Origin of the sequence: Brevundimonas sp. ZS04 (assembly GCF_001956865.1) — a bacterium.
In the GTDB taxonomy this organism is placed as follows: domain Bacteria; phylum Pseudomonadota; class Alphaproteobacteria; order Caulobacterales; family Caulobacteraceae; genus Brevundimonas; species Brevundimonas diminuta.
In genome coordinates, this window is sequence record NZ_MTHE01000013.1 from 1 (window position 1) to 56,144 (window position 56,144).

General features: G+C 67.9%; 53 protein-coding genes and 2 tRNA genes (1 of these 55 running past the window's edge). 33 read left to right on the forward strand and 22 right to left on the reverse strand.

Annotated elements, in window-relative coordinates:
* Positions 1-388 precede the first annotated feature (388 nt).
* Genes BJP32_RS13830 through otsB form a run of 3 tightly spaced genes read right to left on the reverse strand, consistent with a single transcriptional unit; the run spans position 389 to position 4,328 of the window.
* Entirely contained in the window at positions 389-1,765 is a 1,377-nt protein-coding gene (locus BJP32_RS13830) for a trehalose-6-phosphate synthase (RefSeq protein WP_076224528.1), read from the reverse strand.
* Positions 1,762-3,546, reverse strand: a complete 1,785-nt coding sequence (locus BJP32_RS13835; protein WP_076224530.1) for a glycoside hydrolase family 15 protein — start codon at positions 3,544-3,546, stop codon at positions 1,762-1,764. Before BJP32_RS13835 ends, BJP32_RS13830 begins: the two co-directional genes overlap by 4 nt.
* Complete coding sequence (otsB, locus tag BJP32_RS13840; RefSeq protein WP_076224532.1) at positions 3,543-4,328, reverse strand: trehalose-phosphatase; 786 nt, start codon at positions 4,326-4,328, stop codon at positions 3,543-3,545. Before otsB ends, BJP32_RS13835 begins: the two co-directional genes overlap by 4 nt.
* Positions 4,329-4,505: 177 nt before the next feature.
* On the opposite strand from otsB, the gene BJP32_RS13845 reads away from it, so the two are divergent.
* From BJP32_RS13845 to BJP32_RS13860, 4 genes are read left to right on the forward strand one after another with little or no spacing between them, the layout of a single operon-like run.
* The gene (locus tag BJP32_RS13845; protein ID WP_076224533.1) at positions 4,506-5,501 is read left to right on the forward strand and encodes an SIS domain-containing protein; all 996 of its coding nucleotides are present in this window, start codon (positions 4,506-4,508) and stop codon (positions 5,499-5,501) included.
* Complete coding sequence (locus tag BJP32_RS13850; RefSeq protein ID WP_076224535.1) at positions 5,501-6,766, forward strand: glycosyltransferase family 1 protein; 1,266 nt, start codon at positions 5,501-5,503, stop codon at positions 6,764-6,766. Before BJP32_RS13845 ends, BJP32_RS13850 begins: the two co-directional genes overlap by 1 nt.
* A gap of 35 nt (positions 6,767-6,801) precedes the next feature.
* A complete protein-coding gene (locus tag BJP32_RS13855; protein ID WP_003163993.1) occupies positions 6,802-7,950 on the forward strand; it encodes a polysaccharide biosynthesis/export family protein in 1,149 nt (382 codons plus the stop codon).
* A gap of 5 nt (positions 7,951-7,955) precedes the next feature.
* Positions 7,956-8,462 (forward strand): hypothetical protein, encoded by a 507-nt coding sequence (locus tag BJP32_RS13860; RefSeq protein ID WP_076224537.1) that lies wholly within the window; start codon positions 7,956-7,958, stop codon positions 8,460-8,462.
* Here BJP32_RS13860 and BJP32_RS13865 read toward each other — a convergent pair.
* The 6 genes from BJP32_RS13865 to rpmH form a co-directional block, all read right to left on the reverse strand.
* Positions 8,459-9,454 carry an LLM class flavin-dependent oxidoreductase gene (locus tag BJP32_RS13865; RefSeq protein ID WP_003163995.1) on the reverse strand — a complete coding sequence of 332 codons (996 nt, stop codon included), beginning with the start codon at positions 9,452-9,454 and terminating at the stop codon, positions 8,459-8,461. The two genes, BJP32_RS13860 and BJP32_RS13865, sit on opposite strands and share 4 nt — an antisense overlap.
* Before the next feature lie 72 nt (positions 9,455-9,526).
* Complete coding sequence (locus tag BJP32_RS13870) at positions 9,527-10,039, reverse strand: DUF3617 family protein (RefSeq protein ID WP_003163996.1); 513 nt, start codon at positions 10,037-10,039, stop codon at positions 9,527-9,529.
* A gap of 74 nt (positions 10,040-10,113) precedes the next feature.
* Positions 10,114-10,782, reverse strand: a complete 669-nt coding sequence (yihA, locus tag BJP32_RS13875; RefSeq protein ID WP_003163997.1) for a ribosome biogenesis GTP-binding protein YihA/YsxC — start codon at positions 10,780-10,782, stop codon at positions 10,114-10,116.
* A gap of 4 nt (positions 10,783-10,786) precedes the next feature.
* Entirely contained in the window at positions 10,787-12,589 is a 1,803-nt protein-coding gene (gene yidC / locus BJP32_RS13880; RefSeq protein ID WP_046654502.1) for a membrane protein insertase YidC, read from the reverse strand.
* Positions 12,590-12,594: 5 nt separating this feature from the next.
* On the reverse strand, positions 12,595-13,023 hold the full coding sequence (gene rnpA / locus BJP32_RS13885; RefSeq protein ID WP_040344591.1) for a ribonuclease P protein component: 429 nt from the start codon (positions 13,021-13,023) through the stop codon (positions 12,595-12,597).
* 33 nt (positions 13,024-13,056) lie between these two features.
* On the reverse strand, positions 13,057-13,191 hold the full coding sequence (gene rpmH, locus BJP32_RS13890) for a 50S ribosomal protein L34 (protein ID WP_003164000.1): 135 nt from the start codon (positions 13,189-13,191) through the stop codon (positions 13,057-13,059).
* A 179-nt stretch (positions 13,192-13,370) separates the two neighbouring features.
* Here rpmH and BJP32_RS13895 point away from each other — a divergent pair, with 179 nt between their 5' ends.
* The 3 genes from BJP32_RS13895 (at position 13,371) to BJP32_RS13905 (ending at position 16,222) form a co-directional block, all read left to right on the forward strand.
* Entirely contained in the window at positions 13,371-14,099 is a 729-nt protein-coding gene (locus BJP32_RS13895) for a TVP38/TMEM64 family protein (protein ID WP_003164001.1), read from the forward strand.
* The gene (locus tag BJP32_RS13900) at positions 14,096-15,601 is read left to right on the forward strand and encodes a sensor histidine kinase (protein WP_083674006.1); all 1,506 of its coding nucleotides are present in this window, start codon (positions 14,096-14,098) and stop codon (positions 15,599-15,601) included. Before BJP32_RS13895 ends, BJP32_RS13900 begins: the two co-directional genes overlap by 4 nt.
* A gap of 102 nt (positions 15,602-15,703) precedes the next feature.
* Entirely contained in the window at positions 15,704-16,222 is a 519-nt protein-coding gene (locus tag BJP32_RS13905) for a cell wall hydrolase (RefSeq protein ID WP_233126848.1), read from the forward strand.
* 72 nt (positions 16,223-16,294) lie between these two features.
* Here the strand turns inward: BJP32_RS13905 and BJP32_RS13910 are convergent, their stop codons facing one another.
* Positions 16,295-17,341 carry a ribonucleotide-diphosphate reductase subunit beta gene (locus BJP32_RS13910; protein ID WP_003164004.1) on the reverse strand — a complete coding sequence of 349 codons (1,047 nt, stop codon included), beginning with the start codon at positions 17,339-17,341 and terminating at the stop codon, positions 16,295-16,297.
* 149 nt (positions 17,342-17,490) lie between these two features.
* Between BJP32_RS13910 and BJP32_RS13915 the strand changes: the two genes are divergently transcribed.
* A complete protein-coding gene (locus BJP32_RS13915; RefSeq protein ID WP_076224539.1) occupies positions 17,491-18,147 on the forward strand; it encodes a glutathione S-transferase family protein in 657 nt (218 codons plus the stop codon).
* A gap of 3 nt (positions 18,148-18,150) precedes the next feature.
* Here BJP32_RS13915 and BJP32_RS13920 read toward each other — a convergent pair whose 3' ends face one another.
* Positions 18,151-19,470 (reverse strand): acetyl-CoA hydrolase/transferase family protein, encoded by a 1,320-nt coding sequence (locus BJP32_RS13920; RefSeq protein WP_076224541.1) that lies wholly within the window; start codon positions 19,468-19,470, stop codon positions 18,151-18,153.
* A gap of 124 nt (positions 19,471-19,594) precedes the next feature.
* On the reverse strand, positions 19,595-20,332 hold the full coding sequence (locus BJP32_RS13925) for a phosphatase PAP2 family protein (RefSeq protein ID WP_046654494.1): 738 nt from the start codon (positions 20,330-20,332) through the stop codon (positions 19,595-19,597).
* A gap of 277 nt (positions 20,333-20,609) precedes the next feature.
* Here BJP32_RS13925 and BJP32_RS13930 point away from each other — a divergent pair, with 277 nt between their 5' ends.
* Positions 20,610-22,493, forward strand: coding sequence for a ribonucleoside-diphosphate reductase subunit alpha (locus BJP32_RS13930; protein ID WP_040344597.1), 1,884 nt, complete (start codon positions 20,610-20,612; stop codon positions 22,491-22,493).
* A gap of 159 nt (positions 22,494-22,652) precedes the next feature.
* The gene (locus BJP32_RS13935; RefSeq protein WP_233126849.1) at positions 22,653-23,510 is read left to right on the forward strand and encodes a lipid A-modifier LpxR family protein; all 858 of its coding nucleotides are present in this window, start codon (positions 22,653-22,655) and stop codon (positions 23,508-23,510) included.
* A gap of 15 nt (positions 23,511-23,525) precedes the next feature.
* Here BJP32_RS13935 and BJP32_RS13940 read toward each other — a convergent pair whose 3' ends face one another.
* Positions 23,526-25,304, reverse strand: coding sequence for a gamma-glutamyltransferase family protein (locus BJP32_RS13940; protein ID WP_083674007.1), 1,779 nt, complete (start codon positions 25,302-25,304; stop codon positions 23,526-23,528).
* Between the two features lie 152 nt (positions 25,305-25,456).
* On the opposite strand from BJP32_RS13940, the gene BJP32_RS13945 reads away from it, so the two are divergent.
* The 3 genes from BJP32_RS13945 (at position 25,457) to BJP32_RS13955 (ending at position 27,924) form a co-directional block, all read left to right on the forward strand.
* Positions 25,457-25,533, forward strand: a tRNA-Arg gene (locus tag BJP32_RS13945).
* 194 nt (positions 25,534-25,727) lie between these two features.
* Positions 25,728-26,543 carry a Crp/Fnr family transcriptional regulator gene (locus BJP32_RS13950; protein WP_143255479.1) on the forward strand — a complete coding sequence of 272 codons (816 nt, stop codon included), beginning with the start codon at positions 25,728-25,730 and terminating at the stop codon, positions 26,541-26,543.
* Between the two features lie 115 nt (positions 26,544-26,658).
* Positions 26,659-27,924: a transporter gene (locus tag BJP32_RS13955; RefSeq protein WP_052748109.1), complete on the forward strand. Its 1,266-nt coding sequence runs from the start codon at positions 26,659-26,661 to the stop codon at positions 27,922-27,924.
* Between the two features lie 53 nt (positions 27,925-27,977).
* Here the strand turns inward: BJP32_RS13955 and BJP32_RS13960 are convergent, their stop codons facing one another.
* Genes BJP32_RS13960 through BJP32_RS13975 form a run of 4 tightly spaced genes read right to left on the reverse strand, consistent with a single transcriptional unit; the run spans position 27,978 to position 30,590 of the window.
* Positions 27,978-28,670 (reverse strand): hypothetical protein, encoded by a 693-nt coding sequence (locus tag BJP32_RS13960; protein ID WP_143255480.1) that lies wholly within the window; start codon positions 28,668-28,670, stop codon positions 27,978-27,980.
* Positions 28,671-28,675: 5 nt separating this feature from the next.
* Entirely contained in the window at positions 28,676-29,407 is a 732-nt protein-coding gene (locus BJP32_RS13965) for a C39 family peptidase (RefSeq protein WP_003164015.1), read from the reverse strand.
* A complete protein-coding gene (locus tag BJP32_RS13970) occupies positions 29,404-29,805 on the reverse strand; it encodes a hypothetical protein (RefSeq protein ID WP_003164016.1) in 402 nt (133 codons plus the stop codon). Before BJP32_RS13970 ends, BJP32_RS13965 begins: the two co-directional genes overlap by 4 nt.
* Positions 29,806-29,864: 59 nt before the next feature.
* A complete protein-coding gene (locus tag BJP32_RS13975) occupies positions 29,865-30,590 on the reverse strand; it encodes a hypothetical protein (RefSeq protein ID WP_143255481.1) in 726 nt (241 codons plus the stop codon).
* Positions 30,591-30,921: 331 nt separating this feature from the next.
* Between BJP32_RS13975 and lepA the strand changes: the two genes are divergently transcribed.
* Positions 30,922-32,730 (forward strand): translation elongation factor 4, encoded by a 1,809-nt coding sequence (gene lepA / locus BJP32_RS13980; protein WP_046654485.1) that lies wholly within the window; start codon positions 30,922-30,924, stop codon positions 32,728-32,730.
* Positions 32,731-32,799: 69 nt separating this feature from the next.
* Here the strand turns inward: lepA and BJP32_RS13985 are convergent, their stop codons facing one another.
* Positions 32,800-33,741, reverse strand: coding sequence for a DUF3883 domain-containing protein (locus tag BJP32_RS13985; protein ID WP_076224543.1), 942 nt, complete (start codon positions 33,739-33,741; stop codon positions 32,800-32,802).
* A 161-nt stretch (positions 33,742-33,902) separates the two neighbouring features.
* Here BJP32_RS13985 and BJP32_RS13990 point away from each other — a divergent pair, with 161 nt between their 5' ends.
* The 7 genes from BJP32_RS13990 to BJP32_RS14020 all read left to right on the forward strand — a co-directional run bounded on the left by BJP32_RS13990 (position 33,903) and on the right by BJP32_RS14020 (position 42,144).
* Complete coding sequence (locus BJP32_RS13990; RefSeq protein WP_143255482.1) at positions 33,903-34,691, forward strand: hypothetical protein; 789 nt, start codon at positions 33,903-33,905, stop codon at positions 34,689-34,691.
* Between the two features lie 111 nt (positions 34,692-34,802).
* Entirely contained in the window at positions 34,803-37,655 is a 2,853-nt protein-coding gene (locus BJP32_RS13995) for a pitrilysin family protein (RefSeq protein WP_076224547.1), read from the forward strand.
* A gap of 126 nt (positions 37,656-37,781) precedes the next feature.
* On the forward strand, positions 37,782-38,522 hold the full coding sequence (locus BJP32_RS14000; RefSeq protein ID WP_046654480.1) for an NYN domain-containing protein: 741 nt from the start codon (positions 37,782-37,784) through the stop codon (positions 38,520-38,522).
* 90 nt (positions 38,523-38,612) lie between these two features.
* A complete protein-coding gene (locus tag BJP32_RS14005; RefSeq protein WP_076224549.1) occupies positions 38,613-38,948 on the forward strand; it encodes a hypothetical protein in 336 nt (111 codons plus the stop codon).
* 30 nt (positions 38,949-38,978) lie between these two features.
* Entirely contained in the window at positions 38,979-39,218 is a 240-nt protein-coding gene (locus tag BJP32_RS14010) for a hypothetical protein (protein WP_076224551.1), read from the forward strand.
* 77 nt (positions 39,219-39,295) lie between these two features.
* Positions 39,296-41,179: a cobaltochelatase subunit CobT gene (cobT, locus tag BJP32_RS14015; protein ID WP_076224582.1), complete on the forward strand. Its 1,884-nt coding sequence runs from the start codon at positions 39,296-39,298 to the stop codon at positions 41,177-41,179.
* On the forward strand, positions 41,176-42,144 hold the full coding sequence (locus BJP32_RS14020) for an esterase-like activity of phytase family protein (RefSeq protein ID WP_076224553.1): 969 nt from the start codon (positions 41,176-41,178) through the stop codon (positions 42,142-42,144). Before cobT ends, BJP32_RS14020 begins: the two co-directional genes overlap by 4 nt.
* Before the next feature lie 27 nt (positions 42,145-42,171).
* Here BJP32_RS14020 and BJP32_RS14025 read toward each other — a convergent pair whose 3' ends face one another.
* The 3 genes from BJP32_RS14025 to BJP32_RS14035 are packed head-to-tail and all read right to left on the reverse strand — an operon-like array spanning position 42,172 to position 43,951.
* Positions 42,172-42,762 (reverse strand): demethoxyubiquinone hydroxylase family protein, encoded by a 591-nt coding sequence (locus BJP32_RS14025; RefSeq protein ID WP_003164026.1) that lies wholly within the window; start codon positions 42,760-42,762, stop codon positions 42,172-42,174.
* Between the two features lie 12 nt (positions 42,763-42,774).
* Positions 42,775-43,314 (reverse strand): disulfide bond formation protein B, encoded by a 540-nt coding sequence (locus BJP32_RS14030; RefSeq protein ID WP_046654477.1) that lies wholly within the window; start codon positions 43,312-43,314, stop codon positions 42,775-42,777.
* Between the two features lie 55 nt (positions 43,315-43,369).
* Positions 43,370-43,951 carry a YqaA family protein gene (locus tag BJP32_RS14035; RefSeq protein WP_046654475.1) on the reverse strand — a complete coding sequence of 194 codons (582 nt, stop codon included), beginning with the start codon at positions 43,949-43,951 and terminating at the stop codon, positions 43,370-43,372.
* Between the two features lie 224 nt (positions 43,952-44,175).
* Here BJP32_RS14035 and hppD point away from each other — a divergent pair, with 224 nt between their 5' ends.
* The 12 genes from hppD to BJP32_RS14095 all read left to right on the forward strand — a co-directional run bounded on the left by hppD (position 44,176) and on the right by BJP32_RS14095 (position 55,825).
* A complete protein-coding gene (gene hppD / locus BJP32_RS14040; RefSeq protein WP_076224555.1) occupies positions 44,176-45,261 on the forward strand; it encodes a 4-hydroxyphenylpyruvate dioxygenase in 1,086 nt (361 codons plus the stop codon).
* On the forward strand, positions 45,262-45,447 hold the full coding sequence (locus BJP32_RS14045) for a hypothetical protein (protein ID WP_003164030.1): 186 nt from the start codon (positions 45,262-45,264) through the stop codon (positions 45,445-45,447). It abuts the gene before it with no gap.
* 110 nt (positions 45,448-45,557) lie between these two features.
* Positions 45,558-46,643, forward strand: coding sequence for an isoaspartyl peptidase/L-asparaginase family protein (locus BJP32_RS14050; RefSeq protein WP_076224557.1), 1,086 nt, complete (start codon positions 45,558-45,560; stop codon positions 46,641-46,643).
* Complete coding sequence (locus tag BJP32_RS14055; protein ID WP_052748107.1) at positions 46,640-47,113, forward strand: isoprenylcysteine carboxylmethyltransferase family protein; 474 nt, start codon at positions 46,640-46,642, stop codon at positions 47,111-47,113. The genes BJP32_RS14050 and BJP32_RS14055 overlap by 4 nt, the downstream gene beginning before the upstream one ends.
* Positions 47,104-47,403, forward strand: coding sequence for a hypothetical protein (locus BJP32_RS14060; protein ID WP_083674009.1), 300 nt, complete (start codon positions 47,104-47,106; stop codon positions 47,401-47,403). The genes BJP32_RS14055 and BJP32_RS14060 overlap by 10 nt, the downstream gene beginning before the upstream one ends.
* 71 nt (positions 47,404-47,474) lie before the next feature.
* Positions 47,475-48,482 (forward strand): fumarylacetoacetate hydrolase family protein, encoded by a 1,008-nt coding sequence (locus tag BJP32_RS14065; protein ID WP_003164036.1) that lies wholly within the window; start codon positions 47,475-47,477, stop codon positions 48,480-48,482.
* Between the two features lie 91 nt (positions 48,483-48,573).
* Positions 48,574-48,658, forward strand: a tRNA-Leu gene (locus BJP32_RS14070).
* Positions 48,659-49,055: 397 nt separating this feature from the next.
* Positions 49,056-49,610 (forward strand): TetR/AcrR family transcriptional regulator, encoded by a 555-nt coding sequence (locus BJP32_RS14075; protein WP_233126850.1) that lies wholly within the window; start codon positions 49,056-49,058, stop codon positions 49,608-49,610.
* Complete coding sequence (locus tag BJP32_RS14080; RefSeq protein WP_076224561.1) at positions 49,607-51,298, forward strand: MFS transporter; 1,692 nt, start codon at positions 49,607-49,609, stop codon at positions 51,296-51,298. Before BJP32_RS14075 ends, BJP32_RS14080 begins: the two co-directional genes overlap by 4 nt.
* Positions 51,299-51,311: 13 nt before the next feature.
* Complete coding sequence (locus BJP32_RS14085; protein WP_076224563.1) at positions 51,312-52,421, forward strand: HlyD family secretion protein; 1,110 nt, start codon at positions 51,312-51,314, stop codon at positions 52,419-52,421.
* A 103-nt stretch (positions 52,422-52,524) separates the two neighbouring features.
* A complete protein-coding gene (locus tag BJP32_RS14090; protein ID WP_003164039.1) occupies positions 52,525-53,802 on the forward strand; it encodes a multidrug effflux MFS transporter in 1,278 nt (425 codons plus the stop codon).
* A gap of 52 nt (positions 53,803-53,854) precedes the next feature.
* Positions 53,855-55,825, forward strand: coding sequence for a M1 family metallopeptidase (locus tag BJP32_RS14095; protein ID WP_003164040.1), 1,971 nt, complete (start codon positions 53,855-53,857; stop codon positions 55,823-55,825).
* Positions 55,826-55,831: 6 nt separating this feature from the next.
* On the opposite strand, the gene BJP32_RS14100 is transcribed toward BJP32_RS14095, so the two are convergent.
* A protein-coding gene (locus BJP32_RS14100; protein ID WP_003164041.1) for a DUF488 family protein crosses the window boundary here: on the reverse strand, positions 55,832-56,144 show its 3' portion. It continues 119 nt past the right edge of the window; the window shows 313 of its 432 coding nt (coding positions 120-432); the start codon falls outside the window, past its right edge; its stop codon occupies positions 55,832-55,834.

Sequence of the window (56,144 nt, forward strand, 5' to 3'; positions counted from 1 at the left end):
CGTCGTTGACTTCCCAGTTCCAGCTGTGGCCGGTCGCCGACGCTTCCGTGTTGATGTCGTCGATGATGTGGTAGCCGGCGTCGATCGCGCCGTACCAGCCATCGGGCTCAGCCGATGCAGCGCCGGCTGCGAACAGCCCCGCAGCAGCGACACTGGCCAGAAGTTTCAGCTTCATGGTGTCCTCACACTCTCTAGTTGATCCGAAAGCCCATGCGATACCGCGAAGGCGCTCGAAAGCCGAACGATATTGCAGTGCAGCGGTTCCACATTTGAGCGTTGAATGTGTCCACTGTGGCGCCATTTCAACATAAATCGGGTTACCGCCGCCCATTGGGGCAATACAGCTTCACTGTGCGGATCAGGATGAATGGTTGATGAACCGGGCGCCCTACGACGCCGCCATCAGCGCCTGAACATAGTCGTCGCGCCAGCGGGCGACGTCAGTGTCGCGCACGACCTTCATCAGGGCCTTCCATTTCCGTATCCGTTCCTCCCGCGGCATGGTCAGGGCCTTCTGGATCGCCTCGGACAGCTCCTCGCGACTGAAAGGATTGACCAGAAGCGCCTCCCCCATCTGCTCGGCCGCGCCTGCGAAGCGCGACAGAATGAGGACGCCGGGGTCTTCAGGATCCTGCGCCGCCACATACTCCTTGGCCACCAGATTCATGCCGTCGCGCAGGGGCGTCACCAGCCCCGCCTTGGCCGCGCGATAGATCCCCGCCAGCTGATCGCGGCGGAAGGTGCGGTTCAGATAGCGGATCGGCTGCCAGTCCATGTCCGCGTAGGCGCCGTTGACCCGCCCAGCCAAGGCTTCCAGACGCACGCGCATATCCTGATACGTATCCACCTCGTCCCGCGAAATCGGCGTGACCTGCAGTAGGAAGACCTCGCCGCGCAGTTCGGGATTGTCCTCCAGAAACTGTTCATAGCCGAGCAGGCGCTGCTCCAGCCCCTTGGAATAATCCAGCCGGTCTACGCCGACGATCATGGAACGGAAGGCCGCTGAAGCCGACATCCGATCATAGGTCCGTCGCCCCAGCGGCGAGTCGCGCGCCGCCAGGAAGCCGTCCACATCGATGCCGATGGGGAAAGCCCCCGTCTGAACACTGCGGCCGAAGGCCTCGACCCGGCCGTCGGCCCTCACCTTGCCTCCCGCCTCGACCTCGACATAACGCTGGAACAGGCCCAGCCACTCGCGCGTCTGGAAGCCGAGCAGGTCGAAGTCGAACATGGATTCCACCAGCCGCCGGTGATGCGGCAGCGTCACCAGCAGCTGACGCGCCGGCCAAGGCGTGTGCAGGAAGAAGCCGATGCGGTTCTTCACGCCCAGACGGCGCAGATCCCGCGCCATCGGGATCATGTGATAGTCGTGGATCCAGATGACGTCGTCGGGCCGCAACAGAGGCTGAAGCACCTCGGCGAAGCGACGGTTGGTGCGTTCATAGCCTTCACCGTAGGACCGCTCATAGGCCGTCAGGTCGATGCGGTGGTGGAACAGCGGCCACAGCGTCTTGTTGGCGTAGCCGTTGTAGTATTCGTCGACGTCCTGCGGCTCCAGATCGACGGTGGCGACGGCGACGCCCGCGCGGTCCTCGATATTCAACTCGCCGGTGAAATGCTCGACCGTCTCGCCGGACCAGCCGAACCATAGGCCCTCATATTTGCGCAGCGCCGCCGACAGAGCCATGGCCAGACCGCCGGCCGAGCCCGCCGCCGGATCCTTGGGCGCTGAAACGCGGTTGGAGACGACAATCAGGCGGCTCATCGCGCATCCGTCCACGAACGACTGAGCAGAACCGCGCAGTTGATGATGCCGACCAGGGAATAGGTCTGAGGGTAGTTGCCCCACAGTTCGCCGTCCTGGATCGAGATGTCCTCGCTGAGCAGGCCCGCATGGGTGCGACGGCTGAGCATCTCCTCGAAGATGACGCGCGCCTCTTCGACCCGACCGTTCAGGGCCAGCGCCTCAATGTACCAGAAGGTGCAGAAGTTGAAGGCGGTCTCCGGCTCGCCGAAGTCGTCGGGGTGGATGTAGCGGAACAGATAGGGGCCGCGCTTCAGATCGCGCTCGACCGCCTCAAAGGTCTTCACCTGACGCGGGTCATGGGCGTCGAGAAAGCCCAGGTCCGTCATCTGCAGCAGGGAGGCGTCCAGCTCCGTCCCGCCGAAGCTGGCGGCGAAGCGGCCCTCGTCCGGCAGATAGGCCTCGGCCTCGATGCGCTCGCGGATGATGCGCGCACGCTCGCACCACAGCTCGCAGCGATCGTCCAGACCCAGATGATGCGCCGCCTTGGCCAGGCGATCGCAGGCCGCCCAGCACATGACCGAGGAATAGGTGTGCACCCGCGCGATAGTGCGGAATTCCCACAGACCTGCGTCGACCTGGTCGTGCATGGCGAAGGCGCGATCGCCGACCTTCTCCAACGCGCGAAAATCCTCAATCGTACCGGGACGCAACAGCCGGTGATCGAAGAAGGCCTGCACCAGCGGCAGGACGATCTGGCCATAGACGTCATGCTGAAGGTGCTCGTGCGCCTGATTGCCGACACGCACCGGCTTCATGCCGCGATAGCCTTCGACGCTGTCGACGATGTGCTCGACGATGGCGGGCTCCAGACCCACGCCATAGACCGGCTGAACATGACCGCCCGCCGAGGCGTCGACCAGGTTGCGCAGATAGCCGAGATAGCTCTCGAGGATGTCCACCGCGCCCAGACGGTTCAGCGCCCGCACCGTATAGTAGGCGTCGCGGATCCAGCAGTAGCGATAGTCCCAGTTGCGTCCGCTCTCCGGAAACTCCGGCACGGAGGTCGTCATGGCGGCGACGATGGCGCCAGTCTCTTCATAGACGCAAAGCTTCAGCGTGATGGCGGCGCGGATCACCGCCTCCTGCCAGTCCAGCGGCAGATAGAGGGTGCGGGTCCAGTGCTTCCAGTGAGCGATGGTCAGGTCCAGGGCGGCGGTGACGCCCGCCAGCACCGACTGATCATAGCCCTCGTCCGGGCCGAGGAAGAAGGCCATCTCCTCCTCCAGGCGGAAGGCGCGTTCGTTCAACACGTGGCTGACCGGGCAGTTGGTGGTCAGGCGTAAAGTCACATCCCTGCACAGATAGCGGATGTGGTTGGAGCCCGAGGTGCGCTCAGCCGCCCGCGCGCCCCAGTCGGTCGACGGGCGCAGACGCATGGTGACGCGCGGCGCGCCCGACAGAGGCCGCATCACGCGCGCAAAGGCGATCGGCCGATAGATGCGCGAGTGCTTCAGATGCCGCGGACAGAAATCCAGTATCTCGACCGCCCCGCCGTCCGCCGCCGTCAGCACGGTGCGCAGGACCGCGGTATTGCGGACATAGGCCTGTTCGACCGCGACCTGCCCCTCCAGCTCCACAGCCCAGAAGCCGTGCTCGGGCGAGGCACCGTCCATCAGGGCGGAAAAGACGGGATCGCCGTCGATGCGCGGCGCGCAGGCCCAGACGAACCGCCCCTGCCGATCGACCAGGGCGCTGACCGAACAATTGCCGATGGGGGCCAGATCCAGGTTGGGGGTCATGCGCGCACCTCCTTCTCCTCTACGGCGGCCGAGGCCAGAGCGCCGAGCCAGTCGAGCACCGCCTCCACGTTTTCGAGCCGATAGCGGGCCGCCGTCGGTCGATCCGGCCCGACCAGAACGCCGAAACCGCCCAGAGCTTCCGCCACCCGGAAGCCCGCCTCGTCGGTCAGGTCGTCGCCGACCATGACAGGCGTAGCGCCCACGAAAGGCGCCTCGGCCATGAAGGCCGCGACGGCCGTGCCCTTGTCCGCGCCAGGCGTCTTGAGCTCCAGCACCATCGATCCCGGCTGAAGCGCCAGACCGGTTTCGCCCGCCAGGGCGGTCGCCAAGGCCAGGGCCGCATCGGCCTGACTGGGCGCTTGGCGAAAATGCAGCCCGGCAGACAGACCCTTGTCCTCGACCAGGACGCCGGGACGAGCCTCGGCGAAGTCGTGAAAGGCGGCCAGCGCCGTCTTTACCGAGGGCGCGGGGTCGCGTGCGCTCAGCACGCCGTCTGCCCGGCGACGTTCCAGCCCGTGCACGCCCGAGGCCGCGCGCGCCGCCCCGTCGACGATGCGGTCGATCTCGGCCAGGGTGCGGCCGCTGACCACCGCGACCCGGCCGCCCAGAGCGTGGGTCAATTGTTCGACCGTCCGGGTGCGGCGCGGTTCCGGTCCCACGGCGTCCGGCGTCGGCGCCAGCGGGGCCAGAACCCCGTCCAGATCAAGGAAGAGCGCCGCTCCGCTCAGACGTTCCGGCGGCGCAGGCAGTGGGGGGCGCGCAAACCCCTGTGCAGAAGACATGCGTTTCAGAGTGCTTTCTATGCGTGGACCCTACGGCAACGCATGACGCCTGGAATGGTTGTCGCTATTCATCGTTCGTTCACCCGCGACGGCGCCATTGTGCCGAACTCTCGAATGAGGCATTTGCCACTGCGCTACGATAGAGCCGCAGAAGCGGCCCCGGCGCCTGGAGCCGTCATGACTGCTTTCTCCGTTCCTTCCTCTCCTGAACAACTCGCCGCCATGTCCGACCGGGCGCGCGAAGTCGTGCGCTTGAACATAGAAGCGCTGGAGGCGCTGGAACGTTCGCTGGATTCCTCGATCGCGCGCGCGGCCGACATCATCCTGTCGCGCCCCGGCTATGTCGTGGTGACCGGCATGGGCAAGTCGGGCCACATCGGCGGCAAGATCGCCGCCACCCTGGCCTCGACGGGCACCAACTCCTTCTTCGTCCACCCGGCCGAGATGAGCCATGGCGACCTGGGCATGCTGCGCCCCGACACAACCCTGTTGGCGCTGTCCAACTCGGGCGAGAGCCGCGAACTGCGCGATCCGCTGATCTTCTGCGCGCGCAACGACATTCCGGTGATCGGCGTCACCCAGCGGCCCCAGAGCTTCCTGGGCCGTCATTCCGCCGTCTGCCTGACCATGCCCAAGGTGGCCGAGGCCTGCCCCAACGGCCTGGCGCCGACGACCTCGACGCTGATGTCCCTGGCCATGGGGGACGCCCTGGCCATGGTGCTGATGGACCGACGCGGCTTCACGCGGGAAGATTTCGGCCTGCACCATCCCGGCGGCGCCCTGGGCATGAGCCTGCAGACCGTACGCGAGTGGATGGGCGACAACGCCGCCGCTCCGGCCAGCGTGCCCCTGGACGCCGACTTCGGCGCCGTCGTCTCGGCGATCACCGAAGGGCGCAAGGGGGCGGTCGCCGTCCTGGCCGCCGACGGGGCCCTGGCCGGCATGATCACCGACGGCGACCTGCGCCGCGCCCTCACCCGCGACGTCAGCGCCGTCCGGGCGGAAGACATCATGAGCCGCAGCCCCATCACGGTCGATCCCGAGGCGCGCATGAGCGACGTCGTCGACCTGCTGTCCGCCAACAAGATCAGCAATCTGTTCGTGTTGGAGGATCGCCGCCCGGTCGCCATCATCCACATCGCCGAGCTGATGCAGGCGGGCTACGTCTCCTGATGATCGAGGACGTGCTCTTCGACGCCAGCCGGCTGCTCAGCCGAACCGAGCGCAGCGCGCCGACCGGGGTAGACCGCGTCTGTCTGGCCTACGCCGAATGGCTGATCGAGCACCCGACCTATCGGATGACGCCCGTACGGGCGCGAAAGGATCAACTGGCGCGCGTCGACAACGACTGGTTCCGCGAACGCCTCGCTGAACTGCGCACCCGCTGGACGGGCCCCGGCGCCGTGACGGAACTGGGCCCCGAAGCCCGCAAGCTGTTCGACGCCCTGCGCTCGCCAGACGACGGAGCCTCGATCATAGGACGCGCGCCCGAAGAAAAAGCGCCGCCCAAGACCAAGCCGAAACGGATCTGGAAGCAGTACTTCAGGTCGCGCCGCATCGCCGCACCTCCATCGGCGCGAGCCTATATAAATGTCGGACATACGAGCCTGAACACGCCCGACATCCTTACGTCCCTGGCCGGTGGCGGTATTGAGCGGATCATCATGGTCCACGACCTGATCCCCGTGACCCATCCCGAGTTCTGCCGCCCCGGCGACGGCTTGAAGCATGTGCGACGGATGACCAACGTGCTGCGCCACGCTTCGCGGATCATCGTCAATTCCCAGTACACAGCCGACGAACTGAAAGGCTTCGCCGACCAGTCGAACATCGCCGCCCCGCCGATCGAAGTCGCGCATCTGGGGCTAGAGCGCACCTTCGACAGCCGCACGACGATTGCACCCGCTCGCCCCTACTTCCTGCACGTCGGCACGATCGAGGCGCGAAAGAACCTGGCCTTCCTGCTGACCGTCTGGCGCCGGTTGCAAGAAACCATGGGCGCCGACACGCCGCGCCTGGTCCTGGTCGGCCGATACGGCTGGGAAAACGAGGCCGTGCTGGACCACCTGCAACGCTCGCCCAATCTACGCGGCCTCGTGCACCAGGCCGAAAACCTGCCTGACTGCGCCCTTTCGGCTCTGATGCGGGGCGCACGCGCCATGGTCGCACCCTCATCGGTGGAAGGCTTCGACCTGCCCGCCGTCGAGGCCAGCGCCATGGGCGTGCCCCTCATCGCCTCGAACATCGCCGCCCACCGCGAACTGGTCCCGCACGCCCGCCTGATCGATCCGCTGGACGGCCTGGGATGGCTGGCCGCGCTTGAGGACTGGACCCGCAATTCGCCGGTCGCGCCGCCCTATTCTCCGCCCAACTGGGACCAGCATTTCGATGTCGTCCAGCAACGGGTGCTGTGCGCCTCTGGCGGCGCAGCCGCCTGAAGGGTAAGCATCTGATGGAACTGCACCGAGGCCCTATGTCCAGAACCGCCGCCAGCCTGCTCATCGTCGCTCTTCTGGCCGGATGCTCGACCCTGCCGCGCGACGGGCCATCCGGCCGCAACGTGGTTCAAGGCTCGTCCTCACCGGAGCGGGCGGGCGACTACGCGCTCGTCGATCTGGACTTCGCGCTGAGCGAACGGCTGAAGGCGGCGCCCCCGCCGTCCTTCTCGAGCTTGGCGCTCGCCTCCAGCGAAGCGCCCACGGATGTGATCGGCGTCGGCGACACCCTTGCCGTCAGCATCTTCGAACCGGGCGGCAGCCTGTTCGGCAGCGGCTCGCCACGCGACGGCGCCAGCAGCGGCAACCAGACCCTGCCGCCGCTGATGGTCAACCGAAACGGCTCCGTCCCGATCCCCTTTGCCGGCGAAGTGACCGTGCAAGGCCTTACCCCGTCGCAGGCCTCGGCGGCCATGCGCCGCGCCCTGGTCGGCAAGGTCGCCAATCCCCAGGTGGTCGTCACCATCGCGGGCAACGCCTCCAACGCCGTCACCGTGCTTGGGGACGTGCGCAGCCCCGGACGCCAGCCCCTATCAGCCAACAGCGACCGCATCCTCGACGTCATCGCCGCCGCCGGCGGCCCGTCGCGTTCGCTGCACGACATCGACGTGCGCATCCAGCGCGACGGCAAGGTCTATACGGCCCCGATGTCGATCGTCACCACCGAGTTCAACGAGAACGTGCGCCTGCAGCGGGGCGATCAGGTCAACCTGGTCTACAAGCCTCGCCGCTTCAGCTCCTTCGGCGCCTTCAACGCCGTGGCGCGCAGCGAACTGCCGCCCGGCCCGCTGACCCTGGCCGAGGCGCTCAGCGGCGTCGGCGGCCTGGATTCCAACATCGCCAACGCCCGTTCGGTTCTGGTTTTCCGTTTCGAGCGGCCGGAAGTGGCCCAGGCCCTGGGCATCCAGCAGCCCGTCACCTCGCGCGGGGTGCCGGTGGTCTATCGCCTGAACCTGGCCGAGGGCGAAGGCTTCTTCATCGCCAGCAATTTCCAGATGCAGTCGGACGATCTCATCTACACGCCGCGTGCAGGCGCGGCTGAGATGCGCAAATTCTTCGAAGTGGTCCAGAGCATCACCCGCGTCGTCTACGACGTCTCGGTCACCGGCAACCTGAGCCTGAACTAAAGGCGATGCTGAGCCGCTTCGGACGCCGTCGCGACGACCGAGGCGGCGAGCAGGCTGTCGTTCCTTCTGACGCCTTGTCGGACGGCGTGGACAGCCTGCTTGCGGAAGTCGCCGCCATAGAGACGGCCGCGTGCGACGTCTATGGCCGTCACGGCCTACCCGCCCAGCCGGGTCAGTACCGTCGACAGGGTGAGAACGGCGCCTGGGAGAAACTGGCCGATCAACTCACCCCTGCCGAGAAATGGGCGATGATCCAGGCCGCGCCGTCCGAAGAAGGCTGGCGCTTCGCCTCGCTGGACGGCATAGGCGCGCGCTCTACGATCCCTGAGATACGACATGCCTCCGCCGTGCTGGCGGCCTGTCGCGGCCTGCGTCAGAGACTGACCGACGCCGAACCCATAACGCCGCAGGATCTGGCCGACGCAATCCGCCTGGGCGCCGCCTGGCGTCGCCTGGACGCCGAAAACGCCGCCTCTCCTCTGCTGTTCAAACCGCCCGCCAGCAGCCGCTAGGCGGACGCCAGCCCGGTCGCCGCGGCGAGCAGCTCGAGCGAGCGCACGCGGGCGGCCGGATCCCATATCTGGCTGGTCAGCATCAGCTCGTCCGCGTCGGTCTGGGCGATGAAGGCGTCGAGGGCGGCCTTGGCCGTCGCGGGCGCGCCCACCGCCGAACAGGCCAGGGCGACGTCGATCATGCCGCGCGCCGCGCCGTCCAGCCGTTCGTAGTAGCCCTCGACCGGCGGCGGCAGCTTGCCGGGGCGGCCGGTTCTCAGGTTAACGAAAGCCTGCTGGACCGAAGTGAACAGCAGGCGCGCCGCCTCGTCCGTGTCAGCCACAAAGGCGTTGTAGCCCAGCATGACGTAAGGCTTCTCAAGATGCGGCGATGGACGGAAGGTCTGGCGATAGATGTCGAGGGCCCGCAGCATCTCGCCCGGCGCAAAATGGCTGGCGAAGGCGTAAGGCAGGCCCAGGTGCGCCGCCAGCTGGGCGCCGTAGGTCGAGGAGCCGAGGATCCAGGTCGGCACGGCCTGGCCCTCGCCCGGATTGGCGATGATGCGCTGATCCGGCGTCGCGGGCGCGAACCACTGCATCAGCTCCATCACGTCCTGAGGGAAGGCGTCGTGGTCGCCCTGAAGCGTGCGGCGCAAAGCTCGCGCCGTCGCCTGATCCGAGCCAGGCGCGCGGCCGAGGCCCAGGTCGATCCGACCGGGGTGAAGCGCGTTCAGGGTGCCGAACTGCTCGGCGATGACCAGGGGGGCGTGGTTGGGCAGCATGACCCCGCCGGCGCCGACGCGGATGGTCTTCGTCGCCGCCGCCACCGCGCCGATGACGACCGAGGTCGCGGCGCTGGCGATGCCCGGCATGTTGTGATGCTCGGCCAGCCAGTAGCGATTGTAGCCCAGCCGTTCGGCGTGGCGGGCCAGATCAATGGTGTTGGCGAGCGCCTGCCCCACGTCGGAGCCTTCCGGCACGGGGGCGAGGTCGAGAATGGACAGAGGGATCATCCGACCGATATGGGGGCCGCTTTTCAGCGACGCCATACCGGCCGTGACGATCAATCGTCTATGGGCGGGCGCTTACTGACCGGCGGGGCAGTCGCCGATGCGCTCGGCGGTCATGGTGACCTTGGTCTGGGCCATCTGCGGCGTCGGCGCCGGGTCCATCTTGGTCGTGACCTCGGTGACGTAGCGGCTGTTGAAGTCGCCGGTCACGCGGATGGTGGAGTCGGCCTTCATATTGCCCGGCAAGGTGCAGGACGAGGTGGCGACCATGGCGTCGCCCTCACGCGCGAACGGCTTGGTCGTACAGTCGGCGCCCGGCTGCTGGGCGCTGGCCGGGGCCTCAAGCTTGGCTTCCTTGATGCAGACTTCCTGCGGCGGGACGGCGGCGCCGCCCGGCATGCCTTCCATGGCGGTGGACACGCGCCACAGGCCCGGCTTGGGCGCATCGAGCGTCGCCGGCGCGGCGGCCGTCGAAGCGGTCTCAGCCCCGTCAGCGGCCGGAGTTTCGGCCTTGTTGTTGTTGTTTCCGCAGGCCGACAGACCCAGCAGGCAGGCGATGGCGACGCCGCCGATGATCGCTGAACGCATGGAGCGCTCCCCTCTCGTTAAGAACCGAGGGGGACAACGCCGGTCTGGCTTAACGGTTCACGCGGATGTGAGATTCAGTCGAGGACGACGCCCGTGGTGCGCATGATCTCGGCGCGCAGTTCGGGCAGGCCGAAACCCTTTTCCGACGAAGTGACGGCGACGTGGGGATAGGCGGCCGGGCGCTTGGAGATGGCCTTCAGCGTCGCCGCCTGGACCTTTTCGGCCTCGCCCTTCTTCAGCTTGTCGGCCTTGGTCAGGACGATCTGATAGGAGACGGCCGACAGGTCCAGTGCGTCCAACGCCTCGTCGTCGACCTTCTTCAGGCCGTGGCGGCTGTCGATCAGCAGATAGACGCGCTTCAGCGTCACCCGGCCGCGCAGATAGTCGCGGCCCAGATCCTGGAACTTCTTGACCGTGGTCTTGGACGCCTTGGCCCAGCCGTAGCCGGGCAGATCGACCAGACGCATCCGCCCGTCCAGGTCGAAGAAGTTGACCTCGCGCGTGCGGCCCGGCTCGTTGGAGGCCCTGGCCAGCTTGTGCATGCCGACCAGGCCGTTGATCAGACTGGACTTGCCCACATTGGAGCGGCCGGCGAAGGCGATCTCGGGCAGGTCCGGAGTCGGCAGCTGCTCGATCTTGGCGCAGCCCAGGACGAAGCTGGCCTGGCGCGCGAACAGGACGCGCGCCGCCTCGATCTCGGCGTCGGAATATTCCCCGACCTTGGGCTCGTCAGACGCGTCCAACCGATCAGGCCTTCTTGAAGCGGGCGAGGAAGGCGTCGATCGGGTTCTCGGCCTTGAAGCGATGCATGATCACATACTGCTGGATGATCGACAGCACGTTGTTCCACGCCCAGTAGATCAGCAGGCCGGCCGCGAACGGGGCCATGATGAAGGTGAAGACGATCGGCATCAGGGCGAAGATCTGGCGCTGCATCGGATCCTGCGCCGGCGGGTTCATCGCCATCTGCAGCCACATGGTGAAGCCATAGACCAGGGGCAACACGCCCAGGTGCAGCGGGCCGTTCAGGATGCCGCCCAGGATCGGCAGGGTCGCCGGATCCCACGGAATGGCGCCGAACAGGTTCCAGATCGTCGAAGGGTCGCGCGCCGACAGGTCGCGGATCCAGCCGAAGAAGGGCGCGTGACGCATTTCGATGGTGACGAACAGCACCTTGTACAGGGCGTAGAAGACCGGGATCTGCACCACCATCGGCAGACAGCCCGCCAGCGGATTGATCTTCTCCCGCTGATACAGGGCCATCATCTCCTGCTGCTGCTTCTGCGGTTCGGAGCCGTGCTTCTTCTTGATCTCCTCCATCTTGGGCTGGAGGTTCCGCATCTTCGAGAGGCTCTCGTAGGACTTGTTGGCCAGCGGGAAGAGGATCAGCTTGACCACCACCGTCAGGGCCAGGATGGCCAGGCCGAAGTTGCCCAGGACGCCGTAGAAGAACTCCACCACCGTGAAAATCGGGCGCGTCAGGAACCAGAACATGCCCCAGTCGATGGCGTAGACGAAACGCGGCAGGTTCAGCGACTGCTCATAGGCCTTCAGCACCTCGGCGCGCTTGGCCCCGGCGAACAGACGCTGGGTCTCCTCGATCTGGCGGCCCGGCTGGATGGTGTGGGTGGCGCCCAGCATGGCGGCTTCGTGGATGTTCATCCCCTGGGCGTCGCGCACCGAGAAACGGCCCTCGATGGTCTCGTCCTGGGTGGGGATCAGGGCCGCCAGCCAGTATTTGTCGGTGATGCCCAACCAGCCGCCGGTCGATTGGTTCTCGATACGCGGCTTCTTGGCCCAGTCCTTGTACTTGACCTGTTCAGTCGAATAGCCGTCCCCGTCGCCGAAGGTGCCGATAGCGCCTTCGTGCAGGATCATCTGCTTGCCCAGATCGACCGGAACGCCCTGGCGCTCGACGCGGCCGTAGGGAGCGATGGCGATGGCCTGGGTTCCCAGGTTGGCGACCGTGTCCTTGACCGTGAACATGTACTGGTCGTCGATCGAGACGACGCGCGTGAAGCGCAGGCCCGAACCGTTGTCCCAGGTCAGTTCGACCGGAGTGGTCGGCGTCAGGGTCGAGCCCTTGGTCAGGCGCCAGACGGTGTTGGGGCCGGGCACGCCGCCGGCGACGTTCGGGCCGCTCCAGCCGAACTGGGCGAAATAGGCGTGCTCCATGCCCTGCGGGCGGAACAGCTCGACCGGCGGGGAATTCTTGTCCAGCGTCTCGCGGTAGCGGGTCAGATACAGGTCGTCGATGCGCGCGCCCTGCAGCGACAGCGAGCCCTTCAGGGTCGGGGTCTGGATCGGCACGCGCGCGACCGTGCCCAGGGCCTGGGCGCGATCCTTGATGAAGACGCCCGGCGCGGCGCCCGACGGCGTCAGGCCGGCGTCGGCCGAAGCCTCGCGCGCCTTCTGCTGCTCGGCGGCGACGATCTGCGCCTGGCGGCGGCTCTCGGCCTGCGGGCGCATCACCATGAAGTAGTAGACGCCCATGATCAGGGCCGCGCACACGAAGAAGATGATGGTGTTGCGCGAGTTCTCGTTCTGCATCGGGATCAGCGGTCCTGGTCGGCGGGGCGCGGGTCGGGGGCGGCGCGGGCGGTCGAAACGGCCCGGTCTCCCATATCGGAAGCCGTGCGCGGGGTTGCGAGCCTTGTAAGGGCCGATTTCACATCGTCAAGCAAGCGGTCCCAGTCGCGGTCCGCCGTGCCCATGCGGGCGATGAACACATAATCGCATCCCGCCCGCCCGTGCAGGGGCGTCAGCAGGCGCGCAGCTTCGCGTAGACGGCGCTTGGCGCGGTTGCGCACGACGGCGCCGCCGATCTTGCGGGTGGCGGTGAATCCCAGGCGCACCGTCGGGTCGCCGTCGGCGCGATCCAGTTGCTGGACCACCACGGCGCCGCGAGCCTGAGAAACGCCTTTGGCGGCCGCCAGAAACTGGGGCCGCCTCAACAGGCGATCGATTTTCATCAGATCGGTCATGCGCCCGCCCTGAAGGGTAATGGGCGCGTGACGTCAGGCCGTCAGGCGCTTGCGGCCTTTGGCGCGGCGACGCGCGACAATCTTTTGACCGTTCTTGGTGGCCATCCGAGAACGGAAGCCGTGACGGCGCTTGCGCACGAGTCGCGACGGCTGATAGGTCCGCTTCACGGTCGGCTCCGGGTTACTGGGGTTGGCGACAGACACAAGCGTCAGCCGCGAGAGAGGCGGGCGTATAAGCGGCGACAGGACGGGAGTCAACGCCACAGCCGCTTTTCCGTGCAGTCGACAAGCGCGCGCGACAGCGCGAAATCCGCTAGGGATACAGAAGAAAGAGGACGGAGCGCGGTTTGAACCGGGTCAAAAGATTTCTGCCCCTGGCCGTGCTGTTGGTCGCCGTCGCCGTGATCTTCGGCATGGGCTGGAATCGCTATCTGTCGCTGGACACCCTGCGTGAGCACGGAACGGCGCTGGAGGCCCTGACCGCCCAGCGCTACCTGCTGATGCTGGGCGCCCTGATGCTGATCTTCAGCCTGCTGACGGCCAGCGTGGTGCCCGGCGTGGTCTTCATCACCGTGACGGCGGGCTATCTGTTCGGGCCGTGGGTCGGCGGCGTCGCCACCGCCTTCGCCGCCACCGTCGGCGCCCTGGCCGTCTATTATGTGGGGCGCACCGCCTTGGGCGATTCCCTGCGCCGCCGCGCCGCCGCCGATACGGGCCTGTTGAACAAGGTCTGCGCCGGGGTGGACAAGAACACCTTCTGGTATGTGCTGGTCGCGCGGCTGGTGGTCACCGTGCCCTTCCACATGATCAATGTGGCGGCGGGCGTGATGGCGGCGCCGCTGCGGCCCTATGTCGTCGCCACCTTCATCGGCCTTCTGCCCGCCCACACCATCTATTGCTGGATCGGCGACAGCCTGCACGACGTTCTGATCACGGACCCGAATCCTGACATTCGGAGCCTGTTCGCGGAATTCTTCTGGCCCCTGATGGGAGTCGCCTTCCTGTCCATGCTGCTGCCCCTGCTGCTCAAGCTGGCCCAGAAGCTGCGCGCGCGCCCCCGCATGGAGGCGTCATGACGGAACGCGAGGCCCTTCCGACGGAGCTTCATACGCCCCTGACCCCGGCGACGACGGCCAGACCGCCTGCGACATCGCCCGCCCCATGGCGCGCCCTGCGCCAGCGGCTGCAGCCCCGCGCGCCCGACGGCCTGTCCAGCCGCCTGCTGCTGCTGACCGTCGCCTTCACCCTGGCGGTCGCCGCCCTGATCATCGTGCCCAGCGCCGCCTCCTTCCAGGAGCGGTGGCTGATGGACCGGCTGCAGGCGGCTGAACTGGCCTCGGTCGGGGTCGAAGCCCTGCCCTATTCCGCCGTCGAGGACTCCACCGCCGAACAGCTGCTGAGCATCGGCGGGGTGCAGTCGGTCGTCATCGGCGAACAGGGGGTGCGGCGACTGCTGCTGCAAGCCCCCAACCTGCCGCGCGCGCCCGAACTGATCGACCTGCGCCAGCGCAACGTCGGGGCGCGGCTGCTGGACCCGTGGAAGACCCTGTTCGGCCACCCCGACCGTTCGCTGCGGGTGCAGGCGGCGCCGCGCTATCGCTCGGGCGATCTGGTCGAGATCCTGGCCCCGGCCCAGCCGCTGAAGAAGGAGCTGGAGGGCTTTCTGGTCAACAGCCTGATGATGTCGCTGCTGATCGCGGCGGTGGCGGGCGGCCTGCTCTACGCCTCCCTGTCGATGCTGGTGTTGCAGCCCCTGCGCCGCGTCACCCGCTCGATCGAACGCTTCGCCGCCAATCCTGAAAGCCCGGCCGAAACGCCCTCGGATCGTCAGGACGAGATCGGCCGGGTCGAACGCGAACTGGCCCGGATGCAGGAGGAGGTGCGCCAGTCCCTGCGCTCGCGCGCCCGCCTGGCGGCGCTGGGCGAGGCGGTGGCCAAGATCAACCACGACCTGCGCAACATGCTGACCTCGGCCCAGATGGCGTCCGAGCGGCTGTCGACCTCGTCCGACCCCCTGGTGGCGACCGCCCTGCCCCGTCTAGAGCGGGCGCTGGACCGGGCCTCGACCCTGGCGCGCAACGTCCTGGCCTACGGCAAGACCGAGGAGCCCGCGCCCCAGCTTCAGAAGATGCTGCTGGCCCGCGCGGTGGCCGCCGCCGCCGAGGACGCGGGGCTGGAGCCGGACGGCGTGCGGCTGGTGCGCGACCTGCCCGCCCGCTTCACCGTCAACGCCGACCCGGACCAGCTTCACCGCATTCTGGTCAATCTGATGCGCAACGCCCGCCAGGCCATCGAGACCGCGCCCCAGAGCAAGGACAAGAGCGGCAAGGGCGCCATCACCGTCAGCGCCGAGACCCGCGACGGCATGGCCGCCGTCACCGTGCGCGACGACGGCCCCGGCATTCCGCCGCGCCTGGCCGATCGCCTGTTCGAGCCCTTCGTCAGCGGCGGCGGGGCCGACGGCACGGGCCTGGGCCTGACCATTTCACGCGAGCTGGCGGCCAACCACGGCGGCGCCCTGACGCTGCTGGACACCGGACCGCAGGGCACGCGTTTCGAGCTTCTGTTGCCGCTCTAGGGCGCCGGACGGCAGCCTTACGCCGTCCCGGACGTTGTTTCCTTTGAACGCCGAAAGCGCCAAGCTTGCGGTCCTTCGTATTCCTCCCGCCAGGAGCGCTCCATGACCCGCCCCCCATCCTCGCAAACCCGCCCCGCCCGTCCCCTGGCGGCGCTGATGCTGACCACGACCCTGGCCTTCTCGCTGGCGGCCGGCTCCGCCTACGCTCAGGGCCAGAGCCAGAGCCGTCCGCAACCGGCGCCGAAAGATCCCGTGGCCGAGATGTTGCTGTCCAAGGGCGAGCGTTATCACCGCGCGCCGGATTCGGCCCAGGATCCCGACGAGCTGCGCCAAACCCAGGCCCTGAACGCCGAGATCGTGGCCCAGAACGACCTGGCCGAGAACGAAGACCGCGCCAATCAGGCCGCTCAGGCCGAGGCCCAGCGGCGCTGGCAGGCCGAAGTGGAGCAGACGGAGGCGCAGGCGCGGGCCGATCGCGAACGGCATGAGGCGGATCTGCGCGCCGCCGACGAGGCCCAGGCCCGCTATGAGCGCGACATGGCCGACTGGCGGGCCACCGCCGCCGCCTGTCAGCGCGGCGACACGGCGCGCTGCAACGCGGGCCGCAAGACGCCGAACTGAGGCTTCAGACAAGGAAAGGGCGCCGCCGACCTCGCGTCGGGGCGCCCTTTTCTCGCTTGAGATCAGGCCGGATCAGGCCCCGACGGATTCCGTGCGGCGCTTCATCATGTTGTCGAAGCTGTCCCAGACGCCGTCGGCGCCGTGCCAGGCGCCTTGCGTCGCCGCCTTGGAGTATTCGGTGGCGCGCGCCTCGAAGAAGTTGGCGTGCTCGACGCCCGACAGCAGGGCCTGCAGCCACGGCAGCGGATTCTCGGTCACGCCGTAGACTTCCGGCAGATGCAGCTGACGCAGGCGCCAGTCGGCGATGAAGCGGATGTAGGCCTTGATGTCGTCCGGCGTCATGCCGTTCACCGGGCCCATTTCGAAGGCCAGGTCGATGAACTTGTCCTCCATCTCGATCACCGTCTTGCAGCAGTCGACGATGTCGTCGGCCACGGCCTTGGTGACGGCGCCCGTCTCCTTGTTGAAGGCGTGGTACAGCTTGATGATGCCTTCGCAGTGCAGGCTCTCGTCGCGCACCGACCAGGACACGATCTGTCCCATGCCCTTCATCTTGGACTGGCGCGGGAAGTTCATCAGCATGGCGAAGCTAGCGAACAGCTGCAGCCCTTCCGAGAAGCCTCCGAACATGGCCAGGGTCCGGCAGATGTCGGCGTCGCTGTCGACCCCGAACTGGCCCATGTAGTCGTGCTTGTCCTTCATGGCCTCGTATTCCATGAAGGCGCCGAACTCGCTCTCGGGCATGCCGATGGTCTCGAGCAGCAGGGCGTAGGCCGCGATATGGATGGTCTCCATATTGGCGAAGGCGGCCAGCATCATCTTCACTTCGGTCGGTTTGAACACCCGGCCGTAGCGCTCCATGTAGTTGTCCTGCACCTCGATGTCCGCCTGGGTGAAGAAGCGGAAGATCTGGGTCAGCAGGTTACGCTCGCCGTCGTTCAGATTGGCGGCCCAGTCCTTGACGTCCTCGCCCATCGGGACTTCTTCAGGCATCCAGTGGACCTGCTGCTGCTTCTTCCACATGTCGAAGGCCCACGGATAGCGGAAGGGCTTGTAGGCGGCCGAGGGGGTCAGCAGACCGGGCGTGCCGGGACGAATGATCGTGGCGGGAGCGTTCATCGAAGAAGACCTGGGGCGAATCCGGAAGAAGTGCGTTTCACCATGCGTCCGCCGGCGCGCGGGGACAAGGGAAGATGCGCACATCTAGCGATCACTTTTCAACCGACCGCTAGATATGGTGTTTCCGTGACAGGAAATTGGGGAGGAAGATGGGGATGGTTTTCACGCTCTACGGCGCCGCCGGGTCCGGCTCGGTCCCGGTCGAGGCGACGCTGCGGCTGATCGGGCAGGACTATCGCGTCATCGAGGCCCCGACGTGGGAGGGAGAAGCCGAACGGCGCAAGGTGGCGTCCGTCAATCCGATGCGGCAGATTCCGGCCCTGGTCACGCCGGGCGGCGAGGTCATCACCGAAAGCGCCGCCATCCTGATCTGGTTGGCCGATTCCCACCCGCAGGCCCGGCTGTCGCCCGCGCTGGACGATCCGCGCCGGGCGCAGTTCCTGCGCTGGATGAGCTTCATCCCCGCCGCCGTCTATTCGATGTTCTGGGTGCGGGACGAGCCGTCTCGCCTGGCCGGCGACGATCCGCAGGCCCAGGCTGAAATCCAGCGCCGCACCATCGAACGCATCGCCGACTGCTGGCGGATGATGGACGCCCAGATCACGCCCGGCCGCTTCCTGCTCGGCGAAGAGATGACGGTGCTGGACCTCTATGTCGCCGTCGCCAGCCGCTGGGCGCCTCGGCGTCGCCGCTTTTACGCCAAAGCGCCCGGCATGGCCGAGGTCGTTCGCCGCGTGGACGCCCTGCCTGAGCTTCAATCCTTCTGGGCCGAGCGGTTCCCGTTGGACGAAGGTTGGGAGGGTTAGGGCCTAGAGCAGGCCCATCGCCTTCGCCTCACGCTCCAGCCCCTCGCGGAATTCGGGCGCGGCCAGGCTGATCAGGGCGCGGGCGCGGGCGTCGTCGGTCAGCCCCTTCAGATTGACCGCCCCATGCTCGGTGACGACATAGTGAATGTCGTTGCGCGGGGTCGTCGCCGGGCCGTCCAGACGCGCCACGATGCGCGAGGCCGTCCCTTTGGCCGCCGTGGAGTGGCAGGCGATGATCGACTTGCCGCCCTCGGACGCCGCCGCGCCGCGCACGAAGTCCAGCTGGCCGCCCGACGCCGTGTACTGCCGCCCGTTCAGGTATTCCGAGCAGCAGGCGCCGAACAGGTCGATCTGCAAGGTCGCGTTGACCGAGATCATCTTCGCATTGCGGGCGATGACCGCCGGGTCGTTCACATAGTCGACAGGGCGGGCCTCGAAGGCCGGGTTCTCGTGCAGGAACTCATAGGTCGAGCGGTTCCCCATCGAGAAGGTGAAGACCGTCTTGCCGGGGTGCAGAGTCTTACGCGCATTGGTGACGACGCCCGCCTTCATCAGTTCGACCAGGCCGGGCGTCAGCATCTCGGTGTGGATGCCGAGGTCGCGATGGTCGTGAAGCGCCGCGCACACCGCGTCCGGCAGGGCGCCGATGCCCATCTGCAGCGTCGAGCCGTCCTCGACCATGCCGGCGATCAAGGCCCCGATGGCCAGATCCTGCGGCTGCTGCGGCGCCTTGCCCGCCTCCAGCAAGGGGGCCGAATGCTCGACCAGGGCCGCAACCTGCGAAACATGGACGCGGCAATCGCCGAATACGCGCGGCATGTGCGGATTGACCTCCAGGATCACCCGTTCGGCGCTCTTGGAGACAGCCAGGGCGTAGTCGGTGTTGGTCCCCAGGCTGAAATAGCCCTCGGCGTCCATCGACGAGACCGTCGCCAGCAGGGTGTCGACGCCGATTTCGCGCGTCAGCACGCGCGGCGTCTGCTGGAAGCCGGTCGGCACGAACCAGACGGCGCGGCGGCCCTCTTCGATCCCGCGCGCCTCCAGCTTCCGCTCGATGGCGCCGTGGAACAGGCTATGCGGGCGGATGCGGTCCGTCAGTTCGAAGCGCATCACCGTCTCGCCCGCGATGGCGGTGGACAGCAGGTAGTAGAGGTTGACGTCCCCCACCTGCCGCGCCTCTGCCCGGTCGGCCAGGGCCTTCAGCAGGGCCGGAGGCTGGCCTACGCCCAGGGCCATGGCGACCTTGGCGCCCGACGGGATCAGGGCCGCCGCCGCCTGAGGCGTCGTCAGGCGTTCGGCGTAGAGGGCGGCGAAATCGGTCATGGGAAACTCCTGAAGCGTCGTCCTTGAGGGCGTCCGTCGCTTGCGTGGCGACGGCTTCTGATCGCCTTTATCCGACAGCCGCGCGCCTTCGCGGCGCTAGACCTTGGTCTAAGAAACCATACGCCTAGGGCGCGTCCTGCAGGGGCGCGTCGTGCAGGCGCTGACGCCGCTCGGCGGCGTAGGCGATCAGCCACAGGGCCATCGACCAGGCGGCGCCCACGCTCCACCCCGCGAACACATCCGACGCCCAGTGCGCGCCCAGATAGATTCGCGTCAGCCCGATCAGCAGGGCGATCACCACCGCGCAGCCTAGAACATAGGCCTTCAGCCGCTTGCGCGGAAAAGCGCGCGTCAGCATGACCCCCAGCGTCAGATAGAAAACGGTCGACAGCAGGGCGTGGCCTGAGGGGAAGCTGGCGTTCAGCGTCTCCACCGCCTGATAGATTTCGGGCGGCCGTTCGCGCTCGAAAAGGGCCTTCAGGCCTTCGCTCAGGGCCACCCCGCCCGCCAGGCCGACGACCAGCATCAGCGCCGACAGCCGCTTGCCCATAATCAGCAGGAAGCCGATGGCGATGACGGCGAACAGGGTCAGCACCGATATGCCGCCGAGCGAGGTCAGATCCGCCGCCGCCTCGTGCAGCCACCACGGCCCCCAGGGGCGCCCCGGATCATCGGCGAAGGGCCGCACCGCCGCCAACACCGCATGGTCAAAGGCCTGGCCGTCGGCTTCCTGAATGTCGTCGGCCACCTCGATGAAGATCAACACCCCCAGGGCGACCACCAGCATGGCGGCCACGGCGGCGATCTCCGTGCGGGCGACGCGCAGGGCGCGGGTCAGGAAGGCGGTGGGATGCGGGGCCATAGGGCGCTAACGGCCAAGCTGTTGCGGTGTTCCCTGTCAGCTCTCGCAGAAATCGACGACGGTTCGGTGAAAAATGTGATCCCGCATTTCCTGAGTCATTTCCACAGGGTGTGATCAGCCGCCCACCGATTCGTCAGAAAAGCTCCCGTCAAGAGCTTTACCTGCGGTTAGGGATATGCACCCATATATCTAGCCGAACACCGGCAAGCAGCCACTAGATGTAGTGTCTCAAACCGGTACGGCCTTCTAATCGCATTTGTTCGGGACAGGGACGAAAATGGCTGGCGGCGAAGCGTTGCAGACGACGGAATTCTCTACGGTTTCCTCGGCGTCGCCCGAGACCAAGCCGGAGCTGACGGTGGTGAACGGCCTGAAACTGGACCGCACGCGCGACGCCCTGCTGACCGAATTCGGCAAGAAGACGCTGGAAGACCGCTACCTGCTGGCGGGCGAAAGCTATCAGGACATGTTCGCCCGCGTGGCCACGGCCTACGCCGACGACGCGGATCACGCCCAGCGCGTCTACGACTATATGTCAAAGCTGTGGTTCATGCCGGCGACGCCGGTGCTGTCGAACGGCGGCGCGGATCGCGGCCTGCCGATCTCCTGCTTCCTGAACTCGGTCAACGACAGCCTGGACGGCATCCAGAACGTCTGGAACGAGAACGTCTCCCTGGCCTCGAACGGCGGCGGCATCGGCACCTATTGGGGCGGCGTCCGCTCCATCGGCGAGAAGGTCAAGGGCGCGGGTCAGACCTCGGGCATCATCCCCTTCATCCGCGTGATGGATTCGCTGACCCTGGCGATTTCGCAGGGCTCGCTGCGTCGCGGCTCGGCCGCCGTCTACCTGGACATCCACCACCCGGAAATCGAAGAGTTCCTCGAGATCCGCAAGCCGTCGGGCGACTTCAACCGCCGCTCGCTGAACCTGCACCACGGCATCAACATCACCGACGCCTTCATGGAGGCGGTCCGCGACGGCAAACCCTTCGACCTGATCTCGCCCAAGAACGGCGAGGTCCGCAAAACCGTCGACGCTCGCAACCTGTGGACCAAGATCCTGGAGATCCGGATGCAGACGGGCGAGCCCTATCTGATCTTCTCGGACACGGTGAACCGGCAGATGCCGCAGCACCAGAAGGATCTGGGCCTGTCGGTCAAGCAGTCCAACCTGTGCTCTGAAATCATGCTGCACACGGGCCTCGACCATAAGGGCGTCGAGCGCACCGCCGTCTGCTGCCTGTCGTCGGTCAACGCCGAGACCTTCCTGGAGTGGCGCGAAGAGCCCCGCTTCATCGAGGACATCATGCGCTTCCTCGACAATGTGCTCGAGGACTTCATCACTCGCGCCCCGTCGTCGATGGCCGCCGCCGTCTATTCGGCCCAGCGCGAGCGTTCGGTGGGTCTGGGCCTGATGGGCTTCCACTCCTTCCTGCAGTCGCAGGGCGTGGCCTTTGAATCGGCCATGGCCAAGAGCTGGAACATGCGCCTATTCAAGCACCTGCGCCGCGAGGCCGACAAGGCCAGCCGCACCCTGGCCGAAGAAAAGGGCCCCTGCCCCGACGCCGCCGATCGCGGCGTGATGGAGCGGTTTAGCCACAAGCTGGCCATCGCTCCGACCGCCTCGATCTCGATCATCTGCGGCGGCACGTCGGCGGGCATCGAGCCGATCCCGGCCAACATCTACACCCACAAGACCCTGTCGGGCTCCTTCGCGGTCAAGAACCCCTATCTGCAGGATCTGCTGGGCGAAAAAGGCATCGACACCGAGGCCGTCTGGTCTTCGATCCTCGAGAACGAAGGCTCGGTCCAGCACCTGGACGCCCTCAGCGACGACGAGAAGGCCATCTATAAGACCGCCTTCGAACTGGATCAGCGCTGGGTCATCGAACTGGCCGCCGACCGCACCGGCGACATCTGCCAGGCGCAGTCGCTGAACCTGTTCATCCCCGGCGACGTCAACAAGTGGGATCTGCACATGCTGCACTGGTCGGCGTGGGAGCGGGGCCTGAAGTCGCTGTATTATCTGCGGTCCAAGTCGGTGCAGCGCGCCGCCTTCGCCGGCGCCGAGGACAAGAAGGAAGAAGAGATCGATCCGAACCAGCCGGACCTCTTCTCCATCGCCCGCACCGACTACGACGAGTGCCTGGCCTGCCAGTAGGGCAAGCCCTCACACTCAACGCCATCGCCTTTGAGCCGCCCGGGGAACCCTCTCCGGGCGGTTTCGTTCGTCATAAAGGAATGTGGCGTAAAAGAGTCCGTTGCGGTTCCCCGGCGTTCGTGCACAGTGGAAGCGTTAACGGATCGGGAGGCACCGTTGATGCGTCGGATGGCATGGGCAGGATGGATGATCGCGGCGGTCGCCCCGACGACCGTTTTCGCCATGCCGCAGACCGTTGTGGAAGGCCCCATCGCCGCGCGCGGCGGCGACGCCATCCGGTTCGAGGACGCCGCCGCCCGGCTGGACAGCCGCCTGCCCTTCACCGCCGAACCTGACGCCGCCTTCGGCGCCCCGGTGCAGTTCAGCGACGTCGCCCGACTGAGCGCCGATCAGGGCGAACTGCGTCAGGAAGCCTGGTTCGCCGGCGACGGCTTCACCGATCGACTGCGGATCACCACGACCGGGGAACTGCGCCGCGCCGACGGCTCGCCCGCGCCGCCGCGCGCCCTCGACCCCGTCGCCTTCTCGGGCGAGAGCTATGACGTCACCTATACGCGCGGCTGGACCGCCGCCAAGGGCCGCACGGCCTCGGGCCTGGAGGTGTCGCTGACGCCCCACGCCGGCTTCGGCGTCGGCAGCGACGGCCCCTCGGCCGAGGCGGGCGCCACCCTGCGCATCGGCGAGAATCTGGATCGCCTGGCCCCCAACGGCGACGAGGCCTTCGGCGAGCGGCCGCGCTGGTATCTGTACGCGGCCGGGTCCAAGCGGGCGGTCGGCTACAACTTCGCCCGCACCCGCGACGGCGACTTCGCCCGGTCCGGGGTCAGCCAGGACGCCGGAACCTACCTGGGCGACGCCTCCATCGGCGTGGCCTATCGCCGGGGCTCAGTGCAGAGCTCCTTCGGCGTCGTCTATCGCGAGATCGAAGCCAAGGGCCTGCGCGGCTATCAGGGCATCAGAACCGATGTGTCGGAAGGCCTGGTGGCCTTCCAACTGACGATCCGCCCGCCGCGCTAGGCGGCCTCGCGCCCCTTACTGCGTCCGCGCCACGCCCTCACGGCGGCTGTCGGCCGCCCCGTCCCAGCGCCCGTTCCGCCACAGCCCGCCATGCAGGCCCGATGTCTCGGTCGTATTGGGCCGCAGCTCGACGCCCCGTTCCGCCATGCCGTCGCGCACCGCCTCAGGGAAGCCTTCGGTGTCGGCGCCGAAGCCGTCGCCCTTGGCCACCAGATTCGGCAGGTCGAAGGCCTGCTGCAGCGGCAGCCCCCAGGCCAGGGCGCCGATCAGGGCCTTGGCGTTATAGGCCAGGATGGACGATCCGCCGGGCGAGCCCAGCAGGCCGATCAGACGTCCTTCGCGATTCAGGATCAGGGCCGGCGACATGGACGAGCGCGGCCGCTTGCCCGCCGCCACGGCGTTGGCCGCAGGCGTGCCGTCCGACGCCGTCGGCACCATGGAGAAGTCGGTCAGCTGATTGTTCAGGAAGAAGCCGCCCGCCATCCGGCCCGAACCGAACAGGCTCTCGACCGTGGTGGTCATGCTGACGGCGTCGCCCTTCGCATCGACGACGACCAGGTGCGAGGTGCCCGCCGGTTCGCGCGTGGCGTCCGCGCCGACGTTCGGCGCCCCCGCCGGCACGCCATAGGGCGCCGCGCCGCGCAGAGCCGGCGCCAGGGCCGCCCGCTCAGCGACATAGGCCGGGTCCAGCAGGCCTGCGACCGGCACGGAGACGAAGGCCGGATCGCCGAAATAGCGGTCGCGGTCGGCGTACATCAGCCGTTGCAGTTGGCCGAAGGCGGCCCAAGCCTCGGGGCTGTCCGGCCCCTTGTCGATGTCCGGCGTCTGCTCGGCCATGGCCAGCAGCTCCAGGATGGAGGCGCCGCTGGACGGCGGCGGCGGCACGCAGATGGTGTAGATCTTATAGGAACCGCACACGGCCTCGCGCACCACAGGGCGATAGCCGGCGATGTCGGCTGCCGTCAGGGCGCCGGGTCGCGGACCTTCGTTGACCGCCGCGACGATGGCCTCGGCCAGCGGGCCCTGCTGCAGGGCGGCCGCGCCGTCGCGGGCGATGCGGCGCACCGTCTCGGCGTAGGCCGGATTGCGCAGGGTCTCGCCCGCCTGATAGCGCGCGCCGTCCGGCTTGGTGAAATACTCGGTCGCCCAGCGCGTCTTCGCCTGGGGGGCATCGCCGTTGATCATGCCGGCCAGACGGGGGCTGACGACGAAACCGTCCTGCGCCAGTTTCTCGGCGTCGCCGAACAGGTCGGACCAGGCCAGGGCGCCGTGCTGCTGCTGAGCCAGGGCCAGCATGGGCACCACGCCCGGCGCGCCGGTCGAGCGTCCGCTCAACACCGCATCGACAAAGGCCAGCGGCTTGCCGTTCTCATAGAAGAGCTCGGGCGTGGCGGAGGCGGGGGCCGTCTCACGTCCGTCATAGACGGTGATCGCGCCGCTTTCGGCTTCGTAGAACATCATGAAGGCGCCGCCGCCCAAACCCGAGGACTGCGGCTCGGTCAGGCCCAGCACCGCCTGGATGGCCACCGCCGCGTCCACGGCCGAACCGCCGCGCGCCAGCACCTTCATCCCCGCCTCGACCGCCAGGGGGTTGGCCGCCGACACGAACGGCCCCCTGGCGACGGAGGCCTGGGCCGCCGCAGGCGCTTCAGCCGAAACCGGCGCCGCCTCGGCCTGAACCCCTTCCGCCGTCGTCGCGCATCCCGTCAGCAACAGGGCCGCAAGCGCCGTCCCGGCCGCGAGAGAGGAAATCCTGCGCGCAGGGCGCAGATGGGAGAAGGAAAAGGCGCGCACTCAAGCACTCCGGGACGTTACAGGGAGGCTTTATGCCTAGGCCCGCAGGCCTCCGAGGCCAACCCCGCATTTTCTCAAGATTTTCTGAGAAAACCTGCTTGCCAGCACGAAAGCGACCCGCTAGATACCCGGCCCTGCCCGCAAGGCGGTGCGCACCCGTAGCTCAGCTGGATAGAGCACCAGACTACGAATCTGGGGGTCAGGAGTTCGAATCTCTTCGGGTGCGCCATCTCTCTTTATCATGATGATCTAAGGCGAAACGGCCGTAATATGCGCCGTCCGCTCTGGCTGCGCGACGCTGCGACGGTTTCACAACCCACACCCTCCATCGCCAAGTTAATATAAAATCAACGTTTCTGCGCCTTGGCAGGAACGACCGTCGCATTGTGGCCGTTTCTTGTCCGGAGGAACGCCTGAGATGGTGTGCGAGAGGGACGGAAGCCGGACCGCCGGAGGTGGTGGGTCGCGCCTGCCCGCAAGGGCATGGTGACGCGCGCGGTCAGCGTGCGCCGTTCCGTATCCGCGCCGGCCGATCTGGCCGCCCTGCGCAATCTCGCCTCCATCACCCGATTGAGCGATGAAGAACGCGCCCTGATCCGACGATTGTGCGTGTTCCAGGAAGCCGTGCCCGCGGGCCAGCCTTTCGATCCCGACGGCCGAGCCGCCTCGCCGCGCCTGATCCTGAGCGGATGGGCGTGCCGCCAACGCATCCTGGCCGACGGTCAGCGCCAGATCTTCGGCTTCCTGCTGCCCGGAGACTCCGTAGGGCTGAGCCTTGATCCGCGTCCGCTGGACGAGACGACCATCATCGCCCTGACGCGGGTCGAATATGTCGACGCCCTGATGCTGCGCGAGATCCTGGCGCTTCAAGACCCGCGCCACGATCGGCTGCGCCGCGCCCTGGCGACGTCGCGCCGATACGAGGAAACCTGCCTGCTGAACCATGTGGTGCGGCTGGGCCGGCAATCCGCCCAGGCGCGTCTGGCCCACCTGCTGCTGGAGTTGCGCGACCGGCTGCAGCGCGCCGGGCTGTGCACCAGCGACCGCCTGCATTTGCCGCTGACCCAGGAGACCCTGGCCGACGCCCTCGGACTGAGCCTGGTCCATGTCAGCCGCACCCTGGGCCAGATGCGGCGCGGGCGGCTGATCGCCATGCAGAGCGGCTGGGTCACCCTTCTGGACGAGGCCCATCTGCGCGCCGCCAGCGACTATGGCGTCGACGACCACGCCCTTCACTGAAACCCGAACGAAAAGAGAGAGAGCGAGCGTCATGAGCCCCCACCGACAACCGTCTCGGCCCCGCCCGCCTCTTTCACAGCATCGACCGCCGCGCCGGACCGGGTCCGCGCTGCGGATGATCGGCGCCTCGGTCGCCATGGCGGCCCTGCTGGCCCCCGGCGCCGCCCTGGCCCAGGACGAAGAGCTGGCGGCGCGGGTCGCGCGGCTGGAAGCTCTGGTCATCGAGCAGCAACGCCGTATCGAGGCGCAGGAAGCCCTGTTGAACGAACGCGCCGCCATGGCGCCGCCGTCCGTCGATCCGCGCTGGCAGGTGCAGACCGACGCCTCGGGCCGAGCGGTTTTCGCAGATCGAACCCTGAACCAGTTGCGCGCCGGCCAACAGGTCGCCAGCACCATCGCGCCCAACGGTCCGGCCCAACCGACCCTGCCCCCGAGCGAAGCCCCGCCGCCGCCCGCGCCAGAGGTGCGGCGCGAGCAACTGGCCGCCATTCCCGAAGGCATCGCCGTGCTGAGCCAAACGGGAAAATTCACCCTGGACGTCTCGACCGAGTACACGCGCTCCAGCGCCAACCGCCTGGTGTTCCGAGGCATCGAGATCGTGCCCGGCGTGCAGATCGGGGTGATCGAGGCCAATGAGGCGGATCGCGACACCGGCGTCGTCACCCTGGCCGGGAAATACGGCATCGGGCCGCGCATGGAGGCGGAGCTGCGCGTGCCCTACGTCTGGCGCAACGACACCATCACCACCGTGCAGCAGCGCGACGAAGCAGTGACGCGGACCATCGATCTGAGCGGCGACGGCGTCGGCGACGTCGAAGCGGCCCTGCGCTATCAGATCAACGGCGGCGAGCGCGGACGCCCCATCTTCATCGCCGGCCTGAGGGTCAAGAGCGACACGGGCGAAGGGCCGTTCGACATCGATCGCGACGAGTTCGGCATCGCCACCCGCCTGGCCACAGGCTCGGGATTCTGGGGCGTCGAGCCCAGCATCAGCTTCTTGTACCCCAGTGATCCGGCGGTCATCTTCGGCAGCCTGAGCTACTTCGCCCACCTGCCGCGCGACATCAACAAGACTGAGGGCGAGATCCGCATCGGCGAGGTCGATCCCGGCGACGCCATCGGCCTGTCGATCGGTTTCGGCTTCTCGCTGAACCCGCGCTTCTCCTTCTCGCTGGGCTACAAGCACAACTACATTCGGCCGACGAAGAGCGAGTTGAACGACATCACCGAAAAGTCCGATGCGCTTCAGGTCGGCGCCCTGCAGTTCGGCATGTCCTACCTGCTGAACGACCGCTACAGCCTGAACGGCAATTTCGAGTTCGGCGTGACCGAGGATGCGCCGGACATGCGCTTCATCCTGCGCCTGCCGATCGTCTTCTGACATGAAGAAGGGGCCGCCCGACGGCGGCCCCCGAGAGACTCGAACGTTGCGGCCTAGAAGCCGCCCAGGCTCCTGAGTCCGGCCCAGTCGATGTCGCGGGCGATGTTCGATCCGTAGTTGTGCATCTGACTGTTGGTCTGGATCGTCGCCAGGTCAGGCAGGACCAGGTTCAGCTCCATGTCCTGGCGGATGTTGCGATTATCGGCGTTGTTGATGATCAGGTTCTGCAACTGGCTGGTCGTGATGTTGTGCAGGATCGCCGTCGCGCCCGAGCCGTCCACCACCGCCACCCCGCCGGTGTTGCTCAATCCGCGAAGGTCGATGCCGCCCGCCACCAGGCTGGCCATGGCGCCCGCCAGATCAGCCACGCCGGGGACGTTGTGCTGAACCTGCTGACTTACGGGTCCGGTCGGCGTCCAGGTCAGTTGCGTCTGAAGAGCCAGTTGGTCGTTCACATAGGAACGGACCACGACGCCGAAGCCGAAGGTGAAGCCTCCCGCCGTCATGAAGCCGCCGCGCGCCTCGGACATGTCCGCGTCCGTCATGACCTGAGGCCCGCGCATGACCTCGACCGGCGTAGCAACCGGCGATGGCGCCGCCGACGGCGGGGTCGCGAAGGGCTCCAGAGAGGCGTCGCCGACAAGCTCGGCGGCGAAGGCGACGGATTCGGCCGAGACCGGCGCCGCCAGACTGACCGGCGCCAGGCAGGTCATGACGAGCAGAATGCTTGAACGCGCGCGTCTCATGGTCGTCACCTCAGATAGGGATCGAGGGAGAAACGCGTCGTCACTTGATACAGCGGCGGCAACTCCCGCGTCAGTTCCGCCAAGGACATGGGCTGAAGCGCCTGCCCCGGCCGCGACCGGTTCCAGATGCGCCACTCCTCGGCGTCGTTGAAGGTGTCCGCCGGCTGGCGGACGACGAAGGCGACTCCATTCCACATGGCGGTGAACTGGTCGCGCGAATAGATCTTCAGCCCCAGGGCCGGATCGCCGACAAGAACATGGCCCGCGTCATCGCCCTTGAAGACCACGAAATGTTTGTAGCCGGCCGTGTCGATCATCACGATGGCCGGAGCGTTCATCTCGATCAGCTCGTCCAGGCTGAGCCGGAAGCCGTCGGCGGGATAGCCGCGCGCATCGAGGTAGCGCTTCATGTCCAGCAGGGAGAAGCCGACGCGGCGGATGGTCTCCTGATCCCCGTCGGCGAACATGGCGCGGAACACCTGAGCCTCGCCGACATCGCGGCCGTAGTGATGGCGCAAAAGGGTGGCCAGAGCCGCCGAGCCGCAGCTGAAGTCGTACTGCTGGCGCACCACGGTGCGGAAGGGCAGGTCGCGATAGCTGACCACCTTCACCCGGCCCGCGGCGGGACCGTTGTTCAGCAGGATCTCGGCCTGGGCCGAAGCCGCAGACAGGGCCGGCAAACCCGCCACGGCGGCCAGCCCCAGGTTGAGCAGAAGCCGGGCGGACGAGCGTGTCACGGGTTCGGAGCCGTCGTCACGATATTGATCGTGATCGCGCCTTGCAGGTTGTTGTTGTTGCCGCTGTTCATGACGAAATTGCCGATGCCGTTGAAACCGGAAAAGGCGTTGGCGTCGATGCGCATGCCGCCCGTCGTCACGGTGTTGGCGTTGACACTGTTGCCACTGTTGGTCGCCTGCAGCAGTTGGTCGCTGGCGATGACCACCGACGATGCGCCTTGACGGCCGTGCAACGCATCCAGTTCGTCAACAGCCAGCGACCGCGGCCCTGTGGCGGCGGTTGAAGCGTCAACGGGAGCCGGAGCGACAATGATGAAAGGCGGAGGGGGCGTCGGCGGAGAGGCCGAATTCGGATCGGCCGCCCCCAGCAACGCCAGGGTCGACAGAATGCTGAGCATGGTTCCCTCCCAGGAAAAAGGAGTTCGGCGGCCGGAGAACCGGCCGCCGAAACGAAGGCTTAGTTGCCGCCGCCGTTGCCGAAGGTGACGTTGGCGTTGGCGCTGATCGCCGTGGCCGCCTGACCAACCGAAGCCAGGCCGGTGTTGTTGCTCACCGTCTGGATGCCCGCGAAGCCTGCGAAGGCGCCGCCGCTCTGGTTGATGTCGCCGGTGCGAATCCGGCCGTTTTGCGGGCCTTGGCCGTCTTCCGACATGTCGAAACTCAAGTCGCTGACGTTGGCGCTGAGTTCCTGCATGTTCAGGGAGACGCGCATGTCGCCGATGTTGGTGGAGTTATCGTTACCCGAGTCATTCACCGAGTTGTCGTTGAAGGAGTCAGAGACCCCTAACTCCAGGTTGGTGTTGGTCGAATTGTCGGTATGAGTCGAGTTATCCGTATTAAACGAGTCGTCGATGCCGACCTCGGTGTTGGTCGAATTGTCTGAGTTGTCGTTGAACGAATCCGAGACGCCCAACTCCAGGTTGGTGTTGGTGGAATTGTCCGAATTGTCGTTCAGCGAGTCAGAGATGCCCACGTCCAGATCAGTGGAGTTGTCGGTGTTGAACGAATCCGCGACGCCCAAATCCACATCGGTGCTGTTGCCGCCGCTGTTGTAGGAGTCAGTCGCCGAGGTGTTGCCGCCGACCGCACCATTCGGACCGCTCGAGGACTGAGCCTGAGCCATGCCCGCAAAAGCCAGAGCCCCAGCCAGGACCGCAGCAGACGTCATTAGTTTGGCACGCATTTCCTTGCCTCCAATCAAAGGTGATTAAGGAGGCTCCTCCACCTCCGAAGGCCGAAATCGTCGAATGACACGGGTCGTTCCCCTTAAGAGAGCCCCTGATTTTCCTCGAGAATTCGTACACTCCGGCCATCTTGCGGGAGAAGATCTGATCAAATGGAGTGGAGCCCTGCGGCCAGGAAGCTCGACATCCCGTCATTTGATCAAAAGACCACCCAGAATAAAGTTGGCGAAGTCGTGACTTTTTTAAGGCAGGCGCGCCGGTAGCGGTTCGAGTCTCCGCTCAACGGCTCCCGTGGCGCAATCGCTCCGGCCGTGCTACGCGCGCCGAACCATGACGACGCCCCCTATCGAACGCATCCGCAACTTTTCGGTGGTCGCCCACATCGACCACGGCAAGTCGACCCTGTCCGATCGCCTGATCCAGTTCACGGGCGGCCTGACCGCGCGCGAAATGTCGGAACAGGTTCTTGATAATATGGACATCGAGAAGGAGCGCGGCATCACCATCAAGGCGCAGACCGTGCGCCTGAACTACAAGGCCAAGGACGGCGAGACCTACGTCCTGAACCTGATGGACACGCCGGGGCACGTCGACTTCGCCTATGAGGTGTCGCGTTCGCTGGCCGCGTGCGAAGGCTCGATCCTGGTGGTGGACGCATCGCAAGGCGTCGAGGCCCAGACCCTGGCCAACGTCTATCAGGCGATCGACAACAACCACGAGATTGTCCCGGTCCTGAACAAGATCGACCTGCCCGCCGCCGAGCCGGACCGGGTGCGGGCCCAGATCGAGGACGTCATCGGCATCGACGCCTCGGAGGCCGTCATGTGCTCGGCCAAGTCGGGCATCGGCATCGAGGACGTGCTGGAAGCCATCGTCGCGCGTCTGCCGGCGCCCAAGGGCGACATCAACGCCCCGCTGAAGGCCATGCTGGTCGACGCCTGGTACGACCCCTATCTGGGCGTGGTGCTGCTGGTGCGCGTGTTCGACGGCGTGCTGAAGGCCGGCATGCGCGTGAAGATGATGCAGACCGGCTCGTCGCACCTGGTCGACCGCGTCGGCGTCTTCCTGCCCAAGAACACCCCGGTCGAGCAGCTCGGCCCCGGCGAGGTCGGCTTCATCACCGCCCAGATCAAGGAAGTCGCCCACGCCGCCGTCGGCGACACCATCACCGACGAGAAGAAACCCACGGCCGAACCGCTGAAGGGCTTTAAGGACGTGCAGTCGGTGGTCTTCTGCGGCCTGTTCCCGGTCGACGCCGCCGACTTCGAAGACCTGCGCGCCGCCATCGGCAAGCTGCGCCTGAACGACGCCAGCTTCACCTATGAAATGGAATCCTCAGCGGCTCTGGGTTTCGGCTTCCGCTGCGGCTTCCTGGGCCTGCTGCACCTGGAGATCATTCAGGAGCGCCTGAGCCGCGAGTTCAACCTGGACCTGATCGCGACGGCTCCCTCGGTCGTCTACAAGATCGGCCTGCGCGACGGGACCGAGATCGACCTGCACAACCCGGCCGACCTGCCCGACGTCATGCAGATCGAGACCATCAGCGAGCCGTGGATCAAGGCCACCATCCTGACCCCCGACGAATACCTCGGCGGCGTGATCAAGCTGTGCCAAGACCGTCGCGGCAGCCAGATCGAACTGTCCTACGTCGGCAGCCGCGCCCTGGTCGTCTATGAGCTGCCGCTGAACGAGGTCGTCTTCGACTTCTACGACCGGCTGAAGTCGATCTCGAAGGGCTACGCCTCGTTCGACTATGAGATCACCGACTACAAGGTCGGCGACCTGGTGAAGATGTCGATCCTGGTCAACGCCGAGCCGGTCGACGCCCTGTCCATGCTGGTCCACCGCGCCCGCGCCGAGACGCGCGGCCGCGGCATGGTGGAGAAGATGAAGGAGCTGATCCCGCCCCACATGTTCACCATCCCGATCCAGGCGGCCATCGGCGGCAAGATCATCGCCCGCGAAACCGTCCGCGCCCTGCGCAAGGACGTGACCAGCAAGTGCTACGGCGGCGACGCCACCCGCAAGAAGAAGCTGCTGGAGAAGCAGAAGGCCGGCAAGAAGCGCATGCGTCAGTTCGGCAAGGTGGAGATCCCGCAGGAAGCCTTCATCGCCGCCCTGAAGATGGACGAGGATTGATCCTCGTACGAGGAAAATGAAATCATGAAGGGCGGAAGGCGGTGCTTTCCGCCCTTTGTTCTTTTGCCCTCAAAACCCCGCCCGCCACGTCTCCGCGGTTAGCGTCACCGCCGCTTCGAGCGGGGGCTTGAGCTGGAACAGGCCCGGCGCGGCGGCGAGATCGTGGAGGCGGTAGAGGCACCAGGCGTCGGGGCGTTCGGTTGAGACCTCGCGCTCGGTGCGGGTCAGGAAGAAGTCGGTGGCGGGGCCGCCGCGCGTGGCCTTGACCTCGATCAGGCGCTCGCGGCCCGCCGGATCGAAGCTCTTGATATCGTAGCCGGCGCCGTCGCCGCGCTCCTGGGACGTCCATTCGATCTTGCGGGCCAGATCGGGGCGGTCATGGGCGATCAGGAAGGCGCGCTCGTGGTGGAAGACGTGACGCTCGCCCCACTGGCCGAGGACGCGGTTGCGGTGATCGCGGGCGGCGGGGTCGTATTTGCGGACGATGCGGGCGAGCCCCTCGGGCCGGGGCTTGCGCGCCGGGCCGAGGGGCGGCGGGGCGGTGATGGGGAGGATGACGGGCGGCGGCGCGTCCGGCTGGCTCCATGGCGAGGCGAAGGGTTGATCGGGTTCGTGGACGGAAGGCTGGCGTGGCGTCGGCCCCTCCACCACTTCGTGGTCCCCCTCCCCAGGGAATGGGGAGGAAAATGACAGGCCGAGGCTCCAGGCGTCGGGATGGGCGTCGAGGTAGCGTTCGACAGCCGGAAAGAGCGCGTTCTGGATGTTGTCCATGCGCCTGTAGCCGCGGATGGTCGGCAGGCCGAGATCGGCCAGGACCGAGGACAGGTTCATGTGCTTGAACTCGACCGAGCGGTGCGAACGGCCCGTGCGCGCCATCAGGTCGCGGGCGTGATGCGCCTTGACGTAAGGGCGCCCCGCAAGCTCGGCCGCCAGCATGGTGAAATAGGTCGCGACGATGGCGTCCAGTTCGTCCGCCTGCCAGTCGGTTCCTACCTTAGATTGGTCGATCATCGCCCCTCCGCCTACCGGAGGTTAGCTTTGCCGTGGAGTCTTGGCCAGGACGCATGGGACAGGCGGGGCCGAGGCGATCACCTCGCCCTCCCCACCCGGTCGCTGGCGCGACCACCCTCCCCATAAAGGGGAGGGAGAGGCGTTAAGGTCAGCGTAAGGGCGTGTGGGTTTTCAGAGGCTTGGGGGCGGATCGGCGCACCCAGCCCGCCTGGGTCGGCGCCGGTCCTATCCTTGCGCGCATGGAGGAGACCCTGGACGCCAAGCCCGCGCACTATCGCCTGTCGCGGGCGACGTGGGAGATCATTCTGGAGGCCTATCGCAACGGGGCGACCGTGCCTGAGCTAAGCGAGCGGTGGCGGGTGTCGCAGCACGCCCTGCGCAAGCGCATCACCGTCCACGGCGCGACCAAGCGCGACTGGGGCGATGCGCGGGCGCGCGAACAGGCCGAGGCGCGCGAACGGATGCAAGCCGAGCGGGCGGCGGCCGAGGCGGTTCGCGCCGAAGCCCTGTTCGCGCCGTCCGAAGGGGACGCGGACGAGACGGCGGAGGTTCTGGCCGAGACGGCGATGCGGGCCTCGGCGCGGGCCATGCGGGGACGGATGTGGGACGAGGCCAGGGCCCTGGCCCAACTGGCCGAGGCCTATGGCCGGATGGCGCAAAGGAGCGAGCGGGCGCGGGGACGCGGCGAGGTGACGCTGGACGACATTCCGCTGGAGCTGGTCAAGGCGCTGGCGCTGAACCAGGATCAGTGCGCCTCCAGCCGTCTGGCGATCTGGGACGAGGCCGACCCGCATCCGGCCAAGCAGGAGTATTGGGCGGTCAACGCCGCCCAGCGCGAGGCGGGCATGGAAGAATGGCTGGCCCTGATGCGAGAGCGCAAGACGCTGCGGGATCGGGTGCGCGAACTGGAGGCGGCGGCGGGCCTGGATCCTCGCTCCGATCAAGCGTAGGCCGGGCGCGCAAACATGAACAATCGTTCACATAGCGATGTGTCGCGTTGCGGCGGCCGCGCGCGCGGTTAAGGTCCGTCTCAACATGATCTGTTGGGGACTGAAAACACCATGCGTCTTGCCGCCTCTTCCGTTGCGCTCGCCGCCTTGCTGGCCGTGAGCACGCCCGTTCTCGCCGCGCCTGCGGCCGCCGCCTCCGCTGCGACCACGACCCAGGCCGAGCCTCTGCGCGGCGCGCCGGTATCGGAGTTGATCGCCCGCGTCGACATTCCGTGGAAGCGCTTCCAGCTCGACAACGGCCTGACCGTGCTGGTCCACGAGGACCGCAAGGCGCCGGTGGTGGCGGTGTCGGTCTGGTACAATGTAGGATCGAAGGACGAGCCCAAGGGCTCGACCGGCTTTGCGCACCTGTTCGAGCACCTGATGTTCGGCGGGTCGGAGAACTCGCCCTCCAGCCACATCCAGACGATGAACGCCGCCGGCGCGACCAGCCTGAACGGCACGACCTGGTTCGACCGCACCAACTATTTCCAGACGGTGCCGACCCCGGCGCTGGATTACACCCTGTATCTGGAATCCGACCGCATGGGCTATCTGCTGGGCCAGGTCAGCCAGGAGGTCTTGGACCTGCAGCGCGGCGTCGTCCAGAACGAGAAGCGCCAGGGCGACAACCAGCCCTACGGCATGACCTATTACGCCACGCTGGAAGCCCTATTCCCCGAGGGGCACCCCTATCGCCACTCCACCATCGGTTCGATGGCCGACCTGGACTCGGCCAGCATGGAGACGGTGCGCGACTGGTTCCGTGAGAACTACGGCCCGAACAACGCCGTCCTGGTCCTGTCGGGCGACATCGACGAGGCCAAGGCCCGCGAGCTGACTGAGAAGTATTTCGGCGCCATCGCGCGCGGCCCGGTCAACACCCCGGCGGCGGCGCCCGTGCCGACCCTGGCGACGCCGGTCGAACAGGTGCTGCACGACCGCGTGGCCCAGACCCGCATCAGCCGCACCTGGGCCGTGCCGGGCCTGGGCGATCCGGACTCCGTGCCGCTGAGCGTCGGCGCCTCGGTGCTGGGCGGCCTGGCCAGCTCGCGCCTGGACAATGTGCTGGTGCGCGACGAGCAGACGGCCTCCAGCGTCTCGGCCTCGAACCAGACCTTCCAGCGGCTCGGCATGTTCAGCTACTCCGCCATGGTCAAGCCGGGCGCCGATGCGGACGCCGTGGCCCAGCGCATGGACGCCGTCCTGGCCGACCTGATCGCCAACGGCCCGACCCAGGACGAGATCAACCGCGTGGTGACGCGCTACGCCTCGCAGCGCATCCAGGGGCTGGAGACCGCCAACGGCAAGGCCTCGGTCCTGGCCGAAGGGCAGCTGTATTCGAACGATCCGGACTTCTACAAGAAGGAGCTGGCGGCCTACGCCGCCGTGACCCCGGCCCAGGTCCAGGCGGCGATGCAGAAATGGCTGAGCCGCCCCGTCTACAGCCAGATCGTCATGCCGGGCGAGCGCGAGGCCTACGCCGAGGCCGCCGCCGCCCCGTCGGGCGCGACCCCGACGCCGGCCGGGCCGATCCAGCGCGTGGCTCGCGACCCCGCCCCGGCCATCGGCCAGGTGTCCAACGTCGACTTCCCGCCGGTGGAGCGCGCCGCCCTGTCGAACGGCATCGAGATCGTCTACGCCCGCTCGACCACCGTGCCGGTGACGCGCGTGGCGCTGGAGTTCGACGCCGGGGTCGCGGCCGACCGCGCCGACCGGCTGGGCGCCCACACCCTGATGCTGAGCGTCATGCAGGAAGGCACGACGACGCGCGACTCCAAGGCCCTGGCCGAGGCGCAGGAGCGCCTGGGCGCCAACGTTTCAGTTGGCTCGTCTATGGACCGCACCATCGCCAGCCTGTCGGCGGTGACGACCAATCTGCAGCCGTCGCTGGCCCTGCTATCGGACGTGGTGCGCAACCCGGCCTTCGCTCCGGCCGAGATCGAGCGCCTGCGCGCCACGCGCCTGGCCGGCCTGGCCAATGAGAAGACCCAGCCCGCCGCCATCGCCGGCCGCGCCCTGCCGCCGCTGATCTATGGCGAGAGCCACCCCTACGGCCGTTCGTTCGGCGGCACGGGCGACGAAGCGGTGATCCGCGGCCTGTCGCGCGACGACCTGGCGGCCGACCACGCCCGCTGGATCCGTCCGGACAACGCCCAGTTGTTCGTCGTGTCGGACCTGCCGCTGGCCGAACTCAAGCCGCAGCTGGAAGCCGCCTTCGGCGACTGGCGCGCCCCGACGACGGCCAAGGGCGCCAAGGCCTTCGACGCCGCCCTGCCGCAGACCTCGGCGCGGGTGGTGCTGATCGACCGGCCGCAGTCGCCGCAGTCGCTGATCTACGGCGGCCAGGTGCTGCCGGTGTCGGGGACTGACGACATCCTGACCCTGACCACGGCCAATACGGTGCTGGGCACGGACTTCCTGTCGCGCATCAACGCCGATCTGCGCGAGACCAAGGGCTGGTCCTACGGCGTGCGCGGCACGATCAGCCAGTTGGAGAACCGCGCGCCCTATATCGTCAACGCCCCGGTCCAGGCCGACCGCACGGGCGAGTCGATCGCCGCCCTGGTCAGCCAGTACGACCGTTTCCTGGGGGCCGAGGGCGTAACGGCGCAGGAGCGCGAGCGCACCGTCCTGGGCCGCACCCGCGCCCTGTCGGGCAGCTATGAGACCTCGTATCAGGTGCTGGGCGCCCTGCAGTCCAACGCCCTCTACGGCCGCCCGGACGACTATCCCGAGACCCTGGCGGGCCGTATCAACGCCCTGACGGCGCAGGAGATGGACGCCGCCGCCCGCGCCGCCATTCAGCCCTCGCGCTTCGTCTGGGTGGTGGTCGGCGACGCCTCGGTCGTCAAGCCGCAGCTGGACGCCCTGGGCCTGCCGGTCGAGGTGCGCGCCGCCGAGGCGCCGAAGCCGGCCCAGTAAGCCGCTTCAATCCCGCCTGAAACGACGACGGCCGGCGGGGCGACCCGCCGGCCGTTTTCTTTGCAGTTGATTCCGGGCGCGGCCGGGGCGAGCCTCCCCGCCTCTCCTCCCCTCGCCGGAGCTTACATGCCGACCGACGCCTTCAACCCCGCCGCCCGCGCCCCTCGCCTGGCCGTGCTGATCGACGGCGAGAACGCCTCGGCCCGCATCGCCGAGGCGCTGTTCACCGAGATCGCGACCCTGGGCGAGGCCTCGGCGCGGCGCATCTACGGCGATGCGGCCAGTCCGGCCTTGCGGGGATGGATCGACGTCCTGCCGCGCTGGGCGATCCAGTGGCAGCAGAATTTCCAGAACACCAAGGGCAAGAATTCAGGCGACATCGCCCTGGTCATCGACGCCATGGACCTGTTGCATTCGGGTCGGTTCGACGGCTTCTGCCTGGTGTCGTCGGACAGCGATTTCACCCGGCTAGCGGCGCGCATCCGCGAACAGGGCGTCCCGGTCTACGGTTTCGGCGAGCGCAAGACGCCCGAAAGCTTCCGCCAGGCCTGCACCCGCTTCATCTACACCGAGAACCTGACTGGACGCGCCGCCGCCGAGGCGGGCGCGGACGCGTCGCCCCCGGCCGAGCGCAACCCCGCCGAGGCCGTGCCCCTGATCGCCGCCGCCATCGCCGACATGGACGAGGACGGCGACGGCTGGGTCAATATCGGCGGCGTCGCCAACCGCCTGCGCAACACCTATTCCGACTTCGACCAGCGCACCTACGGCCACGCCAAACTGTCCGAACTGGTCCGCGCCACCGGCCGCTTCGACGTCGAGGTCGGCCCCGGCGGCGTCATGCGGGTGCGGTTGAAACCCCGCTAGGCTCAAGCGAAGCCGTTGAGCGAACAACGTTGCAACATGAGCCGATTGCCCGCATGGTGAACGTCTGACGTCCCTATGGGAGTTCTCGCCATGCTGATCCCCGCCTTCGTTCTTCTCATGCTGAACGGCGCTGCGATGCAGGATGACAACGCCGCTGTCGCCGAGCCGCGCGCGCCCAGCGCCTCCAGTTCGCCTTCGCGCACCATCTCGGCGCGTCCGCCTACGGTGACGAACGGCCCGACGCGGACGGTGTGCGGATGGGAGCGCGCCATGGGCAGCACCATTCAGCAGCGCGTCTGTCGCAAGGTGCCGCTGAACAGCAGCCAACGCGAACGCATGTCGACCGAAATGATGCGGGACATGCAGGGTTCGCGCTGGGGCGAACGACCTGTCCCCCGCTCTCCCGGCGGACGGCCTGTGTTCTGACACGAAACCTTCGCCGAAAAGGAGACGCCGATGTTGACGCCCCTTCTGTTCAGTCTGGTCCTGTCGAGTTCAGCCGCCACGCCCGTTCATGCCCAATCAGCCGGCGCCATGCCCGTAGCTTACCCGGTGCGCGACCGATCGGCGCCGCGCCCTGGAGAAGAGGTGCGCGAGGAATGCCGTCGCGGCCAACCGACCGGCTCCAATATTCGCCAGGACATCTGTCGGCAGGCGTCGGTGAAGCGCTCGATCGAGCGCGCCGCGCGCCGCTAGGGGCCGTCGCGACCAAATCGCCGACCTAGGACGCCTCGTCCCCTTTCCCCCGCCGCAGTATGGTCTATGTGTGGCGGATGGCCGCCGCAGAGACCCCCGTAGAGACGTTCAAACGCGCCCTGTCGCACGCCGCGCGGGCGCTGGCCGAACAGGCCGAGCTGGAGGTGCGTTTCGGCTCGGACGGACCGCGTCTGTCGAACGGCGTCCTGTCCCTGCCCCACCCGCCGCGCGATCCGGCCGCGCCGGAAAGCGCCGCCCTGCGCGGCCAGGCCGACCGGCTGGCCCTGCGCCTGGCCAATCATGATCCGGCGCTGGACGCGCGGCTGCGCCCGGTCGACATGAACGCCGCCGAGGTGTTCGACGCCGTCGAACAGGCCCGCGTCGAGGCCGTCGGCGCGCGCGAGCTGAAGGGCGTGCGGCGCAACCTAGAGTCCGCCCTGATCACCCGGCTGGAGAAGTCGGGCGCCCTGCGCGCCGAGGCGGCCCAGGTGCCGGTGGCCGAGGCGGCCGCCCTTCTGCTGCGCGAGCGGATGACGGGCGAACCGGCGTCGGACGGCGCCAAGGCCATGCTGGACCGGGTCCGCGCCGACCTTGAGGCCAAGGCGGGCGCCGAGCTGGACGCCCTGGCGGCCCTGGGCGACGACCAGGCGGCCTTCGGCGCGCGGATGAAGGATCTGCTGCGCGCGCTGGATCTCGACCCCGGCGACGCCGACGGCGGCGACTCGCCCGAGGAGGACGGCGAGGACGACGCCGACAAGCCCGATCAGGACCAGGCGGATCAGGACGAGCAGGAAGAACAGGACGGCGGCGAGGGCGGCGACTCCCTGGACGGCACGGCCGACGACCAGTCCGCCGAGGACGAGCGCCAGGCCCGTCCCGACGGCACGCCGGGCGAGCCCGACGGCGAGGGCCAGGAAGACGCCCCCGAACTGAGCGAGGGCGACCGCCCCAACCATCAGCAGACCCAGGATGACGGCCGGGCGGTCGAGGTCTATCGCGCCTTCACCACCGCCTATGACGAGGTCATCGACGCCGCCGAGCTGTGCGACCCGATGGAGTTGGACCGGCTGCGCGCCCTGCTGGACGCGCAGCTGTCGACGCTGGGCAGCGTGGTCTCGCGCCTCGCCAACAAACTGCAACGGCGTCTGCTGGCTCAGCAGAACCGCAGCTGGATGTTCGACCTTGAGGAAGGGATGCTGGACACGGCGCGTCTGACCCGCGTCATCACCGACCCGACCAGCCCCCTGTCGTTCAAGATGGAGAGCGAAAGCCCGTTCCGCGACACGGTCGTGACCCTGCTGATCGACAACTCCGGCTCGATGCGCGGGCGGCCGATCATGGTGGCGGCGGTGTGCGCCGACATCCTGGCGCGGACGCTGGAGCGGTGCGGCGTCAAGGTCGAGATCCTGGGCTTCACCACCCGCGCCTGGAAGGGCGGGCAGTCGCGCGAGGCGTGGATCAGCGCCGGGAAGCCCGCCAACCCGGGCCGCCTGAACGACCTGCGCCACATCATCTACAAGGGCGCGGACGCGCCCTGGCGCCGGGCCAAGAAGAACCTGGGCCTGATGATGCGCGAGGGCCTGCTGAAGGAGAACATCGACGGCGAGGCGCTGGAATGGGCGCACGACCGCCTGCTGGCCCGGCCCGAGGCGCGGCAGATTCTGATGGTCATCTCGGACGGATCGCCGGTCGACGACTCCACCCAGTCGGCCAACGCGGCCCTGTATCTGGACAAGCACCTGCGCCAGGTGATCGAGAAGATCGAGACGCGCAGCCCGGTCGAGCTGCTAGCCATCGGCATCGGCCACGACGTGACCCGCTGGTATCGCCGCGCCCTGACCATCGTCGACGTCGAACAGTTGGCGGGCGCCATGACCGAAAAGCTGGCCGAACTGTTCGAGGCCGAACCGAAGGCCATCAGCAGCAAGGGCGGGCGGGCTCCGCACAAGCGCGCGGCGTGAATCGCCGCCTCTATGTCGCCGCCCTGATCTCCCTCGCCCTGGCCGCCTGCGCCGGGGCGGCGGTCACGTCACGCCCCTGGACGCCCGAGGCGACGGCCGACGGCTGGGCGCCCGCGGGCGGGTCGACGCGACAGGTCGGCCTGGGCTGGCCCGGCGGCGCACGACTGGCCAAGGGCGTGCGTTATGCGGGCGGGGTGCAACTGATCGCAGCGCCCGTCTCCAGCCTGCACGGACTGTCGGACCTGAAGCTGACGGGCGACGGCGGTTTCGTGGCTGTGTCGGATTCCGGCGATCTGGTGCGCGGGCGGCTTGAGCTGGATGCGGACGGCAAGCTGTCGGGGCTGCACGATCTGCGGGTGCGGCGGCTGACGACGGCCGAGGGCGAGCCGATCGCCGACAAGGCTGCGGGCGACGCCGAGGGGCTGGCTCTGGGCGAAGACGGCGAGGTTCTGGTCAGCTTCGAGCGCGAACATCGCATCTGGAGCTACGGCCCGCTGGACGCGCTCAGCGCCCGGCCGCAGGCGCGGCCGCATCCGGCGGTCGACTTCCCGCTGAACGAAGGCCTGGAGGCGCTGGCGACCGCGCCCGGCGGCTGGCGCGTCGGCGGCGAAGGCGGCGGGGTCTGGGACTGCTCGCTGGAGGGTTGCCGCCCCGTGGTCGAGCCGACGGCGCCCACTGACAGTTGGCGGCTGACCGGTCTGGAGCGCGATCCCCGCGGCGACGGCTGGTTCGCGGTGCAGCGGTCGTGGCGCCCGCCGTTCGACGTCCGCGCCCGCGTGCGCCGCATGGACGCCGACGGCGCGCTGGGGCCGGTGCTGGTCGAGCTGAAGCTGCCGGGCCTGACGGATAATTTCGAGGGGATCGCCGCCGAGCGCCGTGCGGAAGGAACGCGCCTCTACATCCTGTCCGACGACAACGCCAATCCGGCGCAGAAGACCCTGATGCTGGCGTTTGACGTCAAGTGACCCTTCTCCCTCAAGGGGAGAAGGGATTCAGATGCGTTCGCTGATCTTGATGGCGGCCTTGCAGCCGACCTTGATGACGCTGCTGAGCAGGCGGTAGGCGGGAGCCTCGCGGCTGCCGTGCTCGATGGCGTGGTCGTGGTGGGCCAGTTCCTCTTCGCGGAACTTGGTCAGTTCGGCGGCCAGTTCGGGATCGCGGTCGCGGATTTCCTCGATCTGGTCGGCGTAGTGTTTCTCGATGACGCTCTCGACCGCCTCGGTGCAGGCGTGGGCGGCCTTTTCCGAGATCAGGGCCGTCCCGGCGCCCAGGGCCGTCGCCGCCAGCTTCCACAGCGGGATCATGGCCGTGGGGCGCACCCGGTTCTCGTTCAGCAAAGCCTCGAACCGGGCCAGGTGGACGGCCTCGTGCCCCTCCATCTCGGTCAGGTCGGCTGCGATAGCGTCCTTGCCCTTGCGGCCCTCCAGCACGGCGCGCTGGGCGCGGTAGATGTGGACGGCGGCGAACTCGCCCGCGTGGTCGACGCGCAGCATCTCGGCCAGGCGCGCCTTGTCCTGCCCCACGCCGGGGCGGGCCAGGGGAATGCGACGGGCGGCGGAGACGGCTTCGGCTGATTGGGTCATGACGCCTCTATCCTAGCTCCTCGGCGCGCGGGCGTCCTTGGGACGTTTCGCCGCCAGCAGGCTGAAGACAGCCAGCGTCAGGGAGATCACAAAGTTCCAGCCCGCCATCGACAGACCCGCGAAGCTCCACGGAATGTCGCCGCAGGAAACGAAGCCCGCGCTTCCGCCCGTGCCGTCGATCAGGGCCGTCAGGGCCGACAGGTCGATGGTGGTGCTCGGCGCGGCCATGCAGGTGGCCGGCAGGGCCCACCACTTCAGCTCGCCCCCGGCGTGATAGCCCGCCGTGATCGCCCCGGTCAGGAAGATCGCCGCCAGCAGGAAGGAGGCGATGCGCGGCGTGCCCCGGCTGGCCCGGCTGAACAGAGCCCAGAAGGTGGCGGCCCCGGCGATGGCGACGGCGGCCCAATAGACCTCGCGCTGCTTCAGGCACAGGCTGCACGGCGGCATTCCGCCGAACCGCTCGAACGCATGGGCCGCGCCCAGCATGGCCAGCGACGCCCCAAGAGCGAAGGCCGTCCACCAGCGGGTCAGCAATTTGTAGATCGCGCTCATCTGCGCCTCACAGGAACCAGGCGCCTCTCATAAACTGAGCGGAGAGCGGCGTCGATCAGTGACCGACCAGCTTGACCATAAAGAAGGCGCCGACCAGCAGGACCAGGAACAGGACGGTGAACAGGGCCAGCCGCTTTTCGACGATCGCCAGCATGGGCGGACCCCAGCGCTTGAGCACGAAGGCCACCAGGAAGAAGCGGGCGCCGCGCGTCAGCACGCACAGGGCGATGAACAGCGCCAGATTGAACTGGAAGATGCCCGAGGCGATGGTGATCAGCTTGAAGGGGATGGGCGTCAGCCCCTTGATCAGGATCACCCAGGCGCCGTGCTGCTGGAACAGGGCCTTGGACGCCTCGAACGTGTCCGCCTTGCCCAGCAGGGCCAGCATCCACATGCCGACCGGCTCCAGCCAGTAGCCGATGGCGTAGCCCAGGATTCCGCCCAGCACCGAGGCGATGGTGCAGACCGTGGCGTAAAAATAGGCGCGTTCCGGCTTGGCCAACACCATGGGCGCCAGCATGACGTCCGGCGGAATCGGGAAGAAGGAGCTTTCGGCGAAGGAAACGACGGCCAACGAGCGCGTGGCGTGACGGTGGCGGGCCAGAGAGAAGACCCAGTCGTAGAGCTTGCGAAGCATTCAGGCGTCCCGATCGAGGCCCCCGCCTCTCGTCCCCCGCCCGATAGCAGGCCAGGCGGAGCGGCGCGAGAGGCGAACGATCGCCTGCGACACCGGAACGTGTGCCGTTTCAGGCCACAGCCGCCTTGCGCCCGATGCCGCCCCGCCAGTAGGTTCCGCCCCAATCAGCGGCCGCGCCATGTCGGCCTGAGCCGCGTCAAACCATAAGAGAGAGGAGACGCGTCATGCAGGACGCCGCCAAACTCGACCAGGAAAACCCCCTCGGCGTCGACGGCTTCGAGTTCGTCGAATTCACCGGCCCCGAGCCCGAAGCGATGATTTCGCGCCTGGAGCTGATGGGCTTCACCCCCACCCATGTGAACCCGGCCAACGGCGTGGTGCGCCTGAAGCAGGGCGACATCACCATGCTGGTCCACCGCACGCCCGCCGGGCAGGCGGCGGACTTCGCCAAGGACCACGGCCCATCGGCCAACGGCATGGCCTTCCGCGTCGCCGACGCCAAGGCCGCCTATGAGGGCGCGCTGGCGCGCGGCGCCCGCAAGGCCGAAGGCACGGGCGGCGGCGCCCTGGCCGGCGACTACCCCTATGTGCTGCAGGGCATCGGCGGCAGCCTGCTGTACGTCATCGACCAGTACGGCGAGAACGGCTCGCTGTATGACGCCTGGGACGAGATCGAGGGCTGGGAAGAGGCCGAGCGCAAGAACTCCATGGGTCTGGAGATCCTGGACCACCTGACCCACAACGTCCGTCGCGGCGAGATGCGCACCTGGTCGGGCTTCTACAGCTCGGTGTTCAACTTCGAAGAGCAGAAGTATTTCGACATCAAGGGCAAGGCGACGGGCCTGTTCTCCCAGGCCATGATCGCGCCCGACCGCGCCATCCGCATCCCGCTGAACGAAAGCCAGGACGAGAATTCCCAGATCGAGGAATTCATCCGCCGCTACAACGGCGAAGGCATCCAGCACATCGCCCTGACGACCGAAAACATCTTCGAGACAGTCGAGGCCATGCGCGAACGCGGCGTCGACTTCCAGGACACCATCGAGACCTATTTCGAACTGATCGACAAACGCCTGCCGGGCCACGGCGAGGACGTGGAGCGGATGCGCAAGAACCGCATCCTGATCGACGGTTCGGACGAGGAAGGCCTGCTGCTGCAGATCTTCACCCAGGACACCTTCGGGCCGATCTTCTTCGAGATCATCCAGCGCAAGGGCAATGAAGGCTTCGGCAACGGCAACTTCCAGGCCCTGTTCGACTCGATCGAGCTGGACCAGATCCGTCGCGGCGTCATCAAGGTCGACGCCTGAATGCGGTTTCGGCCTCCGCACTGGCTGCCCTGGCTCGGTCCGCTTCTAGCGGCTGGGGCTGGGGCCCTGGCGGGCGAGTACTGGCTGGGGGGCGGCTTCTGGATGGTCCTGGCCGCCGCCCTGGTCTGCGGCTTCGCCCCTATCTTGGCCCATCGCCTGTGGCGACGCCTGCATCATAAACGCTAGACTAAGGCGGAGGGGCCTGGGCGATTGACGCCGCCCCTCCGGCTCGTCTGCCATCGCGGCCGATCCGCCTCCCTCGCGAAGGGAGGAAAAGAATGAATGGGGAGCTTGAAATGAAATCCATCGCCTTGGCCGCCGCAGCGGCCGCCGCCTTGCTGGCCTGCCCGGCCGTCGCTCAGGATGCGCCGCAATGGTCGCTCGCCATCCACGGCGGCGCGGGCGTGATCGAGCGCGCCCAGCTGAGCCCCGAACGCGACGCCGCCTATCGCGCAGGCTTGCAAGCCGCGCTGGACGCCGGATCGGCCGTGCTGGCGCGCGGCGGCTCGTCGCTGGACGCCGTTCAGGCCGCCATCGAGGTGATGGAGGAGAACCCCCTGTTCAACGCCGGGCGCGGCGCCGTCTTCACCTCGGCCGGGAAGAACGAACTGGACGCCGCCGTCATGGACGGGACGGACCTGAACGCCGGGGCCGTCGCGGGCCTGACCCGCACCCGCCACCCGATCGCCGCCGCCCGCGCGGTGATGGAGAAGTCGCCCCACGTCATGCTGATCGGCGAAGGCGCCGAGACCTTCGCCCGCTCGGCCGGGCTGGAGGAGGTGGCGCCGTCCTTCTTCTTTACCGAAAGCCGCTGGCAGGCCCTGCTGAAGGCGCTGCGCGATCGGGGCGAGCCCCTGCCGCCGCGCCCGGAAGGCGCCCCCCCCGAACCGGCCCGCCTGGGCCCGGCCGCGCCGCTCGCCTTCAACCTGCATGAAGCCCCGCTGGACGAGCGCAAGTTCGGCACCGTCGGCGCCGTGGCTGTCGACAGCCAGGGCCGCCTGGCCGCCGGCACCTCGACCGGCGGCACCACGGCCAAACGCTGGGGCCGGGTCGGCGACGTGCCGATCATCGGCGCCGGCACCTACGCCTCCAACGCCGACGGCTGCGCCGTCTCGGCCACCGGCACGGGCGAGTATTTCATCCGCGCCACCGTCGCGCGCGACATCTGCCGCCGCACGGCCGAAGGCGCGACCGTCCAGGCCGCCGCCGACGCCGAGATCGCCGAGGTCGGGACCATCGGCGGGGACGGCGGCGTCATCGTCATGGGCAAGGACGGCGTCCACGCCTTCTCGATGAACACCTCGGGCATGTATCGTGGCGCCGTCTCATCGACCTCGCCCGCGCGCGTCGCCATCTACGGCGACGAAGCAGGCGCGCGTTGAGACCTAAAGGCGACCATTCCGGCGTCGTCGTGCCGCCGCCGGTGATCTATTTCGCCTTCCTGCTGGGCGGGTGGGGGCTGGGCCAATGGCTGGCCGAGCCCTCGCTGGGCCTGGCGACCGAGGTCCGGCGCGGCGTCGCCCTGGCCTTGATCCTGGGCGGCCTGCTGCTGGATGGAGCGGCGGCGGGCCATTTCCGCCGTCTGGGCACCCCGCCCGAGCCGTGGAAGCCGACGACGGTCCTGGCCACGGGCGGCCTCTACCGCTTCAGCCGCAACCCCATCTATCTGGGGTTCGCCATCACCTATCTGGGGCTGGCGATCGCCATGGACAGCCCGATCGCCCTGGGCCTGCTGATCCCCTGCCTGATCGTGATCGACCGCTTCGTCATCGCCCGCGAGGAACGCTATCTGTCTGCTCGTTTCGGCGCCGAATACGACGCCTATCGCCAGAAGGTCCGTCGATGGCTGTGAGCCCTGAACCTCCCGCGCCCCATGCCGACGAACTGTCGGAAATGGCCATTGAAGAGCTGGACGCCGCCTGCGGTCTGCGCTGGGTCGAGCTGAAGGCCGTCACGCCCTGGGGCGACACCTATGAGGGCATGGCCCCGTCCGGCCGCACGGTCGAGATCGAGCGCCGCTACCTGTGGGCGCACGAACCCGCGGGCGCCGTCATCGTCGAGGTCGAGGTCCGCGACCCGGCCAAACGCACCGGGGCCGAGGCTCGCGCCGTCATCAGTCCGCCGGGCGTCGAAACGCGCTGAACGGCGTCTTCATGCGCTGATCTTCGCTCAATCCGCTTTCCAAGCTTCGCTCTCAAGACTAGCTTCTTCTTATGAAACTCGCCTCGCTCAAGCACGGCCGTGATGGCCGCCTCGTCGTCGTCTCCAACGACCTGAACTGGTTTACGGACGCCTTCCTGATCGCCCCGACGCTGCAGGCGGCGCTGGACGACTGGGAGCGGTGCGAGCCGCTGCTGCGCGCCCTGGCCGAGAGCCTGGAGCACGAAGCCGTGCCGCGCGGCCGCTTCCACGAGCGCGACGCCGCCGCCCCCCTGCCCCGCGCCTATCAGTGGGCGGACGGCTCGGCCTATGTGAACCACGTCGAGCTGGTGCGTAAGGCGCGCGGCGCCGAGATGCCGCAGAGCTTCTGGACCGATCCGCTGATGTATCAGGGCGGCTCCGACGGCTTCCTGTCGCCGCGCGACGCCATCCCGCTGAAGGACGAGGCCTGGGGCTGCGACCTGGAGGCCGAGATCGTGGTCGTGACCGGCGACGTGCCCCTGGGGGCGACGCGCGAAGAGGCGCTGGCGGCGATCCGCCTGGTCGGCCTGGTCAACGACGTCAGCCTGCGCAACCTGATCCCGGCCGAACTGTCCAAGGGCTTCGGCTTCGTCCAGTCCAAGCCGGCCAGCGCCCTGTCGCCGGTCTTCGTCACGCCGGACGCCCTGGGCGACCGCTGGACGGACGGCAAGCTGTCGGGCGCCCTGCTGGTCCAGGTCAACGGCCAGGACTTCGGCCGCGCCGACGCGGGCGTCGACATGACCTTCGACTTCGGCACGCTGATCGCCCACCTGGCCAAGACCCGCGCCCTTGGCGCCGGGACGATCATCGGCTCGGGCACGGTGTCGAACAAGGACGCCGACGGCGGCCCCGGCAAGCCGGTGTCCGAAGGCGGCCTGGGCTATTCCTGCATCGCCGAGATCCGCACGGTGGAGACCATCCAGACCGGCGCGGCCAAGACCCCCTTCCTCAAGCACGGCGATACCGTTCGCATCGAGATGCTGGACGACAAGCATCACACCCTGTTCGGCGCCATCGAACAGACGGTGGCGGCGGCCTGAGGCGTCCGACGTAAAAACTGGCGGCGGCTGCGCTTCATCGATTGACGCGACCACAGCCGCCGCTAGATTGCGCCGCCTTGAGCCTAGCCGTGCCGGTGTGGTGGAATTGGTAGACGCGCCGGACTCAAAATCCGGTTCCGCAAGGAGTGTCGGTTCGAGTCCGACCACCGGCACCAGCTGACTTCAAGGCTCCGCTGAGGATTGGAGCGACGCTCTCCTCGGCGAATCATATCCCGCAAGACGACCCGTCGGCGGAATCGCGGACGCCTCAACGGACAAGGGCGCGGCGCCGACCAGGGCCCCGTCCTCGGCGCAGAACGGATTCATCTGCCGCTCCCAGCCGCCGTTGAGCGAGCAGGAATAGCAACCCGACAGCATTACGCAGACGCCGAGGACCGCTAGGGCTTTCCATGTGCGTGCGAGCATCATCGTCCTTCCTCGTCCCTCTGTAGCACAGTCCCCGCCCGCGACGCCGATCGCGGCGCAGCGTGCGCGCAACTTGTGCATTTCAAGAAAACAGCCCCCTTGAACAAGCGGACACAAGTGTCCACTTAGCGCCTCATGACCCGCCCCTTGCGACAAGACGCCGCGGAACGCCGCGAAAGGCTGCTGAAGGCGGCCGAGGAGGCCTTTGCGCGCGACGGGCTGGACGTGCCTCTGCATCTGATCGCCGAAAAGGCCGGGGTGGGGCGGGCGACGCTGTATCGAAACTTCGCCGATCGGTCGGAGCTGGTGTTGGCGATCTTCGTCGAGCAGATCGAGGATCTGGGCCGCCGCACGCGCGCGCGGTTGCATGATCCGGACGCCTTCCTGTGGTTTCTGGATCAGATGGCAGCCCTAATGATGGGCAGCGCCGGCCTGTCCACCGCCATTCGCGACCTGAAGGTCGAGGCGATGGAGCCGGTGCGGCGAAGCCTGCGCGAGGCCGGCGCCGAGGCCCTGGCCGTCTCGCAGGCGGCGGGGCGAGTGCGGGCCGATCTGACCGTCGAGGACATTCGCGTCCTGGCCCTGATGCTGGGCGCGCCGTCGCGGGCCGTCGTCTCGTCCGAGGATCGTATCGCTCTCAGCCGCCGCTCGTTGGAGCTGGCGCTCGAGATGGTGCGCGCCCAGGGCGGAGCGCGCGCATGAGCCGCCGTCACTGGAATCTGCCCTGGGAAGAATTCTTCGCCACGCTGAAACCGCACGAACGGCCGGTCATGCCCGGTTCGCCGTCGACGCCCGACCATACGATGCCCTGGCGCCTGGCCTATGGGCTGGTGGGCGCCCTGGTCACCATGACCGGCAGCCTGGGCAATGCGGCGGTGACGGCCAACCAGCCGCAGTTGGCGGGATCGCTGGGCGTGACCCTGGCCGAGGCGGCCGGGCTGCCGGTCATCTTCGTCATGACCAACGCCAGCATGAACCTGCTGCTGGTCAAATTCCGCATCCAGTACGGCCTGCGGCTGTTCGCCGAGATCGTCTTGATCGTCTTCCTGGCCGCCGCCCTGGCCCACCTGTTCCTGCAGGACTTCGTCTCGACCCTGGTGGTGCGGGCCGTCGCCGGGGTCGCGGCGGCGGGCATGACGACGCTGGGCATCCTCTACATCATTCAGGCCTTTCCGGCGCAGCACCGGCTGAAGGGCATCATCCTGGGCGTCGGCCTGTCCAGCCTGGCCATCCCAGCGGCGCGACTGGGCGTCACCACCCTGCTGGACCGCGATCTGTGGCGGGCCTTCTACATGTTCGAGGTGGGGCTGGTGCTGGTGGCCCTGCCCGCCGTCTTCGCCCTGAAGATGCCGCCCGCCCAGCGCATCAAGAGCTTCGAGCCGCAGGACTTCATAACCTTCGCCCTGTTCGCGCCAGGCATGGCGCTGCTCAGCGCCGTGCTGGGTTTGGGGCGGATCGTCTGGTGGTTGGAGGCGCCGTGGGTCGGCTGGGCCCTGGCCGCCGCCGTCCTGTTGCTGTCGGCCGCCGCCATCCATGAGTACAACCGCGCCAATCCCCTGATCGACCTGCGCTGGCTGGCAGGGCGTGACATCGTGCGCCTGATGCTGGCCATCCTGCTGATGCGGATCGTCCTGTCGGAACAGACGACCGGCGCGGTCGGCTTCCTGCAGCAGATGGGATTGGGGAACGACCAGATGCACAGCCTGTTCTGGGTCATGCTGGCGGCCACGGCGGCGGGGTCGCTGGTCAGCGCCTTCACCCTGAACCCGAACAAACTGTGGAAGCCGATCTCCATCGCGCTGGGCCTCATCGCCCTGGGCGCCTATCTGGACAGCCACGCCACCGTGTTGACGCGGCCGAGCGAGCTGTACGTCAGCCAGGCCCTGCTGGCCTTCGCCGCCGCCTTCTTCATCGGGCCGACGATGATCATCGGCTTCGGCAAGGTGCTGCAGGGCGGCGGCAAGAGCTTCATCAGCTTCATCATCTTCTTCTCCCTGTGCCAGAACGTCGGCGGCCTGATGGGCTCGGCCCTGATCGGCACCGTCCAGACCCTGCGCGAGAAGTTCCATTCCAATCAGTTGGCCGAGAGCATCGGCCTAGGCGATCCCGAGACGGTGCAGCGGCTGCAACAGCTGGGCGGCGCCTACGCCCACGTCATCGACGACCCGGCCCTGCGCCAGAGCGCGGCCCTGCGCCTGCTGCACCAGCAGGTCAGCCAGCAGGCCCAGGTGCTGGCCTACAACGACGTCTTCCTGATGATCTCCGTCGTCGCCGCCGTCGGCGCCGGCTGGGTCGCCGTCAACCATTACCGCCCCCGCATCGAGGCGCTGTGCGCCCGCCGTCGCGACGCCGCCCAGGCGAGCCAAGCGCCAGCGCCCTCCGCCGAGTGAACCGGACCCGACCATGACCGACGCCTCCCCCTCCGCCCCGCCGCCTCCCGCTCAAGCGCCTGCGCCTGCCGCGCCTCCGCCCCTGGTGTCCAGGACGCGGCGGATGATGTGGGGCGTGGTCCTGGGCGTGATCGCCCTGATCGGGGCCGGGCTGATCCTGCACGCCTGGGGCCTGCCGCCGTTCTCGGGCGGACCGCAGACGACGGACAACGCCTATGTGCGCGGCCAGGTGACGATCATCAGCCCCCAGGTCAGCGGCTATGTCACCTCGGTCGAGGTGCAGGACTTCCAGACGGTGAAGCAGGGCCAGCTGCTGGCCACCATCGACGACCGCATCTATCGCCAGCGTCTGGAGCAGGCGCAGGCCTCGCTGCATTCGGCCGAGGCGGCCCTGGCCAACTCGGCCCAGAGCCAGGCCTCGGCGCGCGGATCGGTGGCCCAGACGCGCGCCGCCATCGCCGCCGCCCAGTCGGCCGTGACCAAGGCCCGGGCCGATGCGGCCCGCGTGCGCACCCTGTTCGAGGGCGGCTGGGTCGCCCAGGCCCAGGTCGATGTGGCCCAGAACGCCCTGCGCGCCGCCGAGGCCCAGCTGGCCGAAACCCGCGCCGCCGAGGACGTGGCCCAGACCGGCGTGACCTCGGCCGTGGTCAGCCGCGGCTCGCTGGAGGCCGCCGTCGAGAACGCTCGCGCCCAGGTCCGGCTGGCCCAGATCGATCTGGACAACACCCGCATCGAGGCGCCGCGCGACGGCCGCCTGGGCGAAATCTCCATGCGTCAGGGCCAGCAGGTGGCGGTCGGCACGCAGATGACGGCCCTGGTCCCCGACGTGGTCTGGGTCACGGCCAATATGAAGGAGAACCAGATGCGCGACGTCCGCGTGGGCCAGCCTGTCAAGATCACCGTCGACGCCCTGGGCGGCCGCGTCCTGACCGGCAAGGTCGAGCGCATCTCGCCCGCCACCGGCTCGGAGTTCAGCGTCATCCGTCCCGACAACGCCACCGGCAACTTCACCAAGGTGGCCCAGCGCATCCCCGTCCGCATCGCCGTCGATCCGGGGCAGGAAGGCGTCGAGCGCCTGTCGCCCGGCATGTCGGTGACGGCGCGGATCACGGTGAAGGACTAGGCTCCGGCTCGGACCCTGCTCATCGCCTGTCTTGTTGTTGCAGCGCAAAAAACTTCACCTTTGCAGGGTTGCGTCAGCCTGTCGCAGGCGGCATCTGCTCTCCATGACCCGAGCCCCGACCCCGCCCGCCGAGATCGAGGCCAAGCCGTCGCTTCCCGCCAAGGGGCCGGGCTTCGCCGAATTCGTCTGCCTGATCGCGGTGATGATGGCGCTGAACGCCCTGGCGATCGACGCCATGCTGCCGGCCCTGCCCCACATCGGCCAAGACCTGGGCGTGACCAATGAGAACAGCCGTCAGTGGATCATCACCGCCTATCTGCTGGGCTTCGGCGGGGCGCAGCTGTTCTATGGCCCGCTGTCGGATCGTTACGGACGACGCCCCGTGCTGTTCGCGGGCATCGGCGTCTATGTCGCCTTCAGCGTGCTGGCCGCCTTCGCCCACAGCTTCGACCTGCTGATCCTGTCGCGCGTCGGCATGGGCGTGGGCGCAGCGGCGACGCGGGTGCTGGCCGTCTCCATCGTGCGCGACCGCTATGTCGGACGGACCATGGCGCGCGTCATGTCGCTGAGCTTCCTGGTCTTTCTGGGCGTGCCGATCATCGCGCCCGCCGTGGGGCAGATGATCATGCTGGTCGCGCCCTGGCCGTGGATCTTCGGCGTCTTCGCCCTGTCGGGCGGGGCCTTCCTGATCTGGGCCGGGTTGCGCCTGCCCGAGACCCTGCATCCCGAAGACCGGATGCCGATCAATCTCGGCCGCATCGCCGGCGCCTTCCGCTTCGCCCTGATCCACCGTCAGGGGATGGGCTACACCCTGGCCATGACGGTCATCAGCGGGGCGCTGTTCGGCTTCATCAACTCCTCGCAGCAGATCTTCTTCGACGTGTTCAAGGCGCCGGGCCTGTTCCCAGTCGTCTTCGCCCTGGTGGCGGCGGGCATCGCCGTGGCCTCGATCCTGAACGCCCGCCTGGTCGAGAAGCTGGGCTCGCGCCTGATCGCGCACACGGCCCTGATCGGCTTCATCGGCTTCAGCGCCCTGCACGCCGTCATCGCCTACCTGGGCCACGACAGCCTGTGGATGTTCGCCGCGCTGCAGGCCTGCAAGATGTTCTGCTTCGGCTTCATCGCCGGCAATTTCGGCGCCATGGCCATGGAGCCGATGGGCCATATCGCGGGCACGGCCTCCTCGGCCCAGGGCTTCATCTCCTCGATCGGCGGGGCCCTGCTGGGCTTCGCCATCGGCCAGCAGTTCGACGGTTCGACCGTGCCGATGACCGTGGGCTTCGTTCTGCTGGGCGTCGCGGCCCTGCTGCTGGTGCTGGCGGCCGAGAAGGGGCGTTTGTTCAAGGCGCATCACCTGCCGCCGCCCGCAGCAAAGGCTTGATCTTTCGGGCGCGAGGGGGCCTTTTCGGGCGCATCTGAATACGGAGCGTTCGATGACCCTGAAGCTGGTCGGGCGGGTTTCCGCCCTCGCCCTCGCCGCCGCCCTCGCCACGTCCCTGGGCGCCTGCGCCACGACCGGAGAGATCACCCCCATGACTCCGCTGGTCCCCGCCGCGCCGGCCCCGGCCCCCGCGACCGACTACGTCAACGACGCCCACTCCTACGCCCGCCCGGCCGAGGCGCGGGTGACGCACGTCGACCTGGACCTGGCCGCCGACTTCGCCGCCAAGACCTTGTCGGGCAAGGCCACGCTGGACGTGACCGGCCGTCCCGGCGCGACCGAGGTGGTGCTGGACGCCAAGATGCTGGACATCAAGGGCGTGACCGACGCCCAGGGCCGCGCCCTGCAATGGAGCCTGGGCGCGTCTGATCCGATCAAGGGCCAGCCCCTGACCGTGCGCATCCCGGCCTTCCAAGGCGGCGAGACGCAGAAGATCGTCATCGACTATTCCACTCGCCCCGACGCCTCGGCCCTGCAGTGGCTCAGCCCGCAACAGACGGCGGGCGGCCAGAAGCCCTATCTGTTCAGCCAGGGCCAGGCAATCCTGACCCGCACCTGGATCCCGACCCAGGACAGCCCGGGCGTCCGCCAGTCCTACACCGCCCGCATCACCGCCCCGGCTGATCTGACCGTCGTCATGTCGGCCGAGCAGTTGACGCCGAAGGGCGAGGCGGCCGGCGCCGGGACCAAGGCCTGGCGCTTCAAGCTGGACAACCCGATCCCGCCCTATCTGATCGCCGTCGCCGTCGGCGACCTGGCCTTCGCCCCGTTCGACGAGCGCACCGGCGTCTGGGCCGAGCCGAGCCAGCTTCAGGCCTCGGCGCACGAGCTTCAGCCGACCGCCGAGATGGTGGACGCGGCCGAGGCCCTGTACGGCCCCTATCGCTGGGGCCGCTACGACCTGCTGGTCCTGCCGCCCAGCTTCCCCTTCGGCGGCATGGAGAACCCCATGCTGACCTTCGCCACCCCGACCATCATCGCCGGGGACCGGTCGCTGGTCTCGCTGGTGGCGCACGAGCTGGCGCACTCCTGGTCGGGCAACCTGGTGACCAACGCCACCTGGGACGACTTCTGGCTGAACGAAGGCTTCACCTCCTATTTCGAGAACCGGATCATGGAGGCCGTCTACGGCCGCGACGCCGCCGTGCAGGAGCAGGTTCTGGCCTGGAGCGGGCTGCAGGACGAGTTGAAGGAGCTGGCCCCGGCCGACACCCGCCTGCACCTGGAGCTGACCGGGCGCGATCCCGACGACGGCATGAACACCATCGCCTATGACAAGGGCGCCGCCTTCCTGCGGACCATCGAACAGATCGCCGGGCGCGAGAAGTTCGACGCCTGGCTGCGCGGCTATTTCGAGCGCAACGCCTGGCGGCCGATGACGTCGGAACGCTTCCTTCAGGACATCCGCACGCACCTGATCAAGGGCGACGCGGCCCTGGAGCAACGGCTGCAGCTGAACGCCTGGGTCTATGAACCGGGTCTGCCGTCCAACGTCCAGGCGCCGGTGTCGCACGCTTTCGAGCCGGTCGATGCGGCCGCCCGCGCCTTCTACGTCGCCAAGGGCCCGGCCTCGGCCGTGCCGTGGAAGGACTGGAACACCCAGCAGCGCCTGCGCTTCCTATCGTGGCGGCCCGAGGGGCTGGCGGCGGGCGCCGACTGGCTGAGCCCGGCCCAGCTGGCCGATCTGGAAAGCACGCTGAAGCTGGACCGCGAAGGCAACGCCGAACTGGTCTTCGCCTGGCTGCAGGCCGCCCTGGCCAACCGCTACGAGCCCGCCGTGGCTGTGGCCGACCGCTTCCTGACCAGCCAGGGACGGCGCAAATTCGTCCTGCCGCTGTTCCAGACCCTGTGGGCCGAAGGCGACTGGGGCCGCCCGATCGCCACGCGCATCTACGCCAAGGCCCGGCCGCTGTACCACCCGGTCACCAGCAACTCGGTCGATCAGGTGGTGGGGCGTCCGTAAGGCCGTCTAGAGGTTCGTCACCTCCGCCCCGTCCTCGCGCGCCAGCCGGTCCGCGAGGATGGAGCGGTGGCAGCCGCAGGCGTCGGCCTCGAAGCACAGCAGGGCGACGCGCCGTTCGCCCGCCACATGGCGCAGTTGCTGGAAGGCGGCCTCGGCGTCCGGTTCCTGCATATGGGCGCTGAAGACGGCGCGCATGGTCGCGGCGTCGCCCTTGCGCGCCGCGTCGCGCCCGGCCTTGGGCGTACCCAGGGCGCGCAGTTGCAGATAGTCCAGCCCCTCGGCCTTCAGGCTTTCGCCCAGCACGGTCTTGGAAAAGCCC

What these genes read in the sequence shown, in the direction of transcription:
- BJP32_RS13830 (WP_076224528.1), bottom strand. Translation starts at nt 1,765, where the DNA reads ATGAGCCGCCTGATTGTCGTCTCCAACCGCGTTTCAGCGCCCAAGGAT.
- BJP32_RS13835 (WP_076224530.1), bottom strand. Translation starts at nt 3,546, where the DNA reads ATGACCCCCAACCTGGATCTGGCCCCCATCGGCAATTGTTCGGTCAGC.
- otsB (WP_076224532.1), bottom strand. Translation starts at nt 4,328, where the DNA reads ATGTCTTCTGCACAGGGGTTTGCGCGCCCCCCACTGCCTGCGCCGCCG.
- BJP32_RS13845 (WP_076224533.1), top strand. Translation starts at nt 4,506, where the DNA reads ATGACTGCTTTCTCCGTTCCTTCCTCTCCTGAACAACTCGCCGCCATG.
- BJP32_RS13850 (WP_076224535.1), top strand. Translation starts at nt 5,501, where the DNA reads ATGATCGAGGACGTGCTCTTCGACGCCAGCCGGCTGCTCAGCCGAACC.
- BJP32_RS13855 (WP_003163993.1), top strand. Translation starts at nt 6,802, where the DNA reads ATGTCCAGAACCGCCGCCAGCCTGCTCATCGTCGCTCTTCTGGCCGGA.
- BJP32_RS13860 (WP_076224537.1), top strand. Translation starts at nt 7,956, where the DNA reads ATGCTGAGCCGCTTCGGACGCCGTCGCGACGACCGAGGCGGCGAGCAG.
- BJP32_RS13865 (WP_003163995.1), bottom strand. Translation starts at nt 9,454, where the DNA reads ATGATCCCTCTGTCCATTCTCGACCTCGCCCCCGTGCCGGAAGGCTCC.
- BJP32_RS13870 (WP_003163996.1), bottom strand. Translation starts at nt 10,039, where the DNA reads ATGCGTTCAGCGATCATCGGCGGCGTCGCCATCGCCTGCCTGCTGGGT.
- yidC (WP_046654502.1), bottom strand. Translation starts at nt 12,589, where the DNA reads ATGCAGAACGAGAACTCGCGCAACACCATCATCTTCTTCGTGTGCGCG.
- rnpA (WP_040344591.1), bottom strand. Translation starts at nt 13,023, where the DNA reads ATGACCGATCTGATGAAAATCGATCGCCTGTTGAGGCGGCCCCAGTTT.
- BJP32_RS13900 (WP_083674006.1), top strand. Translation starts at nt 14,096, where the DNA reads ATGACGGAACGCGAGGCCCTTCCGACGGAGCTTCATACGCCCCTGACC.
- BJP32_RS13905 (WP_233126848.1), top strand. Translation starts at nt 15,704, where the DNA reads ATGACCCGCCCCCCATCCTCGCAAACCCGCCCCGCCCGTCCCCTGGCG.
- BJP32_RS13910 (WP_003164004.1), bottom strand. Translation starts at nt 17,341, where the DNA reads ATGAACGCTCCCGCCACGATCATTCGTCCCGGCACGCCCGGTCTGCTG.
- BJP32_RS13915 (WP_076224539.1), top strand. Translation starts at nt 17,491, where the DNA reads ATGGGGATGGTTTTCACGCTCTACGGCGCCGCCGGGTCCGGCTCGGTC.
- BJP32_RS13920 (WP_076224541.1), bottom strand. Translation starts at nt 19,470, where the DNA reads ATGACCGATTTCGCCGCCCTCTACGCCGAACGCCTGACGACGCCTCAG.
- BJP32_RS13925 (WP_046654494.1), bottom strand. Translation starts at nt 20,332, where the DNA reads ATGGCCCCGCATCCCACCGCCTTCCTGACCCGCGCCCTGCGCGTCGCC.
- BJP32_RS13930 (WP_040344597.1), top strand. Translation starts at nt 20,610, where the DNA reads ATGGCTGGCGGCGAAGCGTTGCAGACGACGGAATTCTCTACGGTTTCC.
- BJP32_RS13935 (WP_233126849.1), top strand. Translation starts at nt 22,653, where the DNA reads ATGCGTCGGATGGCATGGGCAGGATGGATGATCGCGGCGGTCGCCCCG.
- BJP32_RS13955 (WP_052748109.1), top strand. Translation starts at nt 26,659, where the DNA reads ATGATCGGCGCCTCGGTCGCCATGGCGGCCCTGCTGGCCCCCGGCGCC.
- BJP32_RS13960 (WP_143255480.1), bottom strand. Translation starts at nt 28,670, where the DNA reads ATGAGACGCGCGCGTTCAAGCATTCTGCTCGTCATGACCTGCCTGGCG.
- BJP32_RS13970 (WP_003164016.1), bottom strand. Translation starts at nt 29,805, where the DNA reads ATGCTCAGCATTCTGTCGACCCTGGCGTTGCTGGGGGCGGCCGATCCG.
- BJP32_RS13975 (WP_143255481.1), bottom strand. Translation starts at nt 30,590, where the DNA reads ATGCGTGCCAAACTAATGACGTCTGCTGCGGTCCTGGCTGGGGCTCTG.
- lepA (WP_046654485.1), top strand. Translation starts at nt 30,922, where the DNA reads ATGACGACGCCCCCTATCGAACGCATCCGCAACTTTTCGGTGGTCGCC.
- BJP32_RS13985 (WP_076224543.1), bottom strand. Translation starts at nt 33,741, where the DNA reads ATGATCGACCAATCTAAGGTAGGAACCGACTGGCAGGCGGACGAACTG.
- BJP32_RS13995 (WP_076224547.1), top strand. Translation starts at nt 34,803, where the DNA reads ATGCGTCTTGCCGCCTCTTCCGTTGCGCTCGCCGCCTTGCTGGCCGTG.
- BJP32_RS14000 (WP_046654480.1), top strand. Translation starts at nt 37,782, where the DNA reads ATGCCGACCGACGCCTTCAACCCCGCCGCCCGCGCCCCTCGCCTGGCC.
- BJP32_RS14005 (WP_076224549.1), top strand. Translation starts at nt 38,613, where the DNA reads ATGCTGATCCCCGCCTTCGTTCTTCTCATGCTGAACGGCGCTGCGATG.
- BJP32_RS14010 (WP_076224551.1), top strand. Translation starts at nt 38,979, where the DNA reads ATGTTGACGCCCCTTCTGTTCAGTCTGGTCCTGTCGAGTTCAGCCGCC.
- cobT (WP_076224582.1), top strand. Translation starts at nt 39,296, where the DNA reads ATGGCCGCCGCAGAGACCCCCGTAGAGACGTTCAAACGCGCCCTGTCG.
- BJP32_RS14025 (WP_003164026.1), bottom strand. Translation starts at nt 42,762, where the DNA reads ATGACCCAATCAGCCGAAGCCGTCTCCGCCGCCCGTCGCATTCCCCTG.
- BJP32_RS14030 (WP_046654477.1), bottom strand. Translation starts at nt 43,314, where the DNA reads ATGAGCGCGATCTACAAATTGCTGACCCGCTGGTGGACGGCCTTCGCT.
- BJP32_RS14035 (WP_046654475.1), bottom strand. Translation starts at nt 43,951, where the DNA reads ATGCTTCGCAAGCTCTACGACTGGGTCTTCTCTCTGGCCCGCCACCGT.
- hppD (WP_076224555.1), top strand. Translation starts at nt 44,176, where the DNA reads ATGCAGGACGCCGCCAAACTCGACCAGGAAAACCCCCTCGGCGTCGAC.
- BJP32_RS14045 (WP_003164030.1), top strand. Translation starts at nt 45,262, where the DNA reads ATGCGGTTTCGGCCTCCGCACTGGCTGCCCTGGCTCGGTCCGCTTCTA.
- BJP32_RS14050 (WP_076224557.1), top strand. Translation starts at nt 45,558, where the DNA reads ATGAAATCCATCGCCTTGGCCGCCGCAGCGGCCGCCGCCTTGCTGGCC.
- BJP32_RS14060 (WP_083674009.1), top strand. Translation starts at nt 47,104, where the DNA reads ATGGCTGTGAGCCCTGAACCTCCCGCGCCCCATGCCGACGAACTGTCG.
- BJP32_RS14065 (WP_003164036.1), top strand. Translation starts at nt 47,475, where the DNA reads ATGAAACTCGCCTCGCTCAAGCACGGCCGTGATGGCCGCCTCGTCGTC.
- BJP32_RS14080 (WP_076224561.1), top strand. Translation starts at nt 49,607, where the DNA reads ATGAGCCGCCGTCACTGGAATCTGCCCTGGGAAGAATTCTTCGCCACG.
- BJP32_RS14085 (WP_076224563.1), top strand. Translation starts at nt 51,312, where the DNA reads ATGACCGACGCCTCCCCCTCCGCCCCGCCGCCTCCCGCTCAAGCGCCT.
- BJP32_RS14090 (WP_003164039.1), top strand. Translation starts at nt 52,525, where the DNA reads ATGACCCGAGCCCCGACCCCGCCCGCCGAGATCGAGGCCAAGCCGTCG.
- BJP32_RS14095 (WP_003164040.1), top strand. Translation starts at nt 53,855, where the DNA reads ATGACCCTGAAGCTGGTCGGGCGGGTTTCCGCCCTCGCCCTCGCCGCC.